This window comes from Fontibacillus phaseoli (assembly GCF_003337355.1).
In the GTDB taxonomy this organism is placed as follows: Bacteria; Bacillota; Bacilli; order Paenibacillales; family Paenibacillaceae; genus Fontibacillus; species Fontibacillus phaseoli.
In genome coordinates, this window is the sequence record NZ_QPJW01000014.1 from 57,672 (window position 1) to 115,342 (window position 57,671).

Sequence of the window (57,671 nt, forward strand, 5' to 3'; positions counted from 1 at the left end):
TCCGATTTCTCGGTCAAATTCACGATAATGGTTGAAAAGTTGTCGCTGGATGTGGACTGGAGCGAGGTAACGCCCTCCACATTGGCGATTTTTTTCTCCAGGGGCTTCGTCACCTGTTCCATGACATCGGCGGGAGATCCGGGATACTGTGTCGATATGAACACGAGGGGAATGGAAATGTCGGGCATGATTTCGGTCTTTAGATTACCTGCCGCATACATGCCCCCTCCAAACAGCATTGCGATCATAATGATGAGGGCCCCCACATTTTTCATGGAGAAGCTGGTGAGTTTGTTCATGGCAATCCTCCTATCTAAAAGAAGATTATCGGATGATTGTGAACTGAATGTGAATTGGATTTATTTTCATGAAATAATGCATGGTTTTGCAGTCTGCTTTCATATTTCTTTGGATGAATTTAAACTGTAATAGGGAAGGGTGACCACGATCGTGGTTCCTTGGCCCGGCTGGCTGTGAACATGGATGCGGCCGCGGTGCAGGTCGATCATTTTTTTGACGATGGCGAGCCCCAGACCGTTGCCGTTTTGACTTCGGTTGCGGGAGGGATCGGCTTTATAAAATCTTTCGAAAATATGCGGCTGATCCTCCGCGGGAATGCCGATGCCGCTGTCCTTGAAGGTCACGACAACTTTATGAACCTCCTGGCGGAGAAGAATGGAGATATTCCCGCCCTCGGGGGTGAACTTCAGACTGTTGCCGAGCAGGTTGATCCATACCTGATTCAGCCCGTCGCTGTCACCCTTGATGACTACGGCCGGCAGATGGAGGTCGATGTCGATGGATTTGGCCGACCATTGCGGCTCAAAGCCGATGACGATTTGCCGGATCTGCTCATCCAGCCGGAAAGCTTCGGGCTGAAAAGGATGATGCTCGGACTCCAGCGACGCGAGCTTGAGCAGGTTGTCGCCCATACGGGACATCCGTTCGCTCTCCGCGATGATGATGTCCAGAGACCGCTCCCGATCCTTGGGTTCCAGGGTTTCGTCTTTGAGTGCCTTGGCAAATCCGCGGATAGAGGTTAGCGGTGACTGGATTTCATGCGACACGTTGGAAACGAAGTCTTGCCGCATTTGCTCCATCTGCTGCAGTTGCTGGCGCATTTCGTCAAAGTTTTTGACCAGTACGCCGAGCTCGTCCTTACGCCGGACCTTGAGGTCGGTGCTGAAATCCCCCCGGGCCATCCGCTTGGTCGCTTCCGTCATTTTACGCAGCGGCAGGATCAGAAAAGTGGCTTCTACGGTAAAGAACAGGCTTCCGCCGATCAGCACGATCCCGATCATCGTCAGGAGCATGTTGTTGACCGGGTAGCCGATCTGGTCGGACGAACCCGGCTGAATGAACATGGCATACACTTCCCCTTGATGCTCAAAGTGAAATCCGACATACATGAAATTGTCCTCGATTTCTCCGCGTACGGTTTCTCCCCGCAGCACGCGCTCGACCAGGGCCTTGCTGACAAAAGACTCCGCCCCCGCCTGGTAGCCGTAAGTTTCGCGGTTGAATTTTTCATTGTAAATTTCGAAGCTGATGGAGTGCACCAGTTCTTTGATATCATCCATAACGAGCGAGCGTTTATCGAATCCCGTCCGTTCAAAAATCCGGACGAGGCTTTCCCCCAGGCGAATCAAATACGTTTCGGTCTGCTTGTTTACCGATTTCTCGTAAACATAGCCGGTAATTATGGCCGACGTAAGCAGGCTGACGATGATCGCGGATAAGAACATCAGGACGATGCGGATATACAGCGACTTGATCATTTGAAAACCTCGATCCGGTACCCCAGCCCGTAAATCGTTTCGATCCGGAACGACGGGGGGTCGTCATAGGCGAACCGCTCCCTTAACCGCTTGATATGGACATCGACGGTCCGATCGTCCCCACTGTAATCCGAACCCCAGATTTGCAGGATCAATTGCTCGCGCGTAAAAATCTGCCCGGGGTAACTGCCCAGCTTGAACAGCAGCTCAAATTCCTTGGGAGGCAGGGTCAGTTCCTGCGAGTCCCGGATAACCTTATAAGTTTGGCGGTTCAGCCAAAGTTGTCCCAATTGAATGCTCTGCGAGGCCGAAATCCGGTACCGCTTGAGCAACGCTTTAATGCGGATGACCAATTCGATCGGATCGAACGGTTTGACCAGGTAATCATCGGTGCCGAGGTTAAAGGCCTTGACCTTTTGCCCGGTCTCCCCCTTGGCCGTCACCATCAGCAGGGGCGTATCCGGATACAGCTTCCGCAGCTCCTCACAGAGTTCCCAGCCGTCCATCACCGGCATCATAATATCGAGAACCACGAGATCGGCCGGTGTTTGCGCCATCAGTTCCAGTGCTTCCCGGCCATCGGCGGCCTGCCTGGAATCCAAGCCCTCCCTGGTTAAATACAGACAAATCAGTTTCCGAATGTCCGCATCGTCATCCACTACCAAAATGCTTGTCATTTGCCAAAGTTTCCCCTCTCCATGTAGGCACCAAAATCTTCAAATTTATTCTATCCCTAGATTAACAGTAGGAGGGAGAGGGTTTCAATACATTTCGGCGGGTGCCGCTTCCTGGAAGCCGATGGATGATGCGGCTCCCGATATGGTAGAATAGAGTAAGATCGACCAAGCCTGAAAGTTTGGGGTGAATAGATAGCATGCAAGGGAAAATTCTGGTCGTTGACGATGAACGGCCCATCGCGGATATTTTGAAGTTTAATCTGGAAAAAGAGGGCTACGAGGTCATTCTCGCCTTCGATGGAATCGAAGCGGTGGAACTCGCTTATTCGGAGCAACCCGACTTGATTCTGCTCGACCTGATGCTGCCCGGCAAGGACGGCATGGACGTATGCAGAGAGGTGCGGGCCAAGCTGCAAACCCCGATCATCATGCTGACGGCCAAGGACGGAGAGATCGACAAGGTGCTGGGTCTCGAACTTGGCGCGGATGATTATGTCACCAAGCCGTTCAGCACGCGGGAACTGTTGGCCCGGGTGAAGGCCCAGATGCGGCGGCAGCAGAAGCCCGTGGCGCTGGAGGGACCGGAGGAGCGGCAGGGGATCAGCCTGTTTGAGCTGTTTATCGATACGGATACTTATACGGTATACAAGAACGGCGAGCCGCTCGACCTGACTCACCGGGAATTTGAGCTGGTCCACTATCTGGTGAGAAACGCCGGGAAAGTGATGACCCGTGAACATCTGCTGCAAGCGGTATGGGGATTCGAATACTTCGGCGACGTGCGTACGGTCGATGTGACCATCCGCCGGTTGCGGGAAAAAATCGAGAAGGACCCGAGCAAGCCGGAATATATTTTGACCCGGCGCGGTCTCGGTTATATGATGCGAAGCTCCAAGGCGGGTGGGTTCTAGCCATGAAGCTGCCCTCCTTTTTCCGCACCATCCAGGCAAAGCTGATCATCATTTATGTGTTGCTGATCTTGATCGCGATGCAGTTGATCGGGGTCTATTTCGTGAGCGCGATGAAGACGTCGCTGACGAGCAATTTCACGAAGGAATTGCAGGAACGGGCGGAACTTCTTTCCGTGCTGGCAGCACAGAACCTGGGGGTGACCGGGGATTCGGCGGAGGAATCGCTGGAAAATTTGCGCGTGCTGGTGAACAATTTGTTCAACATCAACGGCGCGGAAATTCAGGTGCTGGATGCCGGCGGCAAGGTGCTGACGACGTCCAAGCCGTCGCATGCCGATTACGTCGGCACGAAGAATACGCAGACTGTGGTTAACCGGGCTTTGCAGGGGATCCGGGACAATGAGGAATATATTATCGACGAAGATAATATCCGCAAAAAGGTCGTAGCCAAGCCGGTGGTCAACGACGGGAAAATCGTCGGCGCGATCTATATCGCGGCCTCGATGAACGAGCTGTACGATACGATGGAGCGGATTAATAATATTTTTATTTCGGGGATATTGCTGGCGCTCGGCTTGACGGCGGTACTGGGCGTAATTCTGGCGCACACGATCACTTCGCCGATCAAGGAGTTGACCCGGCGGGCTACGGCGGTGGCTGAAGGGGAATTCCACCAGAAGATGCCGGTGCTCGGGAACGATGAGATCGGGCAACTCAGCAAAGCTTTTAACTATATGACGAGCCGTCTTCGCGACGCGCTGGCCCAGAACGAAGAGGAGAAGGAGAAGCTGGCCTCGATCCTCACGAACATGAGCGACGGGGTCATCGCGACCGACGAGAGCGGGAAGATCATTCTAATGAATCGCCGGGCGGGCGAGATGCTGCGCATCGAAGAGGAACTGACGGGAAGCAGGGACATGATCTCGCTATTGCATCTGTCGCCGGAGGAACGCGAGATTTTCCGGCAGGGAACGATGCATTCCACGATCCTGGAAATTGAGACGCCGGAGGGGGACACGTTCCTCATCCGCGTGACGTTTACACCGATTCATCGGCGGGAGATCGGTATCGTGGGAACGATCGCCGTGCTTCAGGACGTCACGGAGCAGGAGCAGTTGGAAGCGTCGCGGCGGGAGTTCGTGGCTAACGTGTCGCACGAACTGCGCACGCCGCTGACGACGATCAAGAGCTACACGGAAGCGCTGGAGGACGGCGCCATGGAGGACCCGGAACTGGGTCCGAAATTCGCCTCCGTCATCCAGAATCAGACCGAGCGGATGATCCGCCTTGTGACCGATCTGCTGCATCTTTCGCGGCTGGACTCGAAGGAAGCGTTGCTGCGCAAGCAACCGGTCTCCGTGATGGAGATGCTGGAAGAGGTGACCGACCGGTTTTCTTTTCAAATGCAGGAAAAAGACATCAAGCCGTCTCTTTTTATCGGGAATAGCGTAGGTTCAGCCTGGTTGGACAGGGACCAGATCGACCAAGTGCTGGACAATTTGATCTCCAATGCGATGAAATATACGCCGGAAGGCGGTACCATTGGCATCGAGGCCAGAACAGCGGACGACGGGGCGCTCGCCATTTCCGTGCAGGATAACGGGATCGGGATTCCGAAGAAAGACCTGGACCGGATTTTTGAACGTTTTTATCGGGTGGACAAGGCCCGTTCGCGAAATATGGGCGGGACGGGACTCGGCCTGTCCATTGCCCGGGAAATTGTTAAAGCGCACGGCGGGACGATCTCGCTGCAATCGGAGCTGGGCAAAGGCACCAAGGTGACCTTTACGTTGCCGCGGCATGAACAAGGAGGCGACCGGCGATGAAGGAAAGATTAAAATCGCTGATGCTTGCCCTGCTGGTCGTGTGCAGCCTGGTGCAGAGCTATTTTCTTATCTATCGGCTGCCGGGAAACGACCCGGTGGTCAAAACGGAAAGCGATTATATCAAGACGGAAAATATGGGTCAGGAAGCCGAAGCGGAAGATATGCTGTTTCCGTCGCAGATCGCCGTGCATTTGGGAGAAAACCGCCACACGGTATTTTATCCGGACTCCGCTTTCTATAACTTGATTTACTCTCGGCTGAAGGGGCGGCAGTTCGACGGATTCCAGCGTTATGCGGTGGAGAATCTGAACTGGACCGACATCCGCGGCCGTTATGCCGGAATTGAACTGCAATTCGGCGATGGAATGCCGGTTGCGTTGCTGCAGAAAGTGATGCAGATCGCTCCAGATCCGCTGTTTGAAGGGGAAAGTATCAGCCGGGTGCTGATTTATAACTCCGAAAATGAGGATCAGGTGCGGGTGTTCTTTTTTAGCTCCCAAGGGGATGTCGTGTATGAAGCGACGAAAGCCGATTTAACGGTACAAGATGTGCGGCAGCAGGTGGATTTCGGTAAAGATTGGGTGCCTTATACGCTGGTGAACGGGTACTACATTCCGGAGAAGCCGATTCATATGGTGGAGACGGGACAGAATATCGGGCTCTTTTCCACGGATCAGATGCAGAGCAGCTTATTCTTCGATCCGAGCATTACGCGCTATATCCGCGAAAAAGACGGCTCCGAGATTTACACGGACAGCAAACGGAGCTTGCAGGTAAAGCAGAACCGGAATTGGATCAATTACACCGATCCGGCCGCTCCGGCGGCAGGCGAGAACAATCCCGGAAAGAATGTGCTGTCCGCCGTTGATTTTGTAAATCAGCACGGGGGCTGGAACGGCCAATACCGACTGAAGCAAACCGAGGACACCGGAAGCGAGCAGCATACGGTAGTGTTCCAGCAGTATTACGGGGAAGGGCAATTCGGCGCTTTTCCGATTATCGATATGTCCTCGTTCCATTACGGCGAGATTACCTTGGAAATGCGGCAGGGCACGATCACGGGGTATGAACGCTCACTGATCTATTCTACCGAAGGGTTCTGGAATAAAAAAATGGTCGAGCTGCCAGGCGGGGAAGAACTGCGAAATCAGATCGCACGGCTGGAGAATGAAGCGGAGATCGTCAATCTGTATCCGGCTTATCTGCCGTCGCTGTCGGAAGACGGGTTACTGCTGAAGCCGATGTGGACAGCCGAGTTCAAAAACGGAGCTACCCGCGTGCTTTACTAGATGCACTGAAATCATCGGGCAATAGCAGTGAGATCAAATTTGGAGGTGAAAGAATGGATTGGGGCCGGGCGAAAAATGTGTTGATTTACGCTTTCTTGCTGCTGAATCTGGTGCTGGGGTATCAGTTGTGGAACGATTTGCAGGAACAGGCCGATTCCAATCCGGACTTTACCTCATTGGAGAGCAGCATTCAGAAGTCGATGGATGACAAGAGGATCAAGGTATTGGCCAAAATCCCGACCGAAACGCCGGAACTCCCGAAGATATCGTACCGCTTTGTGAATGGCGGGCAGAGCGAGGATATGGTCGATCTGCAGACGCCGGTGGACAGCAGGCTGATCTATACGCCGAAGGAGTTGGCGAGCGCGATGAAGACCAGCCTCCCGGATATCGGCAATTACAGATACGATGAGGCAGCTAGCCGGAGCCGGGCCGGGGAATTCGTGCTCCATCCGCTGGTAGACGGGAAATGGCCGTTGTTCAAGATTGAACTGAAGCTGTATTACAGCAACCAGAAGATCATCTCTTACCGCGATCAAGTGATCGAAATCGGCGGGCTGGAGGGTGAGAAGCGGCAGCGGGTCTTGTCCGCTTCCAAAGCGCTCGGGAATCTGATCGAAAACTTCCTGCCGGAAGGCTCTGTCGTGACGGAAATCGAGCTGGGCTATTATGGCGAAGTGTTCAATTCGGACGCGCATTTGCCGGCGGCTCCGGCATGGAGATTTATTTTGGAGAGCGGGAAAGAGTACTACGTGCAAGGCATCAGCGGGGACGTCATCAGTCCGAACACAGAGAAAACAAAGGAGTAATGGGAATCATGGGATTAAGATTTACAGTGTTGTCGAGCGGGTCGACGGGGAATGCGACGGTGGTGGATAACGGAGAAACGACGCTGTTGATTGACGCGGGCTTCAGTTGCCGCCGGATCGATGAGCTGTTTATGGAGCGTGAAGTGTCGGGTCAGGATTTAAGCGGCATTCTGGTGACGCATGAACATTCCGATCACATCAAGGGCCTTGGAGCGGTCGCGAGAAAATATAATCTTCCGGTGTATGCCAACGAGAAGACATGGAGCGCCATGGAAAAATCGATTGGCCAAATTCCGGACGAAAACCGCTGTGTACTGGGGACGGGGGATTCGCAGGACTTCGGATCGATACGGGTGGAGTCGTTTGCGATTTCGCATGATGCTGCCGAACCGGTAGGCTACTGTTTCTATGACGGTAAGGAAAAGCTGAGTGTCTGCACCGATCTGGGCTACGCCAGCGACAAGGTGAAGGCGGCGATTGCCGATTCCGATGTGCTGGTACTGGAAGCAAACCATGATATCGAGATGCTGCGCATGGGACGCTACCCCTGGAATATCAAGCGGCGCATTCTCGGCGACATGGGCCACTTGTCCAACGAAGCGACGGGTGAATTGCTGAGCGAGTTGATGAACGGCCGGATCAAGCGGACGTATCTCGCGCACTTGAGCCGTGAGCATAACATGCTGGACCTGGCCCGTATGTCCGTGCGCGGCTCCATGGAGGATCGCGGCTGCTTTTATAAAGACAGCGAATTCAAGCTGCGGGATACGTACTTCGACCGTCCTACACCGTGGGATATTGTGGCGGAGCTATAAACCGGTCAAGTTCGGCCGCTTTTTGTTCGATTTCCTTGCGGGTTAAAATGCCCTTTTCAACCAATAGTTCCATGATCGCACTGAGCGTTACCAGCTGATGGTAGTGCTCTTCTTTCATATCGGCCAGTTTAGCAAGGACATGGATCTCATTCATCGGCGAGGAAAAGTGGGAATTCATAACGGTTTGGACCTCCTTTGGATTAAAACCAGGGTCGGCGCACGCCGGTCCGAGTTCCCGAAATTTCCCTTCGCGGAAAATGCACCAGAACCCCCCGGATATGGTAAAATAAATCTATCAATCTAGCGCTTTGTTATTAGTGTAGTCCGACATTGGCATAAACATTCCTGATGAACGAAAAACAGAGGAAAAATTCTTTCCCGGATAGGCAACATCCAGCCATTTTATTGCGTTAAGATAGTAAAGAGTTGAACGGGAATATGGCTGTGCCGTCACGGCATAAAGTGAAATGTGCAGCGACTCTTGGGTAATAAAGATTTATAGATAAATTGGGCATCAGGACCCGGGTAGTCCATGGAGGGAGAGAAACGGGATGGGATTGTTTGATGATGATTTTTACTCCACCAAGGTGTCGAGACGGCAGCTTCGCAGAAGTCCGGACGGCAACCAGCGCTGGCAGGGAAACAAACGGAGGACCGGATGGTCCACGCTGCAGATTTCCCTGGTTTCTTCCATCCTGAGTGCGGTGGTCGCCGTACTGTTGTTCAACCTGATCACCGGACTTCCCTCAGCCTCCAATCAAGCCGGTGCGAACGGCAGTTCCTCGGCGGGTATGGGAGGCGATTCGTTCGACCGGATCAGTACGGCTGCGGCCAAGGTAGCCCCGGCCGTGGTGAGCATCCTGAACCACAGCGAACTGTCCGGCGAAGACCCGGAACAGGCAGCGCTGGGCTCAGGCGTAATTTACAAGAAAGACAAAGGCAAGGCTTACATCATCACCAATACCCATGTCATTGCCGGTGCCGACAATTTGGAAGTAGTGACGAGCTACGGAGATTCGCGCAAAGCCAAGGTCGTCGGTCAGGACTCCATTAACGACATCGCGGTACTCGAAGTGGATGACAGGGGGATTAACACCGTCATCGACCTCGGCGATTCCAAGAAGCTTCGCCCCGGCGAGACGGTGATTGCGGTCGGCAATCCGCTCGGCTTGGGCGGAACGCTGACATCCGGCATCGTCAGTTATACGAGCCGGCTGATTCCGATTTCACTGAGTCAGGACGGTGTTTATGACTGGGAGCAGGAAGTCATCCAGACGGACGCGGCCATTAATGAAGGCAACAGCGGCGGGGCACTGGCCGATCTGAACGGAAGGTTGATCGGCATCAATACGATGAAGATCGCCGATACCGGAGTCGAAGGACTCGGATTCGCGATACCGGTCAATGAGGTCATGAAGACGGTAGACGATCTGATGCTGTACGGCAAAGTCGTTCGCCCGTATCTCGGCGTATACTCGTTTGACTTGAATAATCCGTATGCTGCTATGAGTGATGAGCAGCAGAAGGATCTGAATTTGCCGAGCCATGTCACCGAGGGCGTGATCGTGCTTGAAGCGCATGGCCCCGCGAAGGATGCAGGCCTGAAGCTGAACGACGTCATTACCCAGCTCGACAAACAGCCCATCGAATCGACGCTGGAGCTGCGGAGATATCTGTACGAGAACAAAAAGATCGGCGAAGACCTGGAGGTTACCTTCTATCGGAACGGCAAGCCGCAAAACGTAACCGTGAAGCTCTCCGACAAGCCGTCCGAAGCGGAACTCGACGTCGAGTCCGAAGGGGCCGAAGGCAAATAAACCGAGATTGTAGCTGAAAACAGTAGAAACGGTAGAAATAGAAGATCAAAACAGGGATCCCATTACATGAGCAGCCGTAGAACCTAGCGTCTGAGGTGTGGTGGGGTCCTTTTTTGCGGGTGGCTGACGGCTGGGCAGCTCAGCTCGGCTCGGTCGTCAGATTAACTGGAAAACCTACAGCTAATTCAGCCTAAATAGAGCTTTAGAAACATTTAACTGGAATAACTCCAGTTAATTTTGTGCTCTACGGCTGATTTGGTCAAAGATCCGGAAATTAGATGGAGGTTTTCCATCTAATCTTGAGAAAGGCAGGTAAATGGGTGAAATAACTGGAGGGAATCCAGTTATTTTTCTGCGTACCGGGGTAAGTAGAGGAAGGGTGGCTCGAAAGAAGCACAAACGCAAAGTTACATTAAGAAAGAAGGAGTTACATAGACCGCGGAAGTTGGCGTTGGAGTAGATAGTTGTTTGTGCGGGGCTTAACTAAATTGAGGTGTGCGTTTGGGCTCCGTGGCGCGGCGGAGTATTGTTACTTAGGTGCAGGCAGGACATTACTCGAACCCTATGTATATATTGCATAGTAAGCGCCTATCGGTGAAATGAGGAATATATGGCACTATGTACTTCTCCAGCAAAGGAGGTTGGGCGAAATGAATTCTCCGTTTTCGGGCAAGGGCAGGGCGAGCATGCTACAACAGATGGCACAGGCGCCGCTGGATGTGCTGGTGATCGGCGGGGGAATTACGGGCGCCGGGATTTTGTTGGATGCGGCGGCGCGGGGCATGCGGGCCGGGCTGGTGGAGATGCAGGACTTCGCCGCCGGGACGTCGAGCCGGTCGACGAAGCTGGTGCATGGCGGGCTGCGATACTTGAAGCAGCTCGAGATTGGGGTGGTGGCGGAGGTCGGACGTGAGCGTGCGATCGTGTACGAGAACGGTCCGCATGTGACGACACCGGAATGGATGCTGCTGCCGATCTACAAGGGCGGCACGTTTGGCAGGCTCAGCACGGCGCTGGGCCTGCGGGTGTATGACCTGCTCGCCGGGGTGAAACGGGGCGAGCGGCGGTCGATGCTGTCGGCGGAAGCCGCGCTGGCGAAGGAGCCGCTGCTGCGCCGCGAGGGGCTGCTCGGCGGCGGCTACTATGTCGAGTACCGCACGGACGACGCGCGGCTCACGATTGAGGTGTTGAAGGCCGCCGTGGCCCAAGGGGCGCTGGCGGCCAATTACGCGAAGGCGGCCGAGTTCCGCTACGAGGACGGCCGGGTGGCCGGTGCAGCGGTGCGAGACCGGATCGGCGGCGGGACTTACGAGCTGCGGGCTCGGAAGGTCGTCAATGCCGCCGGACCGTGGGTGGATGCGCTGCGCGAACTGGACGGGTCCAAGCAGGGCAAAATGCTGCAACTGACCAAGGGCGTGCACCTGGTGATCGACCAGGGGCGGTTTCCTTTGCGGCAGGCGGTGTATTTTGATACGCCGGACGGGCGGATGATTTTTGCTATTCCGCGGGAGGGCAAGACCTACGTCGGTACGACGGACACGGTGTACCGGGGGGACATCGCCCATCCGCGCATGAATGCGGCGGATCGCCAGTATGTGATCGACGCGATCAACGGGATGTTCCCGGGGCTCCGGATCACGGCGGAGGACGTGGAGTCGAGCTGGGCGGGCGTTCGGCCTTTGATCTATGAGGAAGGGAAATCGCCGTCCGAGATTTCGCGCCGGGATGAGATCTGGCAGTCGGAATCCGGCCTGATCACGATGGCAGGCGGCAAGCTGACGGGCTATCGCAAGATGGCCGAGACGGTCGTCGACCGGGTGGCCGCCCAGTTAGGGCGGGAGCACGGCCTGCGCTTCCATGCCTGTACTACGAAGCATCTGCCCGTTTCTGGTGGGCAGGTGGGGGGAGAAGACGATTTGTCCGGCTATGTTCGGAGCAAGAGCCTGGAAGCCGAAGGGCTGGGCGTTCCCCGGGAGCTGGGCGCGGCATGGGCAGACAAGTACGGGTCGAACGCGGGCCAGTTGATGGCAATCGCCGGAGAGATGCTGCGGACGGCGAGGGGGCTGGGAAGTGGTGCGGTGAAGGTGGAGCGGGAGGCAGAAGGGCGAAGCGGTTCCGATAATTCAGAGCAGGAAGAAGCGGGTCGGAGTGGTTTGGTGACAGAGGAGGCGGAAGTGAAAGCTGAAGCCGGAGTAGAGTCTTTTGTGAAAGGGGAGGCACGGCCTGTGGCCGGGTCTGATGCGCTGCCGCTAGAGGTGGCGGTTCCGCTGAAGTACGCTCTGGATGAGGAGATGGTGGTGACGCCGGGGGACTTTTTTATCCGAAGAACGGGTTGGTTGCTGTTTGATATCGCATGGGCGCGCAGGTGGAAGGAGCCGGTGATTGCTTATATGGCGGGCTATTTCGGGTGGTCGGCGGAGGAGAAGGCACGTCATGCCGATGAACTGGAGCGGGCGCTGACGGAGGCGGTCGAGCCGGAGAGAGCTGGGCAACCGGGTGAAGGGTAGGCGAACGGTAGCTTGGAAGGTTGATTGGGGCGGTAAGCGATAGCGGGTACAATGGTAAGGAATGGCGAGGAGGGGCAGATTGTTTGGTTATAAGTGATCTGTGCGGTTCCTTTTTGGGGCGGAGTATGGTAGAACAGATAAGGGACAACCTGTTAAGAGCGCGCCGCGGGAGCGGTAGAGAAAGGATGCTTTGAATTATGTATGTAGTTTGTAAAGACCACGTGGAACTGGCGATCGACATGTTCGTGGACGAGTTTGAGGATGCCCCGGACGTCGTCGATTTGGAACACACGAAGTTCATCGACTGGGAACCGCCGGTGAAATGCGAGCAATGCGATCATGAGGCGAGATTTTTGATCGTGTAGCTGTCAGATTTGGGTGGGGTCCGGGCTGTTTTGGCGGCCAGGTTGAGGAGCTCGGATAAAAGAGTATCTGGAAGGCGGTTTTCTCAAGTTGCGCGGGAGCGGGAGAAAGCTGCCTTTTTGCTTGGTAGCGGGGGATGGTGGGACAATGCGTCGGCCTCCACAGGATACATGGTAGTTGGTATGGAGAGCGTTGCTTATTCCAGGCGTTGAAGCTCGATTCAACTGGGGTTTAGAGTTTTTAACGGACACCAGCGCCGTTATTAGGCGTGAAATTTCACTTTTCTGATTGTAACGGACATAGGAGACGTTATTTAGGCAAAATAGAGGCTTGTGTCCCGTTTATAGGGCCAATAAGGTCTGCTGTGTCCGTTAAATTTTATAATAGCCATTATTCGGCGAATAAGGTCTTGTATGTCCGTTAGAGTCATTGAGTTGGCTCGGCGTTGCTTGTCGGGGAACAAATAGTCTGAGAGACGTCTGCTGATTGTGGCTTTAGGCAAAAGGGGACCTGTCATAGTAGGCCTTGTAGATCAAAAATTAATGGAGGTCTCGGTAATGTTTATTCAAATTATTGCGGTCGGCAAGTTGAAGGAGAAGTTTTTGGTGCAGGGCATTGCCGAGTATGCGAAGCGGCTGGGCCCGTATGTGAAGTTCCAAGTTCTCGAGGTTCCCGACGAGAAGGCGCCGGAGACGATGAGTGAGGCGGAGGTATTGCAGGTGAAGGCGCGAGAGGGCGAGCGCATTCTGGGTTTGGTGAAGAGCGATGCGCATGTCATCGCTCTGGAAGTGGGCGGCGAGCTGTGGAGCTCGGAGGAGCTCGCCGGTTGTTTGGACAGGCTCGGCACGTATGGGACGAGCCATGTCGTGTTTGTGATCGGCGGGAGCCACGGGCTCGCCGATGCCGTGATCAGCCGCGCGCAGCAGCGGCTGTCTTTTGGGCGCATGACGCTGCCCCATCAGCTCATGCGGTTGGTGCTAGTGGAGCAGATTTATCGGGCGGTGAAGATTAATAGGGGGGAACCGTATCACAAATAGTGGTAAAGCAGAAGATAGAGCTTACTCTGGATTTAGATCTATTTAATAAGTTCTTTAATCAAAGTTTATGACAATGGAAGGGGAGTTCTACTCCCCTCGTCTCCATTATGAAAATCCAGTAAGCATGAAAGCTAGGTTTTCATGTGTCTTCGAAGTGTTCAAATACCAAATGGTTCAAGTTCAAATCTTGTATCATGTTTGCCTGTGGTATTGTCAAATCCATAATTAAACGCATAAGTATAACGACTTGTATAAGGTACAGATAGTTAGCTATAAATGGAGAAGTAAAGATTAAAATTATGGTTATACTGCGCAAAGAAGCACTCGTACAGCTTTTTATCATTTAAAGGACGCTTGTAAGTTCTCTTTGAATTAATACTTATCTTCTAATCTCTTTAATGCTCGTTCGTATGCTGATTTTCTTTCTGACTCCTCCCAATCAAGCCGCTGAAGTATTCGTTGCCAATAAATGTTGCCTTGTAGCGCATATGATTTTGCAGTTTCTCTCCATAGGTATGCTTCTGCCTCCTCTAGTACAATGTAAAATCTGCTTTGAATTTTAAAGTGGGGCATTCCTTCATCTTTTATCAAACTATAAATTGTTGCTGGGCTAGTTCTAAAATGTTTAGATGCTTCTTTTATGGTGAGTACTGTTCTTCCATAGTAGCTTTCTCTATCTTTTTTTGTATAATTCAAAATATCCTCTGAAAAAGTAGCTAATTCCTCTTTGATTAAGCTTCTAAAGATATCTTCAATCAACGGAGGTTCCTCCTTTTGTTTGTGGAAACTTTCAATTTGTGATTGCACTCTTGAAACATCCCAATCTTTATCAGGGTCGTGCCATCCCCGATTTTTAAAATTATCGATTGTATCCATTATTTCGATTTTATCGAAAATAATGCGAGATTTAACTTTACGATGAGGCATTGCTCTAGCGAATGTTAGTTGCCGTAAGGTGTAAGTTCCAATCCCCGACATCGTGGAAACCTCAGTTATGGTCAAATAATTTTTTTGTGTTAGCTGAGGAGGTTTATGGAGGTCATTCATCATTTGTGATATTTCATTGTGAAATAAGGTTTTGAACAGATATTCGAATGGAATCGAGCGTTCTTTATCCAATAGTTCACTCTCCTTTTATACTTGATTCGACCCTAAAACTTTTTTTTCCTCCAAAAAATAGACTTTGAGGTAGGTGAATTGCTTATCTAAAAGTTATTAGTTGGATTATAAGATTGGCTATTCTGACTTTAGTAATCCTTGAAAGTATAAGAAATTGATAAAAGAGGCATAAGAGATATTTGGAAAGTAGTAAGTCAGATTGAAGAATATTTCTGTGTATCTTCACTGGAAAAGAACGAGGATTTTTATTGTTTTGAGACGCTTAGTAGACAAAACAGTTATACAGTAATATGCTTAAGATATTGAAATACCAATTTTGTGGCTGTGGGGCAGTACCACTCCTACTCCAATCGGTTTCTACGTACTTGGGAAGTAAAGGATGGTTTATTGGCATATTTATTGCTGGTTTATTATCTTCTAACATTTCCAACATCATGAATGCCATAAGACCAACGTCAGAGGTGATTTGGATGGTTATAAACGTTGCTCCGATTATTATAGTATCCCTTGTCGTTTTCATGGAGAAGGATTAAAGTAGGTCACTTTTGGATAGAAGGCGCAAGGGGTACATCCAATAACAAAATTAAACAATAGAATTAAGGAGTGGTAGAATGTTTCTTTGTGAATGTGGCGGAGTGCTCTTAGTTAAGAATATCTATGCTTATCCTTCTGGGTTAACCGCATTAGAGAAGCTTAATTATCAAAGAAACTGTACTGTGGAATGCGTTCAATGTGGGAAGAAAAAAGAGAATCAATCATTTGATTCAGAAGAATAATATAATACGGATCTATTGTTTTGCTACATATTATATTTGATTAAGCTGACTTATCTAAAGTTGGCTTTTTTTATTGGCTCAGATCCATTTCTACTATCCTTAGTCATGATATGAACAGGTGGAATGGGTGTTTACCATAAATTAAATTTCATGATTAAAGGGACTATGGAGAAAAGGAAAACTTACTAAGAATAAAGCTGATTTATGATTATATTTTATTAAGCCATACCAAAAGGGGAATGAATGTTCTTGACGTATTCAAAACACTCTGAAATGATGCATACGAGTTATATAGTTCGATGGAGATGATTTGGTTTTATTCAAGCAAAAACGCTTCTACGGCGTCCTCAGGTGTATTAAACGAGGTGATAATATATATCGTTGTCGCACAAGGAATAAAGTGGTATAATAATTTTAGAAAAGAAAAAGAGAGCTCCTCCCCGCCAAGTTTGGATGCTCTCTTCCTGATATGTTTTATGCGAGACAATTTTATCACATCTATTTGAATTGGACAAGACGCTCGTGTCTTTAGCCTGTTCTTAAGTGCATAAAAAAATCGCCATCGGGGGCTGTTCTATTTGCTTTCGGGTATAGGACAAGTCTTTCTTCTCTAATTTTCTGAAGAGAGAGGAGAAAACTATTCATGGCAAATTTAAAACCGGGCTCTATAGCTCCTAAATCTGGCCAGTATCAAAATACTAAGACTGGCTTAGAAGTAACTGCTACCAAAGGAAATCCACTACCGCCTACACCTAAACCTAATCAAGGGTATAAGTTAGTAGATGCTACTAAACATAAAAAGGGGTAAAGGAGTGGTTCTTATGGTGCTTGTTTGTAATTTTCCTCAGTCGAAACATGTAAGAACTCACTATAGGAAAAGTCATTGGGTTAAGGGGCATTTCCGTAAAGGGAGATGGATTCCAGCACATGCACGCTATGGATCAACCATAGGAGAACATTGCAGATCATAATATTAATAGCGTCCGGAAATCCGGACGCTTTTTCTTATAAACAAGACTCTATATGTGTTATCACTTCCGTAATTTTTTCTGATAGAAGGAATTATAAAAGAAGAACGATGTATGATTATATGTATTGGAAGGGTGGTTCTTATGATAGAAGATAAACTGGCTTTACATCTTAAAAAGTTTGAGTCATCACCTTTTTTATTTGTAGGTTCAGGTTTTTCTAGAAGATATATAGGATTAGAAGATTGGGCCGGGCTGCTTGAAAGATTTTCTCGGTTTAGTAAGTCGGGATATGAGTACTACTTTTCATCAGTCGAAGGTAAGATGGAACGTATCGCAGGATTGTTGGCAAACGATTTTCATCCTATATGGTTTGAAAAAGATGAGTATGAGGAGAGTAGAATAGAATTTAAAGGAAGAATCACAGGTAAAAGTACACCCCTAAAAATAGAAATATCGAAATATTTAAAAGATAAAAAATATATTTACGGTGATTCAAAACATCTCGACAGAGAAATTGAAGCATTAAAACAAGTAAATATTGATGGTATTATAACTACTAACTGGGATAATTTATTGGAGCAAATTTTTGAAAAAGAAGAGTTTGTAAAATATATCGGACAGAAGGAATTACTTTTTTCTGACCCAAAAGAAATTAATGAGATATACAAAATACATGGTTGTTGTTCAGCTCCTGACTCTTTAATACTAACAGAAGAAGACTATAAGGACTTTAATGACCGCAATCCTTATCTTGCGGCAAAGCTACTTACTATTTTTGTTGAACACCCCGTTGTATTTATTGGATATTCTTTGTCTGACAATAATATTGTAAGTATTTTAGAGTCAATTACAAACTGTTTGACCACTGAGAATTTGCATAAGCTCAAGGATAGACTGATTTTCATACAAAGAACTAAAGGTGATCAAGAGGACTCGTTTGAAGAAGGCACAATACTTATAAACAAGATATCCTTACCAATTACAATTGTAAGGTGTGGAGATTTTTCTCAAGTATATAAAGCACTCTCAAGAAATAAACGTAAATTCAGTGCTAAGCTAATGCGAAAAATGAAAACGCAAATCTATGAACTTATTAAACATAACGACCCTAATAATCAACTTCATGCTGCTATTGAATTAGAAAAACAATATGATAATTCAAAAGTAGAGTTTGTATTTGGAGTTGGGATTTCTAAACAGATTTCTTTGAAAGGATACGGAAGTATACCTGAAAATGAATTGTTTGAATGCATTGTAAAAGATACAGCTTGGGTTCCAGAACAGGTTGTTTTAGAGACGCTACCTTTACTATTAAGAGCAAATACTTATTTGCCGGTTTTTAAATATATTGCTGAAAGCACAATATCGAAAGAATCCCTTAGTAAGAATTTAATAAAAAAGCTAGATTTAAAATATGATGATTTTTTAAATAGAGCACAAAAGAGCCAGTTGCATGAAATAAGAGAGAAATATAATGATGTGAACGAGCTTATCGGGACTGCTCCTTTAGTTAAAATAATTGAACTTATACCGGTGCTTGGCACAGGCAAATTTGATGGAGTTAGTGTAAAGGAATTTATTCATCAAAATCTTTCATTGCTTGAATCAGATAATCAAACTCTGAAATCAAGTTTTAAAAAGTTAATTCGCTATTATGATTGGGCAGTTTATAGATCTGTAATTACAATTTAAGAAATAATAGTCTTGAGAAATTTAGGAAAACATCTAATTTCATTTAATATGTGAAAAACCAAGTAAAACGGAGTATCTTGTTGAGAAGTGAAAAAGGTATTTTTTAATATCTCCACCTAACAGTTAATTCCAAATTGTGATATAGTATCTATTGGAGGTGTTCAATTTGTATAGCTTAGAAGATGTTATGAAACATATTAAGGGCTTTAAAACTATATGGAAATGTAGGGTTATCTCTGGTTCTATTAATCTAGATATTAATAATATCCCAGCCGACGATATTAATTTTAAGAGAATTATTCCCCAATCAGGTGATATTTCAGGAATCTCAATTAAAAGTAACTCAAATAGTCCAGGATTTTCATTTTATGCTAAGGATATTAACACGGATAAAATTGAGATTGAAGAAGATCAAATATCGATTTACTTAAAACTAGGAGGACAAATATTATTTTTTTGTTCTTCGCCTAAGTGATACTATATTTACTTAATATTGAAACTGGCTCTAAGTAGTTAGAAACACTTTTTATTTTCCGAAAAATGACCAGAGAGGAAGAGACTCTCTTTTTGGTCATTTTCTTAATATTTAACGCACCTTATGTTTCTACGTAAAGTATAAACTCGTTGTAGGTCTGCCTGTTTTAATAACATAGATGTCTTACTCCTCCGGGTTTATCTCAATATAGAAGATTAGATTAATAGAAACTGTGCTGTAGATTGCGTTGAATGCGGTAAGACTAAAGAGAATCAAGTTAATGATTCGGAGAAAAAGTTTTAGGTTGTTTTTATAACATTAAACAAGTGACTGATAATTTTTTTGAATTAGTAAATATGGATATATTAATAAGTGCAATTGTCAAATGCAAACTTAAGAAAGAGATAATAATTAGCAAAAGGGGATTAATGTGTATAAAACTACTATAGATTTATTTGAGAAGCTAGCTATTGATACATGGGAAAGATTAAAGTATGGGGAAGAACTTAATTGCAGTCAGTCTGAGGAAACAATTACAGATATCAATTTGTTAGAAATAAAACGAGCAAATTTACATGATATTCTGGTTTCTAAGTCAGACAAATATGAAGAGGGTATAACAGGCATAGATTGGGAATGGTGGATAGGCTCTAACTCAACTGGTTGGTGGCGCTATGCAGTACAAGCAAAAAAATTATCTGAAAATAGAAAGTATAATAAACTACGTCACAGGGTAGGCCAAGAATATCAGATTGACATTTTGGAAAGATACTCTAAATCAAATAATTGCATACCTCTATATTGTTTTTATAATTATATTGATGATAATATGTTAAATAAAAACTGGCATTGTTACCTTCCTTTTGAGAAGGAACAATTAGGTTGTACAGTTGTTCCACTTGATTCTGTTAGGAAGGCATTTACATTAAGGGCGGATAAGAGTTTTTCTGCTCTACACAGTGATTTTCGTTCTATCCCATGGAGATGTTTAGTGAGGTGCCCAGATTTTCTGGTTGATATTAATAAAAACTCCTCTCATCCTTTGGCAAGCATTGGTTATGAAAAAGTTAGACCATATAAAATAAATCTTTCTAATGTGACGAGTGAGAGTATTCTTAATTCAGAGTTCTATAATCATGAAATCGAAATTTTACCTAAGCGTATAATGATAATCCAAACTGAGGATCATTAATTTATATAGCATCGGAGGGTTTATTAGAAGATTTCTAAAAATCATAGACGTACTTCGAATTAGTGTGTTAGGTATTTACATAAAATTGGAGTAATATTAAGGATTGTAAATCAATTTGTAACATAGACGATATACTATATCTCCTTTAGGAATACGAAAAGAGCGCGAATCTCGAGAGACCGTGCTACAAGAAGTTTTCTTCAAAAAAGATGAAAAAAAGTAGAGTATGTTTAAGTCTCATAAAAGATGTCCGAGTGGTTTTTTGTAACAAATCAGATATTTATCTGTACGTTTCTCTTCTAATCTCCTTATTGTCCGCCGTTCATATGCTGAATCTCTTTCAATTAAGCTGCAGCAGCAGTAAACTTTTTCATTATAAAATACTTTTAATTGTAGAGGGATTTGTAGTTTCCTTCCATCAGAAAATCTCCGCACCGTCCAAATCTAGTGTTACTTAAAATTGAGAATTCCCTTGCGAACCTGTTGATATTGAATACTATTTGACCAGCAACGTTTATTTTCAGAAGAGAGTGCTTAACTTTCATGTATAATCATCGAAAAAAATTCTAACTAGGCTCATACCAATTTAGGTTATGAACCTAGTTACCAATACGGGATAAAAGATTAGTTTATAGTTTTTAAACCCTTTAAAACAGAGTCCTCATAATTAACTGCATAATTTGTATTTACTTCTAGTATTTTATTGAATTTTACATCAGATACAAATCCGATGGTTTTATAGTAATATGAAATATTTTCTATTCTTAACTGTTTATCCCGCCGAGTTCCACCCTCAAGTCTTTCTCGAGCTGTATTATAGTTTGTTGCAAAGTCACTGAGTATGGATCTGAGTATTCTAACAACAAAGGTATTATCACAATCTAAGGAGATATATCTTATAGTATTATTCTGATAATTGAAATCTATAGCCCCTCTACCATCAAAAATTCCCGCGATAAAACATCGTATTACCTCATCGGAACTATGTTTAATCACTTCTTCTATTAAGGAAGCTAATTCTTCAACAGTTGTTTCTTCGATTTCCGGAAATAGTGTAACAAATCCAACTTGCCTACCCGTGAATTTAGGGGCTTTTACATTTCCATTTATATATCCTTGTTCGACCCAAAAAGTTATCTTATTAAGTATATTAGCTATTGAGGATACGGAATCGAAGTGACTCAAGAGTTCTGATGCTGTAGGATAATCGTTGTTATGCCTAACCGGGGAAATCCAGTATCGTACTCCATTAATAATGACAGTCTCATCAGCAGCAATAATTCCACCTAAAAAATACGCACTTTCATTTGTTAAGTAAGGTGTACCAAGGTCGATAGGCAGTGAATGTTTCTCAAATTGAGCCATGATTTATCTTCTCCTCATATACAAGTCAATAAGCCAAACAATGCTCAAACCTAATATTAATTGTAAGCCTTACTTGATTATTTTACCAGAGTAAATAGATCTGAACCGATGAGTTTTAAAAGTTAGGTGGATAGAGTCAGAACATACAAGTTATTCTAACCGCTATACACTCAAAAAACATTTGTTAGAGAACAACATGTTATTTATATCTAATGCTACTTATTTATACTAATTCCCTCTTAATCATTGTAATTTATCTAAATAAGAGACTATAATGATATTGAATATTGAACGTGGTTACGGTGTAGGAGGTCTACGATGGTACTCAATGCTGAAAAATGGTGTAGTCTTGAGGAGATTGCTGGGTATTTAGGCGTGACAAAGGATACGATAAGGAATTGGATTAAAAAGACTGATGTGCCAGCACATAAAATCGGCAGACAATGGAAATTCAAGGTTTCCGAAGTGGATACTTGGGTTAAGAGCGGGAAGAGCGCGCTAGATTAAAATCATCAAGAAACACATAGATGTATCTGCTTAGGAGGAACTTACTGAATGTCTAAAATTTTATCAAGTATAGAGACTAACATCTTATTGTCTAATGATGATTGCATAAAGGCAATGCAAAGACTACACCCTGAGTCAGTTGACTTAATATTAACTGATCCCCCGTACAACTTAGGCTTATTTATGAAAGATAGGGATACAAATCTTAAGAAAATGAGAGATAACTTCTTTGGTGCAGCTGGTTGGGATGATTTAGATTTTGCTGAATGGGAAGAATCGATGAATAAATTTTTCATTGAATCTGCCAGACTTTTAAAAAAGGGCGGGGCAATGATCGTCTTTATGTCAGTAATAAAAGTAGAGACATTAATACGTTTAGCCGAACAAAATGGATTCTATTACAAGACTACAGGTATATGGCATAAACTTAATCCAATGCCAAGAAATATGAATTTACATTTTGTAAACTCAACTGAAGCGTGGGTTTATTTAACATATAAGAAAAAAACAGGAACTTTTAATAACGACGGGAAAATGGTACATGATTTTTTTGAAACGGCTATTACGTCTTCAACAGAGAAAAAGTTTGGAAAACATCCAACACAAAAGCCAGAGCAGTTACTACAGCAATTTATATCTCTGCTCTCGAACGAAGGAGATACTGTATTAGACCCTTTCATGGGCAGTGGTACTACAGGTGTAGTAGCGAAAAGAAATTACAGAAAATTTATTGGTATTGAATTAAATAAAGAATATTTTCAAAATGCAAAAAAGCGGATTGAGGAGACTAAATGCAACAAAACAAATTGTGGAGACAACGTCATATGAAACCTAAGGTAATTGATCTATTTTCTGGTGTAGGAGGAATGTCTCTCGGTTTTGAATGGGCAGGGTGTGAGGTAGTCTTAGCAAATGAGTACGATAAATCGATTGCTAATGCTTATGTTCATAATAGAAAAAAAACAAATATGTTGGTAGAAGATATCACTCGTTTGCCACTCAAAGATACATTTGAAAAATATAAAGGTAAAATTGATATAGTTATAGGTGGCCCACCATGTCAAGGTTTTTCCCAAAAAGGACAGAGGAAAACCATTCATGATGAACGGAATTTTTTATTCAAATACTTTTTTAATGTTGTTGAGTTAGTTCGTCCAAAATATTTTGTGATGGAGAATGTTCCTAATTTATTTACCTCAGAGAATGGTTTTTTTAAGAATGAAATAATTGAAATGTTCGAAAATATTGAGTACTCGTTAACAGCGGGTATTTTAAATGCAGCAGATTATGGGGTTCCACAGAACAGAAAAAGGGCTGTAATTATTGGTAAGTTAGGCGGAATAGCTCCTAATCTTCCAGAACCAGTGGGTTATAATATCTCGATATGGGATGCTATAAGCGACCTAGCTTATTTGGACTCAGGAGAAGGGGAGGAAGAACAAGAATACAGGTATAATGCCCAAAGCGAGTATCAATCAATGCTTAGAGCAGGAAGTAAGAATCTTACTAATCATGTAGCTACTAATCATTCATTACTGGCTCTAGAGAGATTAAGTTTAATTCCACCCAACAGTGGCAAGGAGGTATTGCCACAAGAGCACCTTACAAAATCTATTTATAGTGGTACATGGACAAGGATGAGAAAAGAAGAGGTTTCAGTAACAATTACAACTAGATTTGACACTCCATCTTCTGGGAAATTCACTCATCCGTTTCTAAATAGAGCAATTACCGTTAGAGAAGCTGCACGTATACAATCGTTTCCAGATACATTTAAATTCACAGGAAACAAAGGTTCGCAAATGAAACAGGTGGGTAACGCAGTCCCACCATTACTAGCAAAATCGATTGCAGATGTATTACTAAAGGACATGCGAAAAGAAGAGGGGACGTTTTTAAATGACAACTCCAGAGAGTATACAAGAGCATAGAGAAATCGATCTTAAATTAGGAATTAAATCATCTTTGCCAAAGGTAAGGGAAACTATATCCCTTGCCTATCTTTTGTGGGGAAGTTCGGGAAGAGTAGCGAATCTCGAGTACTCCCAATCAAATGGAGATACTATACAAATAAAGGACGACGTAGCTGAGCGATTAAAGGATTTACTGCGTCCTACATATGATACATTTGGTATACCTGATGATAGATTTATTAATAAAATTAATGAAAACCAACTTTTTGTGTCACAGATAGAGCCCTTAATAGTTGCATTTGAATTAATTTGGAGATTGGCGAAAGTAACTTTTTTAGAACAACGCTCCTTTAGTGCAGAACGTACTGGCAGGGTTCGATATACAAAACAGTTTACCTTTACCAAGAATATGGATGTAATAGACCTTTTAGTGACAGAAAATCAGGATAAATATATGCCTATTCTCTTGAAGTGGGCTACGGGGTTCGAAATTGAGATTGATGGAGCAGCCGAAGAAAAACTAGTTAAAATTTTAATGTTGTTTTCAGAGGAGGCGGTTTTTAAACTAACATCAGATGGAACTGATGTACTATTTAATCTTAATGGCGTATACAAGAAGCTTGTGGATGGTAATGATAGTGTAAACATTAGCGGAGAGCTCGAATCAAAAGGTTCATTACGGATACTAAAATCATCATTGTCCGAAGGGATAAATGATTTTCTGAGTTACAGTCAAGGAAATGTTGGTCTTAGAGGGGATAGGGAATTAGATAAGTTGTCGGAATACCAAAAACGCGTTGAGACTTACTTAAGCTTATGTAACTTTAAAGTGATTGTAAGAGAAAACGAAGTTGAAGTAGAAACCGGTCCAGAAGATGATCATGGTCATCTTAATCTTCCGTACAATAGAATTTTATTTGGGGCACCTGGTACAGGTAAGAGTCATAAATTAGAGATGGAAAAGACTTCTTTCGAAGAAAATTACGAGCGAGTTACATTCCATCCAAACTACTCGTATGCGCAATTTGTTGGAACGTATAAACCGGTTCCCATTGGCAGAGAGATCACATACAAATTTGTTCCTGGACCGTTCACTAGAACGCTGGTTAAAGCGATGAAAACCCACACACCACAGCTTCTCATAATTGAAGAAATCAACAGAGCTAATGTTGCCGCAGTGTTCGGAGATGTTTTTCAATTATTAGACAGAAAAAATGGTGTCAGCCAATATCCTATTGAAACTAGTGAGGATTTGCGAACATATTTGGCATTCGAGTTGGAGCCGGATTTTTCAACTTGTGAGGACGAAGCTCAAAAAAGGGGCATGATTAATAAATACCAAAAAATCATGATACCTGACAACATGTACATTTGGGCGACTATGAATAGTGCAGACCAGGGGGTATTCCCAATGGACACTGCATTCAAAAGAAGATGGGAGTATGAATATATCGGGATAAATGATGGAAGTGATGCTATTCAGTCTTACTGTATTACACTTCCAAATGGAAAACAGGTTTTCTGGGACACATTAAGAAAGGAATTAAATTCAATACTCTTGAAGTCATGTAAAGTAAATGAGGATAAATTGGTAGGGCCCTTCTTTTTAGGATTATCTGCATTAGAAAGTACTGAGAAGTTTAATGAAATATTTAAAAGCAAGCTATTGATGTATTTATTTGAGGATGCTGCAAAACAATATCGAAAAGTGGTATTCAGTGGTTGCGATGCTAGTACCTATTCAAATGTGTGCATAGCTTATGATGAAATTGGTGACGAGATTTTTGGGTTGAATTTACAAAATGAAGGGCAACGAGAATCTAGTGAAGATGAAGATGTATAGGTGATATGATGAAGGCTGCTTTTTTTAAAGAACTCAGAAGATACTCAGGGGAAGAAATAGCTTCTCTCTTGCAAATAAAGCATGAGGAAACCATATCACTAATTAGGAAATTAAAATCTCTTGGTATTGTAAAAGAAAAAATGAAAAGGGCATTAGAAACTGATGTATATGAAAAGGTTTTAGATATGGAGATATTAGATGTAAATTTAAAATCCCAAAATAGCACCTTTATTTTTGACTATGTTGGGGTGATCAATATAGGAAACTATGTTATCAAATGCTACCCCAAATATATTTCTGAAGTTGATGTGCCTTTGAAAGAAATGAAACAAATTTTACATGTATTGAGGAAATATAATTCTAAGGAACAGTTACTGATATCAGCAAGTGGCGATGATGAAAACGTCGATTTTAATTTATTGCCTATTATCCTCTTTTTCATTGATGATTATTCTGAAAATGGTATTTATACAAATCCAATTGAGATTAATGAGCTAAATGGAGAAGGGGAAATTAACTGGGAGAAAACTATCGGAGAAACGTATCCATTACTGAGTAATAATAAAGCGTACTATACAGAGATGTATACACACGGTTCTTTAGATGATGAACTAGACTATTTTAAACAGTTGCATGAATGTATAGTCACAGAATGTTTTTTAAAACTAAAGAAGCTAGGTTTATTAGAACTGTTTGATATAGAAACGGCTATTCTTTATGATGGCGAACTTTCAGATTTCGGTGACGAAGATTATATATTGTATCGTTTAGCAAGAGAACTTGCAGTTCAATTTCAAAGCCGAAAGCAGCTAGTCCTTAAAACTATTTATAATTATATTTTTAAGGGAAAGTTGCATAGAAGAGAGAATGGGATTAGCCTGTTTGGAACAAATAGTTTTAATCTTGTATGGGAAAAGGTTTGTTCAGATGTCTTTAATAATCAACTACAAACTAAGCTTAAGCATCTTTCATTACCACAAACACTTAGTGAGCAATATTCTAATGATAAGGACAATACTCTTCTAGGTCTGATTGAGAAACCGAAATGGAATCGCGTAGAAGAAGGTAGAGTGATAAAAACACATCGGGTAGAAGAAACACTAATTCCGGATATAATTAGTATTTACTCGATTGCAGATGGAGAATGTTTTGGAATATTTGACGCTAAATATTATAATATTTATTTGGATGAAAATAGGATAGTGGGTCAGCCTGGTATTGGCGACATTACAAAACAGTATCTATACCAACTCGCATATAATGACTTTATTAAAGCGCATAACTTTACTAAAATACAAAATGCTTTTTTAATGCCAACCGAAAAAGCGGCAGGTGAATATTTAGGGACTGCTGAGTTAAATATGCTAAATAACCTATCTTTGCCTGCGCTCTGCAGTATTTCAGTAGTACAACTGCCTGCGCAAAAAATGTTCAGTTGGTATTTAGCAGGGAGTAAAATTGATATTAGCTCAGTTTTTACATTCTTATAGATCGGAGTGTTATCTCATTAGCAGTAGAACATTTATCTGGCAAATGATTAAAGAAGCTGTTGAGAATAGCCCCAATGTAAAAGTTAGTTATCAGGAAATTAAAGATTATATCTTTAGGACATATGGAGATATAAATGAAGGCACAATCAATGCCCAAATAATTGTTTGTACCGTAAATCAACCATCGAGAATTCATTATCCTGAAAATAAGAAACCGAGAATTTCTAAAACTAAATATGATTTTCTATATACAGTCGGTCGTGGGCAAGTGGTCATATATAATCCAGAAGAACATGGCGTGTGGGAGATAACTCATTCCAACTTTGGAAAGCTTGTTGTAAGACAACAGTTGGATGAGGGAAGCATTGATTCGCAAATTGAAATGCACACCGAAACTACTGAAGATTTTCTTTTCCCATTTGAAGCTCAATTACGTGATTTTATAGTGCAAAATCTCTCCTCAATTAATATTAATTGCATGATGTTGAAGTTATTCGTTGATGAAAATCTTCGTGATGGAGTTGAATATCCTACTGAAGTTGGACCTATTGATATATTATGTGTAGACCAAAATGGGGATTTTATCGTATTTGAGTTGAAGCTAGGAAAAGGACCTGATAGAGCTATAGGGCAAATAGCTCGTTACATGGGATGGGTTAAGAAGAATATCGCAGCTGATAAAGAAGTTAAGGGGATTATTGTTGCTAAAGAAGTGGATAATAAGCTAAAATATGCAGCTTCAGTTGTGCCTGGCATTTCTTTATATGAATACCAAATCAAATTTTTAATACAACACATAGACCTTGAATAAACTTAATTATAGTAATAGGACTGTATTTGTAAAAGGCACACAATTTAGATTGTGTGTCTTTTTATATTATAATAAGGTACAGAATGTTAAATTAGAGGACTATCTGTTAAGAAAAAATAGGTTACAGAATGTTAAAGGAGAGATGCCCATTGGACTTTGCCCGATATCTTAAGGAACAAGAAATGCGGCCCAAGACTATCGTCGGTTACTGCGCGGTGGTTAATGAATATGAGCAATGGCGAGATACACTTCCAGATTCATCAGAAATAATTACTCAATTACAAATTTTAGAATACAAGTCTTATTTAAAGACCATCAGAAAAAATCACCCGAAGACGATAAACCGGAAGTTGGCTGCAATGCGTAAATGGATTCAATATCTTCAAGCCATTGGACAAGTTAAAAATATTATTACGGTTAAAGACGAGGTATTAGCACCTATGGAACAATTGCGGGAGCCAAAATATTTAGACAAAAACCAAATTCGAAATATCCGTAAAGCTATTGAGAAGGAACGAAATGATTTTCTACGGAACAGGGATAGATGTATGACATACCTTATGCTTTATCTTGGATTAAGACAGGAAGAGATGCTGAACCTTGAACTGTTAGATATTATTAGGACGCCTGGCAAGCAAAAAGTCATTATACGGGATGGTAAAGGTGGATTTTATAGCGAGTTAGGGATTGAAAGTACAGAACTTCGGGGAGCCATTGACCTATGGATTAAAGAGCGCTCCAAAAGCAGATTTGCTGAAAGTCGATTCTGCTTTGTGAGCCAAAAGTCAGAGCATGCCGGTAAGCGTGCTGCAGTAATGATGATTAAGCGTGTGAGTAAAACATCTGGCGTTGAGTTCACTTGCCATCAATTGCGTCATACTTTTGGTAAGCGGATCATAGATAAAACAGGTAATATCAAATTGGCACAGGAGCTACTTCGCCATAAGCATACTTCTTCAACTGAAATATATACAATGCATCGAAACGAGGAGTTAAGCAGCGTATTACGCATACTGGATGATATTATTTAAAACAATAAGCCAAGCACATTGTTCAAGAGGAACAAGGCTTGGCTTTTTTTGTTTTGGTTAAATTGCAAAGTCTTATTTCATTTATTATATCTGCTCTGTTCAATTTATCTGTTGTTCAAGATAGATTAAGTCTTGTGAATGCATTAATTATATGTGCTGAATTTATTGTATCTAATACATACAACCTAATTGAATCCACACATTTCAAAGCGAATCACGGTTGCTCACATAAAAATATACTATAAAGAATAGCTAACAGTAAGACATTAAAAAAACAATGAAATGTTAGTGATTGTGCTAAGAAATAAGCTTTATACATTAAGATAACAGATAAAAGTAAGTGATTTTCGAGAAAAAATAGTTGTTTTTTAGAAAAAAACGTTTGCATAAAACAATAGGATCTACCGAATCAAATTCAATATCTGAGAACCCCTCCCCCCCTCTCTTGCTTCCTCCTGAGGAGAGCACGCAGACATATATCCTCTGTCCCGCGTCACTTACCGCGTGGCGAACCGAGCAAGAGGCTAATAATTAATCGGCCCACTTGATTGGAAACCCTCCTCATGGCTCATGGAACTCTTCGTGGTCTTAACAGGTTAATGGTCTCGGTCAGCAATTAATGTACAATATATTCCATTAAATTTTGGACATTGGGTCATAACAGAATAGGAGGGAAAGCTATTCCATCTTATTCAGAGGAGAGCTTATTTTATTCAGGCGAGCTTTGGTTAATTCATCATCAAAGAAAATAGAATGTCGATGATCAGATTTGTCGCGGTATATTTTTTGAAATTGCAGTCGATAACTTTTGTTGATACTAGAGTAAGCTTGAGGTTCTTGATACATAGCTTGGAGCAGCTTTTTCTCGAACCATTTATAAAAGACTAAGAAAGCAATAATGATTGATGAAAAAATTAGTGTGTGATTAGGAGTAATAAAATCCACAGAATCAGCTCCTTTTAATTACATATTTAACCAGTTTCTTGTAATGATCAGTATAGCTGGTTTTATGTCTTTTGCCAAGAGAGTCTATGTTTTTATACACTCATTGTTTTATTGATTGTTAAAGAGAGAAAATATAGCTTGAGTCTTAGTATTTGATTTCACTATAGCTTACTGGTTGGTTCTGGTTAGAAAAGAGAGAATATATAGCTTGTGTCCCACAGACAACTTTTTTGGCGAGATTTGACTTTGTATTTTTCGAATATATAATTTTCCTACTCATAGCAATTGCCTGATTATTTAATGAATTGCAGAGCTATGACATTAATAGATTCAAGGGAGATTATATAAGATGGAAGATGTACTAGAAACACAAATACAAAAAAATAAAGAAGGCCTTCTTAACAAAATAAATGAGCTTATCATTGGTGAGCGCAAAAGATTTATAGAGCAGTATGGACAAGGTGAAAGCGTAAAGTATTATACAGCGAAGCGGACATTAAAGAATGAAATTGTAGCCCAGCACTTGGGTGGAGAACGGACAATAGGCTGCCATTATATTGGAAGTGCAAGCAAGTTCCTCTGTTTTGATATTGATGAGCCAGATCCAGAGATTCCTTTGCAACTGCTCAAAATGTTAAAGGACGCTGGCTTTGATCATGACGAACTTCATGTAGAGCATAGTGGCTCAAAAGGGTGGCATATATGGATGTTCTTTAGTGGAAATATACCAATATCTATGCTTGTGAGTTTTGGAAGATACTTTATCGAGGAGATGGGATGTGATGGTCATTGTATTGAGTTACGGCCCGAACAAACTAAAAATAGTCGAGGAATTAAACTGCCGTTTGCCATACACCGTAAAACGATGATACGTACTATGTTTTTGGAGCACAACTTATTTCCAACATCGGATAGCGTCCAGTATTTCTTAGACATTGTTCCAACAAGTAATAAGCGCTTCGAGCAATTGGCAATTGCTTTACTTGAGGAAGTTAGTGATAATTCCGAAATAAAAGACCAATTAGTGCAGCAATCCGAAGAACTCGTGGAAGAACCTATACAGTCAGTACGTACACCTGAATTTATTAGAGGCTCGTCATTAAATCAATTAGCAGAGAAATTGTTGAAATATGGAATTCCACAAAGGACACCTGGTGACTCATTTGGGAGGCACTATTATCAATATTTCATCGCACTTTTTTTTAAGGACCAGGGCTTTTCAGAGAAAAAAACTATAGTAAAGGTAATAGAGTGGGCCTTACGAGAGAAAAGGTATAACCGGAGCAGTAGTACAGAAGAAGAAATTTATCAGGATGTTACAATTGATGTGCACCACATTTACGCTAAAAATAAGAAGTTTTATTCCGCTATTCCAAATGAGCTTTCTTTTAGTATAGCTGATATTGAGATGGTTTCTCAGTTTGAGGAACCCATTACTCAGTATGTGGCATGGGCAATATTAGTCTTAGGACGTATGTTTCACCATCAAGGAAGACTATTCTTCTCAGTTCGACAATTGGCGGCTATGACAGGATACAGTCGTAGCACTGTACATAGACGGCTACAGATTCTTATTGCAATGAATTTTATTCGTGTTATTGAACGAGGACAGTATCGTTCAGAAAAGTCGAGTGTATATCACATTCCTGCATTGCTGAATGTTTCAGAAGTAGAGTTTAAGGTTACCACCGAATCTGCTGAAATGCATGGGATTTTTGAGGAAAGTTTTGAATATGTACAGAAGTACATTGCTAATCGAAAGTTCAGAATAAGTTTAGCCCAATGAATATATTGTTTTGCGACCAATCGTTATTACAATTCGGATTCTGTATCGTAAATGTAAGCACACAATCATACATATTAAAAGAATATGGATTATTAAATTTAGATGGCAAAGTAAACTATTTCGAACGCCTTATCCAAATTGAAAAATGGCTCATCAAATTAATTGAGGAGCATTATAGTCGTTGAAGAAATTCAATATCAGAAAAACGTTGAGACTTATCGAAAGCTCTGTATCTTGCAATTCATTTTAGAATCAACAAGTCGAAAGAAGGGCGTAGAATTCGCTAAACTATTGCAAGTCCATCAATGGCGTACTTCTGGTGTAAATAAACAGCTGCAGCTCGTGAACGGTAGTAAGCTGGCCTTGTACGAGTATCTGAATCAAGAGCTTGGTCAACCGTCAGGATTTAATACTGATCAAGCTGATGCTATCGGGATGGCATTGTACTGGCGTACAAAATACTTTTCAAAAGTCCCTTTTGATAAGGAACATGCACAGCAATTTCTAATAAAAGGTGAAACAATAAATGACTCTTAAACTCTTATTTGCAGAGTATAAAGAATAAGTTTTTAAAGAACATTGTTCTATGTATTCATCACATAATAATATTGTAAGTTTATTACAACCCAATCACTCTATCTATTATATAGAGTGATTTTTAATGTATTCTGAAAAGTTCTCTTCATATTGTTTCATAAAATCAGAAATACTAATATTCAATGCCTTGGTTAGTGACACAATAATTGGAAATGTGGCAGCCTTTATTCCGTTCTCTAATTCAGAAATAAAAGACCTATCCACATTGCTGAACAAGCAAAGTTCGTCTTGAGTATACCCTCTATTTTTCCTGATTTTTTGTAGGGTAAGGCCAAATACAACTAATTCTGGACGTTTTTCTTTTTCCAAATGAATAACCCCTATCAAGAGTTCAAAATTTATACTCAAATAGTAGAGGTTTTATTTATGTGTTTTCTGTAGGCTATTGCCTACAAAACATAGATGGTGCTAGTATGAACATATAAAGGACTGGGGGTTGGGGAAATGGAGAAAATTCAAGGGTATTCTGAAACGGTCACAAAAAGCTTTAGTGCTCCGATATTTGGCCTTAACGAAGGACATATCCAGCAGGCAAATAGTTTTCTTGAAAAAAGTAATTTTAAAAGTGTCCGATGGAATCTGGTAGTCCATGTAGGCGGAGCAAAAAGTATGACCTTGTTCGCGGAAAAAGTATCGGCAGAAGTACCGTATCGTTTTGGAATAGCATACTTAGGAACGCCTGGGGCAAAAATATTCGGCTACCTGTCAAAGGTAGCAACTGGCTGGAATGTGGAGAAGGCAATAGATAAATTTCAAAAGAAGCATCCTGGTTATAAAATCAAACAGACGCGGATTATTCACGACAGTGGGATAAATGTCGGGGTCTACATTTTATATACATTTATTAGTGAAAATCGTAACAATTAAAGAAAGGGGACTATAAATGAAATCACAGCTTATTCTGATTACTACTACTATTTTCTTGAGTTTGTTGCTCACGAGTTGTTCTAACTCTTCCAATGATTTGATTCCCTCCGAAACATCACAGCCACATAAAACAACTGAAGTAGAGTTATCACCAACGGTTGCGCCAACTCAAACAATAGATATTAAAAAAACTGAAGCACCGGTTTCAGAAATGGTAGAGACTAATGATGCAGAAACAGTATTAAAGAAATATCTTGATGCATTTATTTCTAAAAAATTTGATGAATTAGAGCCGTTATTATACCCTGATCATTTTCAAATTACAGCTAAAGAACTTGTTCAAAGGATAAAAGAGAACGATTTTAAAAACAGTGTTGAGTATTCTGAATACATGATTACATCAATTACAGACTATGATGATACACATAAGTTGGCGAAGTTGTTAGTAAAGCCCTCCAGTGGCTCTGCAGCGCTTGAGGACAGTGTAGGCTTAGTTTTGAGCAACAATGAATGGAAAGTTGACCTTTCTTTAATTGTCAATACTGAGACAAGCGATGTAGCTGTAAACAGCGAGAATAAGGAAATAACAGTTACAAAGGTAAGCAAAACAACAAAGCTGAATGGATATGAGTTTAATGTTGAATACAGAAATAACTTAAAGAAAAATCGAATTGTTGTTGGTTGGATGAATAAAAGCTTAGCAGTGCTAAATACAGACAAGGCTCAAATGACGGAGCAATTAGGAAAAGCAAACGTTGGACCACAATCTAATGGCTCCTTTCTAATTACCTTTAACTTAGCGGAGAAAGTATCAGATCAGAGTTTGACCATAACAGGAATGCGTGAAGCGGATTCTGATAATCTTCCCATTCCAGGAAAAGAGACTTTTGATGTTACTATTCCTTTAAAATAAATAACATTTCTCCTTTAGTTATATTAAAAAATGTTATTATATATGGATTCATACAATTTTAAAAAGTGTAGCAAAATGATTGACAAGGTAATTAGTTCCTGCTAAAATTCATTCTAAGCTCATTTGAGCAACCATCTAAAACTAAATTTTTTATAAATGATACACCCATAATTTCCGATGCCGAAAGGCGTGTGGAGCTGGTACGTCACCAATTGTGAATTCATCACTGGTGATCTATCGTTTTCGTTTTAATTGTGTATCTATTGCCGCTATTAGCACAAGGGAGAAGTTTGCCCATCTAATAGCACAATAGAATACAAGCAAACGATTAATCAGCTCGCAAACGGAATATTATGGGTGTTTTTTGTTTGCCTGAAAGGAGGTGAAGATTCAAGTTAACTAAACTGAATAATTAATCCCTCAAATGAGGGAGGTGATGTCTACTGACCGTTATCAAAGTAGGTACTCAGCAGCTCTGAAAGGGTTGTGTGGGGGAGTCGGGGTAAAACTACCCGCAAGTTGGAAATGGGGTCTGTAGACCAAATTTAATTAAAGAGAGGATAATAATCATGAATAAACTAATTAATGAAATTCAGCTGAACCGCATCTATCAACGTGATTGCATTGAAGGGATGAAGATGCTTCCTGACGATAGTATTAACCTAATCATTGCAGATCCGCCTTACAATACAGGAAATAAAGGAACCAAAATTGACATGAAAAAAGAATACGGCTATAACTACTTCAATCAAAAATGGGATAAAATAGATGATTTCGGTTTATTTAATTTATTGTGGATTACCGAATGCTACCGTGTTTTAAAGCCAGGTGGTTCAATTCTCAGCTATGGTACACATCATAACTTGTTTACTGTGGGGTATTTAATGGAGGAGACTGGTTTTAAAATAAAGATAAAGTATGAATGGAAGAAGAAAAACCCACCGCCAGCTTTTGCCGGTAGAACACCAAGATTCTCAACTGAATCCATTATATGGGGTATTAAAGGAAAAGCTCCAGTTTACAACCATGGATATGCAAGGAAAATTAACAATGGTATAAATATTACAAACGTATTCGAGACAGCCCTTACTCCTAAAAGTGAAAAAGCACATGGGAAATTTCCTTGCCAAAAACCTTTAGAAATTTCAATAAAACTAATTAATTTGCATTCGAGAGAAAATGACATTGTACTTATACCATTTGGAGGCAGCGGTACAGAGTGTGTTGCTGCTGAAGTATCTAATCGAAACTTTATTGCTTTTGAAACAGAACCTAGCTACATAGAGTTAGCGAACATGCGTCTTGATAGTACAACTCAATATAAAGATAAATTTAAATCTATACTTGATTGCTAAAACACAATTGACTTCTTTTCAAGAAAAAATTAAATATTAAAAGCATTACTTTGATTAATACATTTGTTTATAACTAATGAACATACGGTCACAAGGATGTGGCTTTTAAATATATGTGAATATGAGGAGAAAGCTATAATGAAAGAAATTACAAAATATGATATTATTATCTCTACTACAGAAGAAGTTAAGCGGGAGCAGTTGTTTGCTGCTCTTGTTAATATAATAGAAAAATATGCAGAGTTTAAGCAAACAAAAGAATAATGAAGTACAAGGTGGGTTGCCATAAAGGTAATCCACCTGTTTTTTTTAAGTATTATGAATGAGAGGATTGATTTTTTTGGAGAAAAGTAGGGTTGCTATCTATTGTCGGGTTTCAACGGAAGAACAAGCAAATGGATTTTCTTTAGAAAGCCAAGCTGCAATTTTAGAAGAGTATGCAAAGTCTAAAAATTATGAAGTTTACGATCTATATATTGATGATGGTTATTCAGGAAAGGATTTTAAAAGGCCGGAGATTCAACGTTTATTAAGAGATGCAAATGAAGGGAAATTTGATATTGTATTAGCCTGGAAGGTTGATAGAATTTCACGGAGCAACAGAGATGTACTTAATATGATTGAAATGGAGTTACACCCCCGAAATATAAAGTTGCTTATAAGCACTTGTGACATTGACAGCACTACTACAATTGGATATATGTTTATAAGCTTGCTAGGCACATTTGCAGAGTATGAAAGAACGGTTATTATTGAGCGTGTAGAAATGGGAATGTCTAAACGAGCGTCCAATGGTAATTGGTGTGGCGGAAAAATACTCGGATATGATTCTGTTAACGGTGTATTGGAGATTAATGAGCAAGAGAAAGATGTAGTAACTAAAATATTTGAAATGAGAGCTTCGGGATTGGGGTATAAAGCCATAGCAAGCCGTATGAATGAATTGAGTTACACAACAAAACATAATAAAGCTTTTCAAATCAATACAATTAAAACAATTCTAAACAATCCAACGTATATAGGGAAAATTAGATGGGGACAGCATCGACAATGGGACAAGAAGAGAAGGAAGGGGAAGTCGAAAACTCCAATCATAGTAGAGGGGAAACATGAAGCGATTATAAGCAAGGAATTATGGGATAAGGCTGAGGAAATTGCAAAGCATCAAAACAGCAAAGCTTTAACTGATTCTAATTTGAAAGGTCAATTCTTATTGTCTGGAATATTGCGTTGCCCACAATGTGGTGCAGGAACAGTTATGACGAAAAGAAAGAAGAGGAGTGGCGAGGGATATCATCTATATTATATGTGCCAAGCCTATCACTCTAAAGGAATAACCGCATGCAGAACAAATTTAATTGATAAACAATCAATTGAGGTACAGTTAATTAGAGTTGTGAAAGGTATTTTATGCAATCAAGATTTAGTTAGAGTAATTTTAGATAAGGTCAAGAATGAGGGTTCTCATGACATTGATGAACTGAATTCTCAGTTAAATGCGCACCTGAAGGAAATGAACAAGCTAATTCAGCGAAAAGAGAAGTTTAATCAAGCGTACATTTTGGGCGACATTGAGAATGTAGCGTACAATGAAGCTATGAAGGCATTAGTACAAAAAATAGATGTTACTGAACAAACAATACACAAACTAAACGTTCTAATTGAGAAAAAATCGTCTAAGGTTAATATTACCGAGGAGTTAATTCTTGAAGCGTTGCAAAACTTTGATACACTGTTTGAGCAAGCAGATATTAAAGATAAGAAGCAACTGATAAAGGCTCTAGTAAAAAAAATTGAAGTCGAGCCTGACCGCAAGTGGTTAAAGAGCATCGTCTTTTGGTTTTCAGAAGGCGATGCTTTACCACTAAATGATATGCGGAGAACCGTATCATAAGTAGGTACGCTAAATTGAGCAAGGTGGGGGTAATACATCAGCGGTACAAAAATTCATAAGCAACTTAACCAAGGAGCATGCCGGAGCGTGCTCCTTTTGCATTTTCAACGATAGCCCCGTTAAGCTGATCCGTACCATGAGTAAGCACAAAGCCGTCGTTAATTGAAGCGTCAATGAACAAAATAGCGCAGTTTGCTCCCTATCGGAACGAAGATTAGGATATAGCTTTAGGAGTTGTAGTCAAAATGTAATTAGTTTCCTAAACAGTATCATAATTTGACATGATTAATGATTATTATAAACACATCCGGTTGTTAAAAAATAAAACTAGGTCAGAGGAGGAATGAAAATGAGTACGACTATGGCTCATGAAAAAAACGCGAAAGTAGAATCCCGCCCTGTTGGAAGGACAGCCGCCTATTGGACGGTCACGATTATACTCGCATTCTCAATTACATTAAGCGGTATCGGGCAACTGATGCGATATGGAGGGAATGTCGATCTAGTGACCGATATTGGTTTCCCGTTATATGTCACGAACATTCTTGGAGCTTGGAAGTTGCTTGGAGTCATTGCGATCGTAATGCCAGGTTTGCCCCGGCTTAAGGAATGGGCTTATAGCGGTATCTTTTTTCTAATGACGGGGGCGGCTTTATCTCATGCGTTCGCTAACGATTACGGCGATTACGGATTTCATATCATTCTTCCGCTTTTCTATGCCGCGCTTGGTATCGCCTCCTGGGCGTTGCGTCCGAAAAGCCGCAGGCTCTAAGGGCAAATGTCCAATATAGTAAGCTGGCCGGAACCATTCGGCTGCCATTTATGCAAAGGAGGCACCCGGCCGGGTGCCTTCGATTTCGTTAAGCAGATATTATTTGTACGTATTTCCCAGGTCGGGAACAAACGTTTGCATTTTTTCTTTTCTTTTGAGCGAATAATTTGTATGATGAAAGAAACGTGAACGAAAGAGGAGCCTTGCAAACATGATCCAATTAACAAACCGCCAGGCACGGCAATTTCTGTTGTTGAAGCATGGACTATTGGGCGAGTATAAATTTAGTGGGAAGCAAGGCGTATTGGACTTTGCCCGGCAGGTCGGCTGCATTCAATACGACCCCATCGATGTTTGCGGAAAAAACGCCGAATTGGTGCTGCAGTCGCGAATCAAGGGATTTTCCAAGGGAATGCTCGCCGAGTTGCTGTATGAGGACAGAAGCCTTGTCGATTATCCGGATAAAAATCTGGCCATTATCCCAGTCGAGGACTGGCCTTATTTTGAGCGATACAGGCAGGCCTCAAGGCAACATGCCGAACGCTATCCAGAAATGGAAGCGCTGGCAGCGCAAGTACGGGCTCATATCCAAAATCACGGTGTACTAAGTTCGGATGATTTGAAACTGGATGGAGATTTCTCTTGGCAATCGGCCATCCACTGGAGTGCTGGAAACAACTCATCTCGATCGGTGCTGGAGCAGATGTATTCGACGGGTGAGCTGATTATCCATCATAAAAAAGGAACGCGAAAATACTACGACTTAGCCAAGAAATACATACATCCCAATCTGCTGAATGCATCAGAGCCGCTGGAGGATGAGCTGGAGCATCATAAGTGGCGGGTTCTGCGCCGGATCGGTGCTGTTGGTCTCTTATGGAATCGTGCGTCAGATGCATGGCTGAATATATGGGGGTTGAAAGCAGCACAGCGCAACGAGGTTTTTCGCCAGCTATTAGACGAAGCCCGCATTGTTGCTGTTGCCGTGGAACATATAAAGGATATGCTGTATTGCCGAGCCGAGGATTTGCGGCTTATTGAAGCCGTCCTGCAAAATCCGGAGCCGAAATTCCGCTGCGAGCTGATTGCCCCGCTGGACAATTTCATATGGGACAGAAAGCTGATCAACGAATTGTTTGGCTTCGATTACACCTGGGAGATCTACACGCCTGCAATCAAGCGGAAATTCGGCTATTATGTGCTGCCTCTTTTATATGGAGAGAGCTTCATTGGACGAGCCGAGATCATCGCGGAGCGAAAAACCGGAACGCTCGTTGTTAAAAACATCTGGTACGAGAACGGTGTGAAGCAAACAACGCAATTGCGAACAGCCTTGAACCGTTGTCTCCAAAAGTTTGCGTTATTTAATGGGTGTGAGACGATTACTGCAGAGTCTATGAGCTGATATCCTTTTTGTTTAATTGCTATTTCGCGTCTGCTTTCACGATTCCTTAAAAACTTGCCGTTAAATTACAGCGCTGAGAGCCGTAGCATAAGGAACAGTAGTTTTGCACTTGTTTTAATGTTTGTTTTAAGTAATGTTCATAAAAAACGAAAGTATAGTTTACACTTTTGTTGTAAATATATATAATAAGAGATATAAGGGGGTGGTTGACCATGAAGGATTTAATTACGGATGAAAGTGTTTTACAGGTTTTAAGAGGGTACAACAAGTGGTGGGAAACTGAAAAAGTCCCTGATGACTTTGCCAAACCTGTAAAGCGATTTGCATACTACGAGGCAAAACAAAGTTTTGAACATACAACGATTCGTCGGCATGTCATATTAACTGGGCCACGTCGAGTTGGAAAATCAACTATTATGTATCAAACTATTCAAGATGTATTAGAGACAGGTATTCCGTCAAAGAATGTCCTTTATGTTTCTTTCGATCATCCACTTTTAAAGGTATCGGAAATTGACCGTATCCTTAAAGTGTTTATAAATAATGTTGCATTTAGCGATAACATACACCTATTTTTAGATGAAATCCAATACGCCCATGAATGGAATGGCTGGTTGAAGACGATTTATGATAACAATCCTACATATCGAGTAATGGCAACTGGATCGGCTAGTCCAATTCTGAGTGATAAAATGCCTGAAAGTGGAGTTGGGCGTTGGGTACAAATTCGGATTCCAACCCTATCCTTCTATGAATATCTTGAACTTCGAGGGATCGAGGTACCGATACTTGAAGAAAAAATAAAGCCAACTGCTCTAAGTGAATTGAGCCGAAAAGAACTAGTCTCACTTATGGGTAATCTTCAACCATTGGAGCGTCATTTCCATAGATATTTATTACTTGGCGGGTTTCCAGAAATTGCTCAATCGGATGATGTCTCATATGCTCAAAGGATAATTCGAGAAGACGTCGTTGATAAAGTATTAAAAAGAGACATGGTGTCTCTCTTTAATGTAAGGCACATTGACGAGTTAGAGAGAATATTCCTTTACCTTTGTATGACGACAGGAAATATCATTGAAGCGACTACAATTTCAAATAATATGGATATAACTCGACCAACGGTATTGAAGTATCTCAATTTTCTTGAATTAGCAAACCTTATTTACACTGGCTATCCTGTTGATATGGTTGGGAAGAAGGTTTTGAAGGCAAAACCGAAAGTGTATCTAGCCGATGCAGCCATTCGAAATGCTGTGCTTCTACAAGGTGAGGAAGTACTGCAGGATTCAGATCAGATGGGCATGATCGTTGAATCGGCTGTGTATAAGCACATCAACACATTCTACTATAACTTTAACCCTAAAGTAGGTTACTACAGGGATTCTAGTTCACAAAAGGAAATAGATATCGTTGTAATGATGCCCAACTCAAAAATTTTAATTGAAATAAAATATCGTGAGAATCCGAAAATAAAGGAGACTGAGGCCATTGTAGAATGGGCAAAAAAAGATAGACTAACAGCGGCTTCACTACTTGTAACAAAAAATGCAGAGGATTACGGTTTACTTGATCATGCTCCTATTATGAGAATTCCGGCATTTGCTTTTCTATATTTACTTGGTCATGCGGAAAAGACGCGATTTAGGAAACCAGTTTAGTAAAAAAACTAAAGGCACCCTGGCTGGGTGCCTTTAAACTTGCCGAAATTGACAGCGGAGTCCCGTTAATAGAGTAATTGATCGTGCCGTTTTGGCCAGCTTTGCTGTAAATTCCATAAATCGGACTTTGGAATCAATTTCCTGTCCGGACTTGCGTGAATCGTACGGCAATCTCTATAGTATAGGGAACGACATACGAACGGAGTGGTAGGGGGAAATGGAGAGCGAACGCGTACTTCAGCAAAATTTAGAAGAAAAAAGCGAGTTTCAGCGGTTGTTTCAAATGTATCTGCTATTTGAGGAGATAGTGGAGCGGCCGAATGCGGAAATCGTCCGGAACGCGTTAGAAACCCGATGCGGAAAAACGGATACCGTGTCGCCAGACGACGCATTGTCGTCGTTTGCCGTAGAGGCTTATAAAGTAGCTTACCAGGAGGGGGAACTGCCGGCCCAGGTCATGATGGCAGACGTTACTCCGTTTAAACCGGAGACGATTACCGATTTGGAGCGCACCCAGTTTTGGACGATGCCGGATGCGGAGGACGTTCTGCAAGAATGTCACTATAAGCTGCTGATCAGCGACTTCATGGCGGCGGGGCTGGACTATAAATCGCGCAGCGCCTTATTGGCGGATTGGCTGGAGGCTGCCGTAAGCTTGTTCCCGACCTGCAAAGCGATATGGATTCCATTGAGCGGGAAATTGCTGCACCCAGCCGAAATTACGGATAACCCATACGAAGGTGCTGCGAGGTTCTTACAGTTCGGCATGAATATTCGCTATTTTACGATTCATGGTACCGAAGACAGCTTGATCGATTCGCTCGGCCTCTTTGCGCTTGGACTTCCGGATGTCCAGTACCATTTTCATACCTTGGATCCGAACGAAGTGTCGCAACATGCCTTCAATGTTGCAGCCTATTTGTTTGAAGCGGAGGTGCCGGTGGGCGACGGCGAGACGATCGCCGGTTTGCTGGACGGGGAGATGGCGCCGGACGTGCATTGGCCTTGCAGATTTGAAATGGCGCTGATCCAGCCTTCGAGAGAAGTGATGGACGTCTGTACGGGCGAGTATGCGGCAGGAGAACGAGAATAAAAATAGGGGGAGCACGTGGTATGCTTAAACGGGTTTCAGGTAAAGAGGAAGATATTATTCGGGCGTTCGCAAGAGAGCTTGTCGACTCCATCGCAGACGGAAAGTATGAGGAAATTGCTCATAAAGTTGATGATATGCAGGATTGGGACATTGAGCTATTAAAAGAGGTCATCGAGAGTTTTAAGGAAGATAATGAGTTGGAACAGATCGATAGGTTTGATGTGGAATGTACCTTTAGGCCTGTTTATAAAGATGGCAGCGTTTATCAACAAGAATCTTTCTACCACTTTAACGATGGAAGCGGAATTTCCTACGAATATGCTCTGACGACGGATGGCGAACCCAATGATTTGACGTTGAGTGTTGAGTTTCACTTTGAGGGTGACGATTTGAAAGTCATTTTTGAGAGTGGGCTTACTGTACTTTAATGACTTCCTATTTTAGAGGATGAGAAACTCTGCAAAGGAGTTATAACGATATGCTTTTACAGCTTCACAAGGAATCAATAAAGTACTTAATGACGGCCTCCCTTCGCGAAAATGATCCTAAGTTTATCTCCGCAATAAGTAATGTAGACTATGAGTTTTTAACAACAGATGAGGCAACATGGATAGAGCAGTTGTATTTTAAATTGAAAAATATCGCGCTGCGAAATAAAATTCTGTATGGTCTCATCCACTGCAAGGAATTGGAACTGGAACAATTTTTTCGAAACGCCTATAAAAAGGAACGATACCTGGACATGAGACTCCTCGCGATCCGTGGGCTGGCACATTATGCCTCAGAAGAAGAGATCAACAAGGTTATGAATCATTTCCTTAAGATCTTGATAAAAAGGCCGGAGACTACCCCCTATAACTACCAAGAATATGAGTTTTTAAGATCTGCTTTCGGGCTGCCTCTCTTAATTAAAAAATACGGATATCCCTGTTTTGAAAAAGCACTTCAACAAGTCGAGAAACAGTATGAGGATATGCCAGAAGCATTTAAGGGTCATTTTACTTTTGATGAAGACGGGAAGGCAGTACAGTTGAGAAGTCCACACGAAACGAAAGTAATGATTGAACGCTTTTTTGCGTCACAGTCTAATCACTAATCTTGTCGTACAATCAAAAGAGAGTAGCACGGGAGCGGCAGTCACTCGTGTAAAAGTTTCCTCACACAAATTATAACATGAGTGAGGGGATCGCGATGGGGAAAAGACGTAAGAATCCACTTCAGTTAGCATTCAATATTATGCCGATCGATGCGGCCGCTACTAGCGCAGCTGTTGAGAAACGTCTCGAAGAAGTTCGTCAATACCGTCAAATTGGTTTCGTCCGGCGGGAAGCGGCTATGATACCAGCTTATTCCCCACGGTACCACGGAGCGACGAATCAGATAAGCAAACCGACGGAGAATATTGCTACATGGAACATAGACAAGGAAGCCGAATTGAAGGCAAAAGATAGATTGTTGGAGAGGCCATGAGTAAGTTGTCAAGTACTGAGCGTGAAGTTATCGAACGGAGCTACCTTGATGATGAAGGCGAATATGATTTCATCAGTTGTGGAAAAATGGGCATCACTGATCGGAAATTTAGGTATATAAAAGCCGGGGCTATTTCTATTCTTGCGGCTGCAATGGGGCTTGAAGTCATTATTGACACTGACGATGTGGTGGTATAAGTTGTTTTCGGTTAATTACCGAGAAATTACCGAGAAATTACCGTATTGTCGCCATTCGTTGGACTTTATAAGGGGTATATTTGTATTGTAGAAAACAGGCGAGAATGACACGCACGGCTGCATGAATACGGCATTGAAACCGGGGCGTAACTCTTCTCGCCTTTCTATTCTAATTATCCTTAATCAAGGAGTGGAAAGTTTCTCAATTATCAGGATCAATATCGAATTGAAAGTGTATTTATCATTTCTAAAAATTCATTTGAAGCTGAAAACATTGTTTTTTGTACTCATAAGGGGGAGTATCCTAATCTACCTGTATGAAGTTATTTTATCCAAAGGAAAAGGGAGAGAGGGTAGTCCCTCAATCAATCTTGATGACCTTCGTGACACCCTCCCGTGTTTAGGTTACTTTAAGGTTTAGTTTCTTTTGAAAAAGTTATATAAAAAATAATTGATGCTAGTATGCAAATTGTTATAGATATAAGGATAAAAACATCTTGCATCACTGGTGTCAAATCCACTAATTTGAGAGATAAATTTCCTAACATCGCTCCTGCTGGTAAAGAAACTAGAAGTAACAGAATAGTGATAATGCCTATTGTGTGTTTATGTCTTCTCATTAGATTTTTTTGTCAATACTATAAGATAGGAAACGGGTTGGCTTCTTATAGGTACCTTCTTTTGTGTCAGTAGCTATTACCTCTTGGTTTATAGTGCTGATGGCTTGTTTAATTTGTTTCCAAGTGCCCCGTTCCTCATAAAACTTTATTCTGAATTCTCTTGTGTTAAAGCTAGAGGTCTCAGATGGCCCTTTGTATTTTGTTCCTTTAGTGTATTGTGCTGTTACAGTTATATCGGCACCGATAGCACCTTTATCAAAAGGTGATCCTGAAAAAGTCCCTTTAAGGGAACCTGTATATGTCCGGGATAATGTTACCTCCTCACCTCTAGCCACCGAGAACTTGAACTCATCTTTGTTAAGTGCATCGGCCACAGTAACTTTTGTGCTATTTGTATACTTATATACGTATGTCGGAGGAAGGGCCAAAGGGGAGGAAGGGGAGTTACTATTTTGTCTAGTTCTATCTTCAACGCTTGGGGCTTCACTATATTCATAAATAGTAATTAATCCGGCATCAGGATTGCTATCTTTCAAATCTTGAATGATATCCTGTGGTATTGATAAACCATTTGGATATATTACTATATTAGATTTATCAGTTTTTTGTCTTTCGTATGCACTTGCCGGTTGTGAAATTGGTGTGATCACCATTAACAAAGAAAGTGAAATTAAAAAAATAGTTTTTTTAAACATTTTCATCCCTCTTTCATATAATTTTAGAAAAGATAGTATTTTAATATTAAAACTCTACCTTGCTACCTCCTTTCATACCCTTATTCATTATCAAATCTGTAAAATATAGTAAAGTACTTATATTATACCAAATTAACAATAATATTCAATTAATAAAACAATAATGGAATTAAAGAAAATACATTAGGAAAAAGGGACTGTCAATAAATAGAAGCGTAATATTTTTTTGTCAGTTCAATGAAAAAGTCTTTCAAAGTACGTATAACAATTCAATACATAACTCGAAGTCGTTCCTTCCTGGAGCGGCTTTTTTATTGGGGTGTGATAGAGATGAGAATTATAAAATGGCTGGTTAAGTTGACTTACGGGAGATCAGATGACCCGAGAAACCGAGGTGAGCGACGACAAGGCCAGAAAACGTAATAGGCTTCAGCAGATCCGATCGGAGCCAAGCAACCCGAGAAATGTAAGAGGTGTATTTGGGGATCTTGGACCGGGATAAAACAGTTTTGTAGTAGACCGATTTGTCCCGAAAAGGTAAAATGTCCCTGATGCAATATAATTGTGACGGGGAGGTGTTTTGTTTGACTGAGAAATCAATTGATGGGATTATTAGTGGACTTATCGTTTCTTGGCCTACTCCAGATGAAATAGAGTTTCTAAGAGAAAACAAGAATGAGGCAATCGAAGTGATTAACGGATACGAAGTTCAACTTAGGAAAGTCATAGATGAATTAACGGAAAATGGTGATAATAACGGATTAATTCCTTTTTATGGTTCAATTGCAAAGAGTATCTCAGAAATTAAGCGGCTCCTATAAGGGGCTTTTAATTTGTCTAAACAACGCGTTACGAGCTAAATTTAGACATATGTGTTCTAGTTGACCAAATAGAGGCACAAAACCATAGAATGGTAGGAAGGGGCCGCGGTGAATCCGTACGGCCCTGTTTTTGTATGCATGTGTACGAAAACCAACATCAGGGCCTTCATCTTTCCGACCGGATATGGAAACACAATCAAAAATTTCGAATGGCTGTGATTGAGATCATTCAGGATGGTGTAGCCACCGGCGAGGATCCGGTCGAAACAGCGCGGCAAATTGAAAAATATGTGCGCCGAGGCCGTAAGACGCTTGCCGTGGATTATCCTGAGATGATGGAGCGCATGGGCGGCCGGATACCGTAAGATATCTCCTATGAGGCACTCCGGTTAGTCCGGACGGAGGCGGCTGCCGCCTTCGGGGAGGGGACGATCGCCGCGGCCAAAGTAAGTCCAAGCTATACCGGGATGAAATGGGTCCTTTCCGGATCTCACCCGGTACCGGACATTTGCGACGATCTGGCGAATGCGGATCACGGGCTGGGAAAAGGAGTCTGGCCGCCTGCCAGGAGCCGCCGATGCCGGCACATCCAAACCTGTGCATCCTGGTTTCTGTACATGAGGACACCGATTCGTTCATGCAGCGTCTGAACGAATGAGTCACTCGTGTTGCTCTCTTTACTGACCTGACGGTGGTTCGGTGAGAACGGGCGTTGATAAAAAGGATGGAGGAACTTAAATTGATAAAATATGAGATTCCTGAAATGTTGAAAGATCACGAAGACTTAATTAAAAGAACGCTTAGGTATAGTAATGAGATAAGTTTTAAACGAGAAGAAACAAACCCAGGGGAGAGCAAATTAGGGGGCTGTCCTTATTTAAAAAATATTAAAGATTACCCGATGGACGAGGCTGGGGAACCCATGTTGTTTATAGCCCAAATAAATCTGGCGGATCTTGAAAACCTGGACGAATTACCCGAAAAGGGACTGCTGCAATTTTATGTTGTAAATGAAGAGATGTTTGGTTTGGAAAGCCCGGTTTTAGTAAAATATATTGAAGATTTTGAAGAAAATGAAGAACCCTTAATAAGGACTAATCCTTATGAGAATGAAGAGTATAAGATGAATCTTCCTTATTCACACAGTGGAAAAATGTATTTTAAAACAAGGGAAATGCCCATGTCTTCCTCATTGGATTTATTTCATGAAACTTTTAAGAATGAGCTTTCAGAAGTAGAATATGAGAAGCTGAGCGAGGATTGCTATAGTTGTGACAGCAGAATTGGCGGTTACCCTTATTTTGTTCAGAATGATTATATAGGTTTTGATGAAAGTGATTTTCTTTTATTGCAGCTGGATATAGAGGATGAATGCGGTATTATGTTTGGGGATGCCGGGAATTGTGTTTTCTCTATTCCTAAGGATGCTTTGAAAAATAAGGACTTTTCAAAAGTAGTGTATGACTGGCAATGCTGCTGAACCCTACCCTAAGTAACAGCGAAGAATAGGGAGTGTACGGACACTCCCTTTGAGCTAACATTGTCTGTTATCAAATGTCTAACTTGCCGTCTTATTGACAAAATCAATCTCATTTCTGATCCCTTTGTGGGCGTCATTCCACAGGCCCTTTGTTAGGCGAATGCGTAGCAGACATGTGTTAGGGTCTTCGTCGTTATTGGCTTCGTAATACCACTCGGCAAATATTTTGCGCAGCTTTGTCATCATCTCCGCGTTTTTCTCGTCACACACCCAGCCCAGGTTTTCACCGATCCCATCGGCCGTAAAGTTTTCGACGATGATACAAACAGCGACTTCGGGGTTTTGGGCGATCTGCTGCATCTTGTTGGAAGTCGCGTAGGTGACGGTGTAGAACGCTCCGTCCTCATAATAGGCGTCCACAATGCGGGCGGCGGGGCGGCTTTTGCCATCGGCCCCCGGTTCCAGCGCGATGGTGGACAGAGAGATCAGGCCGTCCTTGTTGCCCACTTGATCTTCCAGCAACTTCATGGCTTCGTCGTACTTGCTCACTTTATTACCTCCCAATGTGTAATAAGGCATACATTATTAAGCTTATCATTGTAAAACCTTAGTGCATGTGAAGAATAATACGATAAAGTAACGAGCAAATGGCGACCTTAGTTGTAATCTATGTTTCCTTGGGTGAGGTCGGCGATTACTATTGAAGTTACCGCAGCATTAAGTGCTAGAATAGACCTAGAGCTCGGAAGGGGGGGCCTGGGGATGAACTCAAGCGGAATCGCCGGTGTGGGCACCCGCCTTTATCGAGGATCGCGGGATGCTGCAAGAAGGCTATGTTGAGTTAATGAAGGTTCCCGATAATGGGGCAATAAGCGAGTAAAAAGGAGCATAATCCTATGGAAGTAACCGCACAGGAAGTGGCAGAATGGATGGTCAAGGAAATCAGGTCTACGGGAACGCTATATCAGACCGATGCGATTGAATATGTGAAGACCCATTTCGGCGAACAATTCGTATTCGTGAATGAGAATGGAAATACATCGCTGTCTAAAGAGGTGAAGAAGGCTTTCCGCAAACTCCACGGCGGCAGAATTGCTTGGGACCGCGATGGATTCTTTTGGGCTTGGACCTGAGGAGTATGATGCTGCATTGAGATATACGAACTTGAAGAAGTACTTCTACATCAACAGAAACTATCGCTAGAATTACTGCCAGTCAAGCTTAAATTCAATTCTCAGTGAGCGAGGTGCTCAAGCTCCATGAAATCTACCGAGGATGGAAAAGGAGGATTAACTGAAACCTCCTTCCGTGTCGCGTACTATCGGGAAATACAAGATTTGAGGGCTGATGTCACGTCCGATTTCATTGGACCCTACTGGGACGAGTATGGGGAAGAAAATTGGGCTTAACGGCTCAAGGGTGCGGCAAGGTTTTATAAAGCTGCCCCTTTATTTATCTGGAATGGATGGATGTCATGATGACCTTATAAGGTCGCCTCCGCAAAACGATGAATCCCTTGCTCAATCGATGCTTCATCTACTTTTGCAAACCCCAACACCCATCCCTTTCGGTTGCTTTCCAAACAATAGGGTCGAAGAGGGTATACGCGTATTCCCTTTTGAAGAGCTAACTTTGTCATGGTTTCTTCGTCGTATGACTCTTCAGCTTCAAGGAACATGTGCAATCCCGTTTCTGCTCCCCTTAATGTGAAACGCTCCTCTAAACCGCTAGCCACTATAGCCTTTGTCATGGCTTCGTGCCTTCTTCGGTACACATTTCTGACTCTTCTCATGTGGCGCATAAAATGACCATTCTGGATGAAGTGGGTTAGTGTTAGCTGATCCATAATCGGGAGATGACGGTAGGTCAGCTCCTGTACTTTGGCTAGTTGAGCAATTGCCTCGACAGATCCGGCAATAGCCGAAATTCGAATGCCTGGAGCAATCATTTTAGAAAAACTCATGAGGTATAAGGTATTATTAGGCGCTTGGCTAAACAGTGTCGGAAGCGGTTCCCCGCGATATCGAAATTCGCTATCATAATCGTCCTCGATGATCCAGAATTGTTCTTGAATAGCTTGATGTAGCAATTGTTGCCTACGCGGCTCCGACATAACGACCCCGACCGCGCACTGGTGCGAAGGAGTCGTAAAGACCAGTTTGGATTTTGGATGAATATGCTCAACCACTAGACCATACTCATCAACGGGTACGGGCACCACATTCATACGCCGATATTTCATCGCCATCCAGGCTGCCGGAAAACCGGGGTCTTCTACAGAGACAGTATCCCCGTCAGCTAAAAGCGATTGTGCGATTAAGTCAATACTATGCTGAGCCCCTGAGGTCAACAGAATCTGATCGGTTTGGAGATGGATGCCTCGTTCAAGCGATAAATAACGCTGAATTTGCTCACGTAACGGGGTGAAACCATAGGGATCACCGTAAGCCCAGTTTGATAAATCCATTGCAGCGGATGCGTGGAGAAGACATTGTCGCCAGTTTTTTTGAAATTGTTCATCCAAATAGGGCTCATGGGGACTAAAATCAATATCCACTTCTCGTTGTTCTTTGCCTCTGAACCAGTCATGTAATTGATCGACAGCCGAGTTCAACAAGGGAAGGGAGGGGGGGATGGGACCGTCTGCCATGATTTCCTTCGTTGACTCTGCGACTTGCTTCCAATTACTAACTCGCGTCCCTCCTCGGCGGGAGGTAACCGTATAGCCTCGACTTAGCAATTCCTCATAGACGATCTGTATAGTTGAACGAGAGACACCTACCATGTGAGCAAGTTCGCGGGAAGGAATCAGTAATTCTCCTGGCGCCCAGATTCCGCTAGTAATATTATGAATCGCTTGATCAAGCAATTGCTGCCAGATTGGCCTCTTATCATCACGAATTACTTTCATCATCGTACCCACCTCCAAATAGAAGTTTCAATCCTAGATATTGATTATGGATTGCTCTGAACCGAGATGTTTGGATGTTTCAACGCAATCCATTCGTTGATATACTACCGTAATAACGCTGGGATTTGCAAACTGGTCGTTGCTTCGCGCTCCGAAGAGTACCGGATCATGCTGGGCTGGAGCGGGGTGAAATCTTAGGAGTGAAAGGGGAAATTTTGAAATGGATTCGGTTCGTTACAAGATCAGGGAATGCCGGGATCAAGAAAAAATCGAAAGTTTCCTACATCAAGCGAGAATTGGGTATCTTGGGTTGGTTGATGGGAAACTGCCCTATGTCGTACCGCTTAATTATGTGTGGACGGAAGGGAAGCTCTATTTTCACGGGGCTGGAGACGGAAGACGTAATCATGTCATGAGCGAAAATCCAGAGGTGTGTTTTACGGTATGTGAGGAATACGGAACTATCACGGATCCGGTACCTGCCAAAACGGATACGGCTTATATGAGCGTCATGATCTTTGGTCAAGCGGAGCCGATCACAGATTTGGACGAAGCCACCCATGTGCTTCAGGAAATGCTCAATAAGTACGTACCCGGCTATTATAACCGCCCCTTGTCGAAGCAGCATGTGGACAAGTATAGGTCGGCTGTATTCGGTGGACCGGTTCAAGTTTGCAGGATTATTCCGCACCATATGACGGCAAAAGAAAGTCCGATTGAAGCAGAAAAAATGTATAGAACGGTCATGAATGCCGGTAGAGAGATTTAACGATAAGATACTGTTACGACTTGTGGTCAGACGAATGCGCAGCAGGCATGTGTTAGGGTCTTCGTCGTTATTGGCTTCGTTATACCAACGCGGCTATGTCCGAAAGGGAGCGGAATTTTGGGACTCTCATGAAGTTCTGGATGCCATCGATGGTCCAAAGGCGCTGCAGTGTCCAAACCTTGGGATTTTGAATTTTGATAGGGTTTCGTTTCAGTATTTGAACGATTCCAATTTGACCGTTCCCATCCATGTTCCCCATCAAGACGGCACAGTAGAAAAAATGCAGCGTTTATTATTCGATTATCGAAGTCAGCACTCGGAGGAGCTTGAACTCTCTTAAAGAGTTTACGTATCACAAATGCTTCGCCCACAACCTCATTGATGATGGATAATTGGTGTTGCTATAATAGACCTATGTCAACCCAAATAAACACCACCAAATTATATATCCCTGCGCTTCGGTCGAGGACGGTCATACGCCAGCGGTTAACTGAAAGATTGAACAAGGGTCTGCACCGCAAATTGACTTTAATCTCTGCACCGGCGGGCTATGGCAAAACGACGTTAGTCTGCGAATGGCTAGCCGGTTGCGAGCGACCGGCTGCATGGCTTTCGCTTGAACAGGGAGACACCGAACTTACGCGTTTTTTGACGTATATGATTTCCGCTCTTCAGACTTTAGAGGAGAATATAGGAGAAGGCGTGCTTTCCGTGCTTCACTCCCCCCAACCGGCACCGACGGAGTCCATCCTGACGGCTCTTCTTAATGAACTTGCGGCCATTCCATCTCCATTCATCCTTGTCCTTGATGATTATCATGCGGCGAGCTCAAGAGAGGTCGACGAGGCGGTAAGCTTCTTGCTGGACCATCTTCCCACGCAACTGCACCTTGTCATAACGTCCCGCGAGGACCCGGCCATTTCTCTGCCACGGCTACGAGTTCGGGACCAATTAACCGAGCTGCGCGCTACAGATATGAGATTTACGCTTACCGAAGCCGAGACCCTCTTTAACCATGTCATGGATCTTCATCTTTCCACGGATCATATAACCGAGTTGCAATCACGCACCGAAGGATGGGCTGCGGGCCTGCGCTTGGCTGCGCTCTCTATTCAGGAGGACCACGATGCCGATCGGCTCCTCCAGTCTTTCACGGGCAATCACCATTTCGTGCTGGATTATCTGGCAGAAGAGGTTCTGCAACGGCAGCCTTCAGCCGTGCAGGATTTTTTGCTACGAACCTCTATCCTCGACCGATTATGCGGATCTTTGTGCGATGACATCATGGCCAATTCCGAGGCTTCCGGCAAAGACATGCTAATCGAGCTTGATCGTAGAAATTTATTTGTTGTTCCCATGGATCAGGAACGACGCTGGTATCGCTATCATCATTTGTTCGCGGATATCCTCCGTAGACGGCTGCTGGAAAATATGAATGGGAGCGATATCACCGAATTACACCAACGAGCGAGCATTTGGTATGAAGACCATGGCTTCGAGATTGAGGCGTTTCATCATGCCGTAAAAGCTCAGGACATTACGCGAAGCTCGCGCCTGCTTCAAGGCGGCGGGATGCCGTTGCATCTGCGAGGAGCTGCAAGAATGGCGCTCGACTGGCTGGAATCATTGCCTGCCAAGGAACTGGATGTAAGACCGGAGTTATGGGTGTATTATGGCTCTGCCCTATTGATAGCCGGTAAACCGACGGGAGTCGAACACAAGCTCCGAGCGGCAGAGGCTGCATTGGAAGGCATGGACCAAGAAGACGTTGGCGTCAAGGAACTGATCGGCTGGATCGCGGCCACTCGCGCGACATTGGCCTCTTTGATGTTAGCCGATAATCACAATGGTGCGGAACCGAATCTACAAGCGGCCGAAGCGGCTATGCAAGTCTCGGGACTAGAAGATAAGACGGAGGATCTTGTCGGATTAATTACGCCTGCTCGAAATGCGGGGAAAAGTGAAACAAACGGAGTAGACCAAGTCATCGCCCAATCACGACGTGCGCTTGCCTATTTGCGACAGGACAATCTGCCTGCCCGGACGGCATCTGCTTGGATGTTGGGCGTCGCTTGCCAGCGGCGGGGGGATTATGCCGAAGCATGCGCAGCTTATAACGAAGTCATAGCGAATTGCCGAATGATCGATCATCAACTGATGGCAGTAATGGCCACGATCGGAATCGCTCAGATAAGGGAAGCGGAAGGGCGGCCCGATCTGGCAGCGGAGTGTTACCGGGAAGCTCTAAGGCTTGCCGGCGGTCTGCCGCACCCAGCTATAAAAGAAGCCCAGATGGGTCTGGAGCGCGTGAGCCGCGTCCTCGAAGGCGAATTGAAGGATATCCTGATTGAGCCGCTTAGCCAGCGCGAAATTGAAGTGCTGCAGCTCATCGATCAGGGACTCTCCAACCGGGAGATCGCCGACAAGCTCTTCTTGGCATTGGATACGGTGAAGGGCCACAATCGAAGGATTTTTGAGAAGCTCCACGTGCAACGACGTACGGAAGCGATCGCTCGCGCCCGCGACCTCAATTTACTAAAGAGAACCCCAAAACCACACTAAAGTGTCTATAGGTCCTATCCTCTTTGAGCTATACTGCTATCAATTAGCTAGGAGAGGAGATCAGGCATGAAAAAGGCGGAGAGAATGGTAGGGGCATTGTTTTTGTTATCAACGTGCTCCTTCCTGATAGGGAGTGGGATGTTGGATCCTATTTTGCATCGAAATGACTTGCTTGTCAGTGTGGATTCCGATCGAATGAGCGTGTTTGCAGGATTGTTCTTGGAGCTAGTTAACGCCATAGCGGTTGTGGGGATTGCCATGTTGCTGCAGCCGACATTAAAGAAATATCATGATGCGTTTGCGTTTGGTTACTTCGCTTCTCGTGTCATGGAGTCGGTATTGCTGATGATAAGTTTAATCGGTCCGCTGATCCTTCTCGCGTTAAGCAAGCAGTCTGTATCCGCAGGAACTACCGGTGATTCATATCTGCAAACGTTAGGGAATTTAGCGGTGGAAGCCCACTATTTGCTGTTCGATATAGCCATGCTTGTACTGAGTTTAGGGAGCTTGTTATTTTGCTATATTCTCTATCGATCAAGATTAGTTCCGCGATGGTTGTCCATTATCGGCCTAATCGGGTATACGGGTCTGTTAGCAAGTAGTTCTCTGTCCGTGGCCGGACTGGATGCCGGAGAGGTTCTTTACATCCCTGGAGCGATATTCGAACTCGTCTTACCGGTTTGGCTCATGGTGAAGGGATTTAATCCGCATGCGCAAGCTTCCGCCAAATAAGGTTCAGATTCTTTTGACTATTTTCGTTTTTTTCCAACAGCGCCAAGGAAAATAATGAATTCTTCATCACCGTCTAAACCTAATACCTCGTCGATCAGGTTTTGGTCATAAATACCGATCGCACAAGCTCCGGCATCGATCGATTCGCTTGCCAGATAAAGGTTCTGAGAAACATGTCCTATATCGATCAGAATTTTTTTATGTGCTGAGATATCATATTTCCATTCGGAACGGTATGGAATTGTACTCCATGCGAACATTACGGCAGCCTTTTTCGCGAAATTCGGGACAAATGGCTGCTCTAATGTAATGGCATCAATTTTTTGATCAATTTCATCTAGCCCCTCCTTTAATATTTCTACTGAATAAAAGTATACACGTCCAGGCAATTGTGATTGTGATACGAATCACGTACTTTTCATTTGCATAAAAGGAGTTCCCTTCCGGCTCCTCTTTGATTTCTCGTCAATAGCTCCGTTACGGTGAACCCTACCATAAGTGACGGCGAAAAATTTTGTTGTGGAAAGTTGAATCGTCAATACGCTTCGTTGCTGGGTCTTGGGCAGACGGCTGTGTCAGAGTACAACGCCCGTGGCCGCCGCGGTAAACGGTTTTTAGGATTTAGAAGTAGGAGTGGTATGGGTGATCGTTCTGAAAGATATTAGTAAAAAGTTGAATTGACATGTAACAACTGACATAGTAAAATTTGCTTAAACAGTTAAGCAACAAAAATTAGGCGTCTTTTGCTTAGACGCTATTTATTTTAATTTTTGCTTAACCGGTTAATCAATCGGGAGGGTTAGAATTTATGAGAAAATGCAGAGCTATATTTATGGTATTATTATCTATTTTCTTAAGCATTTTTTTACTGACTGCTTGCGGAAAATCAGACTCCACAATGGAACCTGCCGTATCAAAAAACCCGGATAGTTCAAAGGAAGACATAAAGAAAACGCTATATATAGTAACTTTTTATGATATGGATGGGAGTACGGAATTATCAAAAGAAGAAGTCAAGGAGAATGAATCGGTAAGTGAATATACCCCAAAGAAAGAGAACTATATATTTATGGGCTGGTATGCAACACCTTCTTTAACCCATAAATATGACTTTAGCACACCAGTGACTGCCGATACGAAAATCTTTGCAGGCTTTTTAGAAGATAAGGAAGATACAAGGAGTTTTGCTGTTGTTGGAAGCGGTAAGAGTCCGATCCTCGTCACCTCCAACTGGGGAACTGTGATTAACGACAATCTGATTCTAACCAAGGAGAAAGATGAAAACGCTTACTCCATAAACATGGATTTGTATGAAGGTGACGAATTCCAGTTAGCGACGAATTCTTCATGGTTTAACCAAAGGGGGGCAGGCTATTTAACGACTACAAGTCAGGACGGAATGGAATACTTTGCGGGCTCTGGCGGTAATTATCAATCGGCTGAAGCCAAAAAGGCTAATATTAAATGCCTCAAATCCGGTAACTATACCCTTAAGTTGACTACATATCCTGGTGCTGATGTCTATGATACCGAGAATAGCAATTACACCGAAGCGACGAAAGAAAATTTTAATTCGAATCCCTACGATACCATTGAGTGGATATATAACGGGGAACCTAAGGACCCAATAGCGGATATTACAACCTCATACTATATTAAGAGTTCCATTACAACCGGCTGGAATGACGTTTATAAAGACGAATACAGATTCAAAGAAATAGACGGACTACCTGCTTTAACCATTAAGTTAGCGGAGAAAGAAGAATTTTTATTTACTTCCACAGTCAAAGCGGGAGACGCAGAAAGTGTAGGAAACGAGTATGTAAAATTCAGTAATATTAAGGACAAAAATTCGCTGGAATTTGTTGAGGGCAGTGCCAGTGATAATATCATCGCAAAAGCGGCGGGAGTTTATACCTTTACCTATAATCCGGAAACGAAAGAACTGACCGTAAGCTTTAAGACAAAATAGAAAATTCAAAAGTAAACAGGCCGCCGCATTTCACGGCAAAAGGCTGCCCTATATTTTACGGCAGCCTTTTGCAAAGATGATTATACAAATTGGGCGTGTTCCATATCAGGAATGCGATTTATAGCAAAGTCTATGCAACGATACACCCTGTCCATTTTCGAATGCAAGTCGTACGGAATATAGCAGGAATGTTCCTTTCCTGCCATAAGATCCTTCAGGGCACTCTGATTATATACGCAATTTTGATTAGCAATCTCTGAAATATCCGTTAAATCCTTTACAAACTTTACTTCACGGAAAGTTTTGCAGATAAACGATTTTAATAACTCATTGTTTGGAGGTAGACATAAATAGAAGTAATTATCTTCTCCAAAATGTTGATCCGCATGTTGCTTTAGAAGTTTATAGTCGCTGCAAATTTGAAAAAACCAGGGAATATCAATTAAGCAGTCAACGGCGATTACAGGAACAAGATTCTTATCCCCGATCCGAAGGAAAAAATCAAGTGTAGCGTCAAAACATACAATGGCATCTACGTGATTTAATTTTGCAATTTCCTTATTATCTTGGATAACCAGATGATATCCGTAATGCGTCGAAACCTCGGATAATGCCTCAATCAAAAGTAATTGCTCGGAACGTTTTAACAGAGAACTCTCAGGCATCATATAAAGAGCGATATTATAAGTTTTGCTTGTAGACAGAGACTTCGCTGAGGAATTTGGTTTATAGTCCAACAGATTGACTATTTGCAGAACCTTCTTCCTTGTTTCTTCGCTGATTCGTTGATCCGTGCGGTTATTTATCACATATGAAATTGTGGCCACCGAGACACCTGCTTGCTTAGCAATGTCTTTCATTGTAATTTTTTTATCCATGACTTAGTTATATACTCAATTGGCATTTTTGTGAATATACAAAAAAACGGATAGATAAAAATCTAACATCAGAGGGATGGATACCATGAATAAACAAGCACTATTACATATACCTGAATCAAAATACTGCTATCCCGTAAATCAGAATACGATCATATTACGTTTGCGTATGGATAAAGAAGATGAAATAGGCTGCGTTGAGGTAGTATACGGTTGTAAATACAAGTTCCACATGGAACAAAAAGCGGCAGTAATGGAAGAG

General features: G+C 42.7%; 57 protein-coding genes (2 of these 57 cut by a window edge). 44 read left to right on the plus strand and 13 right to left on the minus strand.

What is annotated here, in order from left to right; genetic code table 11:
* The 3 genes from DFP94_RS21975 to DFP94_RS21985 all read right to left on the minus strand — a co-directional run.
* On the minus strand, nt 1–299 hold the 5' end (the start) of the coding sequence (locus DFP94_RS21975) for an efflux RND transporter permease subunit (RefSeq protein ID WP_114498626.1). The gene continues 2,815 nt to the left of window position 1, outside the view; the window shows 299 of its 3,114 coding nt (coding positions 1–299); the start codon lies at nt 297–299; its stop codon lies beyond the left edge, outside the window.
* 99 nt (nt 300–398) lie between these two features.
* A complete protein-coding gene (locus tag DFP94_RS21980; protein ID WP_114498627.1) occupies nt 399–1,778 on the minus strand; it encodes a sensor histidine kinase in 1,380 nt (459 codons plus the stop codon).
* Nucleotides 1,775–2,455: a response regulator transcription factor gene (locus DFP94_RS21985; protein WP_114498628.1), complete on the minus strand. Its 681-nt coding sequence runs from the start codon at nt 2,453–2,455 to the stop codon at nt 1,775–1,777. The genes DFP94_RS21980 and DFP94_RS21985 overlap by 4 nt, the downstream gene beginning before the upstream one ends.
* 197 nt (nt 2,456–2,652) lie before the next feature.
* On the opposite strand from DFP94_RS21985, the gene yycF reads away from it, so the two are divergent.
* The 5 genes from yycF to DFP94_RS22010 are packed head-to-tail and all read left to right on the plus strand — an operon-like array spanning nt 2,653 to nt 8,105.
* A complete protein-coding gene (gene yycF, locus DFP94_RS21990) occupies nt 2,653–3,366 on the plus strand; it encodes a response regulator YycF (RefSeq protein ID WP_114498629.1) in 714 nt (237 codons plus the stop codon).
* A gap of 2 nt (nt 3,367–3,368) precedes the next feature.
* Entirely contained in the window at nt 3,369–5,192 is a 1,824-nt protein-coding gene (walK, locus tag DFP94_RS21995) for a cell wall metabolism sensor histidine kinase WalK (protein ID WP_114498630.1), read from the plus strand.
* Nucleotides 5,189–6,481: a YycH family regulatory protein gene (locus DFP94_RS22000; protein ID WP_114498631.1), complete on the plus strand. Its 1,293-nt coding sequence runs from the start codon at nt 5,189–5,191 to the stop codon at nt 6,479–6,481. The genes walK and DFP94_RS22000 overlap by 4 nt, the downstream gene beginning before the upstream one ends.
* A 53-nt stretch (nt 6,482–6,534) precedes the next feature.
* Nucleotides 6,535–7,290: a two-component system regulatory protein YycI gene (yycI, locus tag DFP94_RS22005; protein ID WP_114498632.1), complete on the plus strand. Its 756-nt coding sequence runs from the start codon at nt 6,535–6,537 to the stop codon at nt 7,288–7,290.
* An 8-nt stretch (nt 7,291–7,298) separates the two neighbouring features.
* Nucleotides 7,299–8,105: an MBL fold metallo-hydrolase gene (locus tag DFP94_RS22010; RefSeq protein WP_114498633.1), complete on the plus strand. Its 807-nt coding sequence runs from the start codon at nt 7,299–7,301 to the stop codon at nt 8,103–8,105.
* Here the strand turns inward: DFP94_RS22010 and DFP94_RS22015 are convergent.
* Complete coding sequence (locus tag DFP94_RS22015; protein ID WP_114498634.1) at nt 8,074–8,283, minus strand: hypothetical protein; 210 nt, start codon at nt 8,281–8,283, stop codon at nt 8,074–8,076. The genes DFP94_RS22010 and DFP94_RS22015 overlap by 32 nt on opposite strands.
* Before the next feature lie 373 nt (nt 8,284–8,656).
* Here DFP94_RS22015 and DFP94_RS22020 point away from each other — a divergent pair, with 373 nt between their 5' ends.
* From DFP94_RS22020 to rlmH, 4 genes are all read left to right on the plus strand, one after another.
* Entirely contained in the window at nt 8,657–9,922 is a 1,266-nt protein-coding gene (locus DFP94_RS22020; protein ID WP_114498635.1) for a S1C family serine protease, read from the plus strand.
* Nucleotides 9,923–10,572: 650 nt separating this feature from the next.
* Nucleotides 10,573–12,429, plus strand: coding sequence for a glycerol-3-phosphate dehydrogenase/oxidase (locus DFP94_RS26345; RefSeq protein ID WP_114498636.1), 1,857 nt, complete (start codon nt 10,573–10,575; stop codon nt 12,427–12,429).
* A gap of 197 nt (nt 12,430–12,626) precedes the next feature.
* Nucleotides 12,627–12,794 (plus strand): CxxH/CxxC protein, encoded by a 168-nt coding sequence (locus DFP94_RS22030; protein ID WP_114498637.1) that lies wholly within the window; start codon nt 12,627–12,629, stop codon nt 12,792–12,794.
* Nucleotides 12,795–13,349: 555 nt separating this feature from the next.
* On the plus strand, nt 13,350–13,829 hold the full coding sequence (gene rlmH / locus DFP94_RS22035; protein ID WP_114498638.1) for a 23S rRNA (pseudouridine(1915)-N(3))-methyltransferase RlmH: 480 nt from the start codon (nt 13,350–13,352) through the stop codon (nt 13,827–13,829).
* A gap of 372 nt (nt 13,830–14,201) precedes the next feature.
* On the opposite strand, the gene DFP94_RS22040 is transcribed toward rlmH, so the two are convergent.
* Nucleotides 14,202–14,948: a helix-turn-helix domain-containing protein gene (locus tag DFP94_RS22040; RefSeq protein ID WP_114498639.1), complete on the minus strand. Its 747-nt coding sequence runs from the start codon at nt 14,946–14,948 to the stop codon at nt 14,202–14,204.
* A gap of 1,419 nt (nt 14,949–16,367) precedes the next feature.
* Between DFP94_RS22040 and DFP94_RS25640 the strand changes: the two genes are divergently transcribed.
* The 4 genes from DFP94_RS25640 (at nt 16,368) to DFP94_RS22055 (ending at nt 20,054) form a co-directional block, all read left to right on the plus strand.
* Nucleotides 16,368–16,532, plus strand: a complete 165-nt coding sequence (locus tag DFP94_RS25640; protein ID WP_181873261.1) for a hypothetical protein — start codon at nt 16,368–16,370, stop codon at nt 16,530–16,532.
* Nucleotides 16,533–16,836: 304 nt separating this feature from the next.
* On the plus strand, nt 16,837–18,387 hold the full coding sequence (locus tag DFP94_RS22045) for an SIR2 family protein (RefSeq protein WP_245955058.1): 1,551 nt from the start codon (nt 16,837–16,839) through the stop codon (nt 18,385–18,387).
* 166 nt (nt 18,388–18,553) lie between these two features.
* Nucleotides 18,554–18,862 carry a hypothetical protein gene (locus DFP94_RS22050; protein WP_114498641.1) on the plus strand — a complete coding sequence of 103 codons (309 nt, stop codon included), beginning with the start codon at nt 18,554–18,556 and terminating at the stop codon, nt 18,860–18,862.
* Between the two features lie 430 nt (nt 18,863–19,292).
* A complete protein-coding gene (locus DFP94_RS22055) occupies nt 19,293–20,054 on the plus strand; it encodes a DUF6615 family protein (protein WP_114498642.1) in 762 nt (253 codons plus the stop codon).
* Between the two features lie 624 nt (nt 20,055–20,678).
* On the opposite strand, the gene DFP94_RS22060 is transcribed toward DFP94_RS22055, so the two are convergent.
* Entirely contained in the window at nt 20,679–21,419 is a 741-nt protein-coding gene (locus DFP94_RS22060) for a hypothetical protein (RefSeq protein ID WP_114498643.1), read from the minus strand.
* A 318-nt stretch (nt 21,420–21,737) separates the two neighbouring features.
* Here DFP94_RS22060 and DFP94_RS22065 point away from each other — a divergent pair, with 318 nt between their 5' ends.
* The 7 genes from DFP94_RS22065 to DFP94_RS22095 all read left to right on the plus strand — a co-directional run bounded on the left by DFP94_RS22065 (nt 21,738) and on the right by DFP94_RS22095 (nt 29,014).
* A complete protein-coding gene (locus DFP94_RS22065; protein WP_114498644.1) occupies nt 21,738–21,926 on the plus strand; it encodes a helix-turn-helix domain-containing protein in 189 nt (62 codons plus the stop codon).
* A gap of 48 nt (nt 21,927–21,974) precedes the next feature.
* On the plus strand, nt 21,975–22,754 hold the full coding sequence (locus DFP94_RS22070; RefSeq protein WP_114498645.1) for a DNA-methyltransferase: 780 nt from the start codon (nt 21,975–21,977) through the stop codon (nt 22,752–22,754).
* Nucleotides 22,751–23,857 carry a DNA cytosine methyltransferase gene (locus tag DFP94_RS22075; protein WP_114498646.1) on the plus strand — a complete coding sequence of 369 codons (1,107 nt, stop codon included), beginning with the start codon at nt 22,751–22,753 and terminating at the stop codon, nt 23,855–23,857. Before DFP94_RS22070 ends, DFP94_RS22075 begins: the two co-directional genes overlap by 4 nt.
* Entirely contained in the window at nt 23,826–25,682 is a 1,857-nt protein-coding gene (locus DFP94_RS22080; protein ID WP_114498647.1) for an AAA family ATPase, read from the plus strand. Before DFP94_RS22075 ends, DFP94_RS22080 begins: the two co-directional genes overlap by 32 nt.
* Nucleotides 25,683–25,687: 5 nt before the next feature.
* Complete coding sequence (locus DFP94_RS22085; RefSeq protein WP_114498648.1) at nt 25,688–27,172, plus strand: LlaJI family restriction endonuclease; 1,485 nt, start codon at nt 25,688–25,690, stop codon at nt 27,170–27,172.
* 43 nt (nt 27,173–27,215) lie between these two features.
* Nucleotides 27,216–27,983 carry an endonuclease NucS domain-containing protein gene (locus DFP94_RS22090; RefSeq protein ID WP_147273876.1) on the plus strand — a complete coding sequence of 256 codons (768 nt, stop codon included), beginning with the start codon at nt 27,216–27,218 and terminating at the stop codon, nt 27,981–27,983.
* Between the two features lie 149 nt (nt 27,984–28,132).
* On the plus strand, nt 28,133–29,014 hold the full coding sequence (locus DFP94_RS22095) for a tyrosine-type recombinase/integrase (RefSeq protein ID WP_114498650.1): 882 nt from the start codon (nt 28,133–28,135) through the stop codon (nt 29,012–29,014).
* A gap of 678 nt (nt 29,015–29,692) precedes the next feature.
* Here DFP94_RS22095 and DFP94_RS22100 read toward each other — a convergent pair.
* A complete protein-coding gene (locus DFP94_RS22100; RefSeq protein ID WP_114498651.1) occupies nt 29,693–29,959 on the minus strand; it encodes a hypothetical protein in 267 nt (88 codons plus the stop codon).
* A 349-nt stretch (nt 29,960–30,308) separates the two neighbouring features.
* Between DFP94_RS22100 and DFP94_RS22105 the strand changes: the two genes are divergently transcribed.
* Both DFP94_RS22105 and DFP94_RS22110 read left to right on the plus strand, forming a co-directional pair.
* Nucleotides 30,309–31,745 (plus strand): TOTE conflict system archaeo-eukaryotic primase domain-containing protein, encoded by a 1,437-nt coding sequence (locus DFP94_RS22105; RefSeq protein WP_114498652.1) that lies wholly within the window; start codon nt 30,309–30,311, stop codon nt 31,743–31,745.
* 234 nt (nt 31,746–31,979) lie between these two features.
* On the plus strand, nt 31,980–32,282 hold the full coding sequence (locus tag DFP94_RS22110) for a hypothetical protein (RefSeq protein ID WP_147273877.1): 303 nt from the start codon (nt 31,980–31,982) through the stop codon (nt 32,280–32,282).
* 105 nt (nt 32,283–32,387) lie between these two features.
* On the opposite strand, the gene DFP94_RS22115 is transcribed toward DFP94_RS22110, so the two are convergent.
* On the minus strand, nt 32,388–32,651 hold the full coding sequence (locus tag DFP94_RS22115) for a helix-turn-helix domain-containing protein (RefSeq protein WP_114498654.1): 264 nt from the start codon (nt 32,649–32,651) through the stop codon (nt 32,388–32,390).
* A 135-nt stretch (nt 32,652–32,786) separates the two neighbouring features.
* Between DFP94_RS22115 and DFP94_RS22120 the strand changes: the two genes are divergently transcribed.
* The 13 genes from DFP94_RS22120 to DFP94_RS26225 all read left to right on the plus strand — a co-directional run bounded on the left by DFP94_RS22120 (nt 32,787) and on the right by DFP94_RS26225 (nt 43,969).
* A complete protein-coding gene (locus tag DFP94_RS22120; protein WP_114498655.1) occupies nt 32,787–33,209 on the plus strand; it encodes a hypothetical protein in 423 nt (140 codons plus the stop codon).
* A gap of 16 nt (nt 33,210–33,225) precedes the next feature.
* Nucleotides 33,226–34,122: a hypothetical protein gene (locus DFP94_RS22125; protein WP_114498656.1), complete on the plus strand. Its 897-nt coding sequence runs from the start codon at nt 33,226–33,228 to the stop codon at nt 34,120–34,122.
* Nucleotides 34,123–34,691: 569 nt separating this feature from the next.
* A complete protein-coding gene (locus DFP94_RS22130; protein WP_114498657.1) occupies nt 34,692–35,477 on the plus strand; it encodes a DNA-methyltransferase in 786 nt (261 codons plus the stop codon).
* Nucleotides 35,478–35,615: 138 nt separating this feature from the next.
* Nucleotides 35,616–35,741 (plus strand): hypothetical protein, encoded by a 126-nt coding sequence (locus DFP94_RS26350; RefSeq protein ID WP_281269523.1) that lies wholly within the window; start codon nt 35,616–35,618, stop codon nt 35,739–35,741.
* A 76-nt stretch (nt 35,742–35,817) separates the two neighbouring features.
* Complete coding sequence (locus DFP94_RS22135) at nt 35,818–37,371, plus strand: recombinase family protein (protein WP_114498658.1); 1,554 nt, start codon at nt 35,818–35,820, stop codon at nt 37,369–37,371.
* A 349-nt stretch (nt 37,372–37,720) separates the two neighbouring features.
* Nucleotides 37,721–38,143: a DoxX family protein gene (locus tag DFP94_RS22140; protein WP_114498659.1), complete on the plus strand. Its 423-nt coding sequence runs from the start codon at nt 37,721–37,723 to the stop codon at nt 38,141–38,143.
* A gap of 211 nt (nt 38,144–38,354) precedes the next feature.
* The gene (locus DFP94_RS22145; RefSeq protein ID WP_114498660.1) at nt 38,355–39,548 is read left to right on the plus strand and encodes a winged helix-turn-helix domain-containing protein; all 1,194 of its coding nucleotides are present in this window, start codon (nt 38,355–38,357) and stop codon (nt 39,546–39,548) included.
* 212 nt (nt 39,549–39,760) lie between these two features.
* Nucleotides 39,761–41,209, plus strand: a complete 1,449-nt coding sequence (locus DFP94_RS22150; protein WP_114498661.1) for an ATP-binding protein — start codon at nt 39,761–39,763, stop codon at nt 41,207–41,209.
* 217 nt (nt 41,210–41,426) lie between these two features.
* Nucleotides 41,427–42,302, plus strand: coding sequence for a DUF4261 domain-containing protein (locus DFP94_RS22155; protein WP_245955059.1), 876 nt, complete (start codon nt 41,427–41,429; stop codon nt 42,300–42,302).
* A 20-nt stretch (nt 42,303–42,322) separates the two neighbouring features.
* Nucleotides 42,323–42,730 carry a DUF7668 domain-containing protein gene (locus tag DFP94_RS22160; protein ID WP_114498662.1) on the plus strand — a complete coding sequence of 136 codons (408 nt, stop codon included), beginning with the start codon at nt 42,323–42,325 and terminating at the stop codon, nt 42,728–42,730.
* Nucleotides 42,731–42,780: 50 nt separating this feature from the next.
* Nucleotides 42,781–43,398: a hypothetical protein gene (locus DFP94_RS26215; protein WP_245955060.1), complete on the plus strand. Its 618-nt coding sequence runs from the start codon at nt 42,781–42,783 to the stop codon at nt 43,396–43,398.
* A 95-nt stretch (nt 43,399–43,493) separates the two neighbouring features.
* Nucleotides 43,494–43,772: an ArpU family phage packaging/lysis transcriptional regulator gene (locus DFP94_RS26220; protein WP_245955061.1), complete on the plus strand. Its 279-nt coding sequence runs from the start codon at nt 43,494–43,496 to the stop codon at nt 43,770–43,772.
* Nucleotides 43,769–43,969 carry a hypothetical protein gene (locus DFP94_RS26225; RefSeq protein WP_245955062.1) on the plus strand — a complete coding sequence of 67 codons (201 nt, stop codon included), beginning with the start codon at nt 43,769–43,771 and terminating at the stop codon, nt 43,967–43,969. Before DFP94_RS26220 ends, DFP94_RS26225 begins: the two co-directional genes overlap by 4 nt.
* Before the next feature lie 619 nt (nt 43,970–44,588).
* Here the strand turns inward: DFP94_RS26225 and DFP94_RS22175 are convergent.
* Nucleotides 44,589–45,284, minus strand: a complete 696-nt coding sequence (locus DFP94_RS22175; RefSeq protein ID WP_114498663.1) for a hypothetical protein — start codon at nt 45,282–45,284, stop codon at nt 44,589–44,591.
* 584 nt (nt 45,285–45,868) lie between these two features.
* Between DFP94_RS22175 and DFP94_RS22180 the strand changes: the two genes are divergently transcribed.
* From DFP94_RS22180 to DFP94_RS22195, 3 genes are all read left to right on the plus strand, one after another.
* Entirely contained in the window at nt 45,869–46,105 is a 237-nt protein-coding gene (locus tag DFP94_RS22180; RefSeq protein WP_114498664.1) for a hypothetical protein, read from the plus strand.
* A 134-nt stretch (nt 46,106–46,239) separates the two neighbouring features.
* Nucleotides 46,240–46,470: a hypothetical protein gene (locus DFP94_RS22185; protein WP_114498665.1), complete on the plus strand. Its 231-nt coding sequence runs from the start codon at nt 46,240–46,242 to the stop codon at nt 46,468–46,470.
* A gap of 374 nt (nt 46,471–46,844) precedes the next feature.
* Nucleotides 46,845–47,585, plus strand: a complete 741-nt coding sequence (locus DFP94_RS22195; protein ID WP_114498667.1) for a YwqG family protein — start codon at nt 46,845–46,847, stop codon at nt 47,583–47,585.
* A gap of 78 nt (nt 47,586–47,663) precedes the next feature.
* On the opposite strand, the gene DFP94_RS22200 is transcribed toward DFP94_RS22195, so the two are convergent.
* The gene (locus tag DFP94_RS22200; protein WP_114498668.1) at nt 47,664–48,134 is read right to left on the minus strand and encodes a pyridoxamine 5'-phosphate oxidase family protein; all 471 of its coding nucleotides are present in this window, start codon (nt 48,132–48,134) and stop codon (nt 47,664–47,666) included.
* A 347-nt stretch (nt 48,135–48,481) separates the two neighbouring features.
* Between DFP94_RS22200 and DFP94_RS22205 the strand changes: the two genes are divergently transcribed.
* A complete protein-coding gene (locus tag DFP94_RS22205) occupies nt 48,482–48,718 on the plus strand; it encodes a DUF6953 family protein (protein ID WP_114498669.1) in 237 nt (78 codons plus the stop codon).
* Between the two features lie 350 nt (nt 48,719–49,068).
* Here the strand turns inward: DFP94_RS22205 and pdxR are convergent, their stop codons facing one another.
* Nucleotides 49,069–50,499 (minus strand): MocR-like pyridoxine biosynthesis transcription factor PdxR, encoded by a 1,431-nt coding sequence (gene pdxR, locus DFP94_RS22210; protein WP_114498670.1) that lies wholly within the window; start codon nt 50,497–50,499, stop codon nt 49,069–49,071.
* 217 nt (nt 50,500–50,716) lie between these two features.
* Between pdxR and DFP94_RS22215 the strand changes: the two genes are divergently transcribed.
* The 3 genes from DFP94_RS22215 (at nt 50,717) to DFP94_RS22235 (ending at nt 54,559) form a co-directional block, all read left to right on the plus strand.
* Nucleotides 50,717–51,265 carry a pyridoxamine 5'-phosphate oxidase family protein gene (locus DFP94_RS22215; protein WP_114498671.1) on the plus strand — a complete coding sequence of 183 codons (549 nt, stop codon included), beginning with the start codon at nt 50,717–50,719 and terminating at the stop codon, nt 51,263–51,265.
* 414 nt (nt 51,266–51,679) lie between these two features.
* Entirely contained in the window at nt 51,680–53,827 is a 2,148-nt protein-coding gene (locus DFP94_RS26230; RefSeq protein WP_484102790.1) for a helix-turn-helix transcriptional regulator, read from the plus strand.
* A 66-nt stretch (nt 53,828–53,893) separates the two neighbouring features.
* A complete protein-coding gene (locus DFP94_RS22235) occupies nt 53,894–54,559 on the plus strand; it encodes a DUF4386 domain-containing protein (protein WP_114498673.1) in 666 nt (221 codons plus the stop codon).
* 17 nt (nt 54,560–54,576) lie between these two features.
* Here DFP94_RS22235 and DFP94_RS22240 read toward each other — a convergent pair whose 3' ends face one another.
* Nucleotides 54,577–54,948, minus strand: a complete 372-nt coding sequence (locus DFP94_RS22240; protein WP_220270929.1) for a nitroreductase family protein — start codon at nt 54,946–54,948, stop codon at nt 54,577–54,579.
* 419 nt (nt 54,949–55,367) lie between these two features.
* Here DFP94_RS22240 and DFP94_RS22245 point away from each other — a divergent pair, with 419 nt between their 5' ends.
* On the plus strand, nt 55,368–56,531 hold the full coding sequence (locus tag DFP94_RS22245; protein WP_114498674.1) for an InlB B-repeat-containing protein: 1,164 nt from the start codon (nt 55,368–55,370) through the stop codon (nt 56,529–56,531).
* 80 nt (nt 56,532–56,611) lie between these two features.
* Here DFP94_RS22245 and DFP94_RS22250 read toward each other — a convergent pair whose 3' ends face one another.
* Complete coding sequence (locus DFP94_RS22250) at nt 56,612–57,391, minus strand: LacI family DNA-binding transcriptional regulator (protein WP_181873262.1); 780 nt, start codon at nt 57,389–57,391, stop codon at nt 56,612–56,614.
* A 103-nt stretch (nt 57,392–57,494) separates the two neighbouring features.
* Here DFP94_RS22250 and DFP94_RS22255 point away from each other — a divergent pair, with 103 nt between their 5' ends.
* A protein-coding gene (locus tag DFP94_RS22255; RefSeq protein ID WP_114498676.1) for a glycoside hydrolase family 13 protein crosses the window boundary here: on the plus strand, nt 57,495–57,671 show its start. 1,521 nt of this gene lie beyond the right edge of the window; only the first 177 of its 1,698 coding nucleotides appear in the window; the start codon lies at nt 57,495–57,497; the stop codon falls past the right edge of the window.

Coding starts and splice junctions, on each gene's coding strand:
- DFP94_RS21980 (WP_114498627.1), bottom strand. CDS start 1,778: ATGATCAAGTCGCTGTATATCCGCATCGTCCTGATGTTCTTATCCGCG.
- DFP94_RS21985 (WP_114498628.1), bottom strand. CDS start 2,455: ATGACAAGCATTTTGGTAGTGGATGACGATGCGGACATTCGGAAACTG.
- yycF (WP_114498629.1), top strand. CDS start 2,653: ATGCAAGGGAAAATTCTGGTCGTTGACGATGAACGGCCCATCGCGGAT.
- walK (WP_114498630.1), top strand. CDS start 3,369: ATGAAGCTGCCCTCCTTTTTCCGCACCATCCAGGCAAAGCTGATCATC.
- DFP94_RS22000 (WP_114498631.1), top strand. CDS start 5,189: ATGAAGGAAAGATTAAAATCGCTGATGCTTGCCCTGCTGGTCGTGTGC.
- yycI (WP_114498632.1), top strand. CDS start 6,535: ATGGATTGGGGCCGGGCGAAAAATGTGTTGATTTACGCTTTCTTGCTG.
- DFP94_RS22010 (WP_114498633.1), top strand. CDS start 7,299: ATGGGATTAAGATTTACAGTGTTGTCGAGCGGGTCGACGGGGAATGCG.
- DFP94_RS22015 (WP_114498634.1), bottom strand. CDS start 8,283: ATGAATTCCCACTTTTCCTCGCCGATGAATGAGATCCATGTCCTTGCT.
- DFP94_RS22020 (WP_114498635.1), top strand. CDS start 8,657: ATGGGATTGTTTGATGATGATTTTTACTCCACCAAGGTGTCGAGACGG.
- DFP94_RS26345 (WP_114498636.1), top strand. CDS start 10,573: ATGAATTCTCCGTTTTCGGGCAAGGGCAGGGCGAGCATGCTACAACAG.
- DFP94_RS22030 (WP_114498637.1), top strand. CDS start 12,627: ATGTATGTAGTTTGTAAAGACCACGTGGAACTGGCGATCGACATGTTC.
- rlmH (WP_114498638.1), top strand. CDS start 13,350: ATGTTTATTCAAATTATTGCGGTCGGCAAGTTGAAGGAGAAGTTTTTG.
- DFP94_RS25640 (WP_181873261.1), top strand. CDS start 16,368: ATGGCAAATTTAAAACCGGGCTCTATAGCTCCTAAATCTGGCCAGTAT.
- DFP94_RS22045 (WP_245955058.1), top strand. CDS start 16,837: ATGATAGAAGATAAACTGGCTTTACATCTTAAAAAGTTTGAGTCATCA.
- DFP94_RS22060 (WP_114498643.1), bottom strand. CDS start 21,419: ATGGCTCAATTTGAGAAACATTCACTGCCTATCGACCTTGGTACACCT.
- DFP94_RS22065 (WP_114498644.1), top strand. CDS start 21,738: ATGGTACTCAATGCTGAAAAATGGTGTAGTCTTGAGGAGATTGCTGGG.
- DFP94_RS22070 (WP_114498645.1), top strand. CDS start 21,975: ATGTCTAAAATTTTATCAAGTATAGAGACTAACATCTTATTGTCTAAT.
- DFP94_RS22075 (WP_114498646.1), top strand. CDS start 22,751: ATGAAACCTAAGGTAATTGATCTATTTTCTGGTGTAGGAGGAATGTCT.
- DFP94_RS22080 (WP_114498647.1), top strand. CDS start 23,826: ATGACAACTCCAGAGAGTATACAAGAGCATAGAGAAATCGATCTTAAA.
- DFP94_RS22085 (WP_114498648.1), top strand. CDS start 25,688: ATGATGAAGGCTGCTTTTTTTAAAGAACTCAGAAGATACTCAGGGGAA.
- DFP94_RS22090 (WP_147273876.1), top strand. CDS start 27,216: ATGATTAAAGAAGCTGTTGAGAATAGCCCCAATGTAAAAGTTAGTTAT.
- DFP94_RS22105 (WP_114498652.1), top strand. CDS start 30,309: ATGGAAGATGTACTAGAAACACAAATACAAAAAAATAAAGAAGGCCTT.
- DFP94_RS22120 (WP_114498655.1), top strand. CDS start 32,787: ATGGAGAAAATTCAAGGGTATTCTGAAACGGTCACAAAAAGCTTTAGT.
- DFP94_RS22125 (WP_114498656.1), top strand. CDS start 33,226: ATGAAATCACAGCTTATTCTGATTACTACTACTATTTTCTTGAGTTTG.
- DFP94_RS22130 (WP_114498657.1), top strand. CDS start 34,692: ATGAATAAACTAATTAATGAAATTCAGCTGAACCGCATCTATCAACGT.
- DFP94_RS26350 (WP_281269523.1), top strand. CDS start 35,616: ATGAAAGAAATTACAAAATATGATATTATTATCTCTACTACAGAAGAA.
- DFP94_RS22140 (WP_114498659.1), top strand. CDS start 37,721: ATGAGTACGACTATGGCTCATGAAAAAAACGCGAAAGTAGAATCCCGC.
- DFP94_RS22145 (WP_114498660.1), top strand. CDS start 38,355: ATGATCCAATTAACAAACCGCCAGGCACGGCAATTTCTGTTGTTGAAG.
- DFP94_RS22150 (WP_114498661.1), top strand. CDS start 39,761: ATGAAGGATTTAATTACGGATGAAAGTGTTTTACAGGTTTTAAGAGGG.
- DFP94_RS22155 (WP_245955059.1), top strand. CDS start 41,427: ATGGAGAGCGAACGCGTACTTCAGCAAAATTTAGAAGAAAAAAGCGAG.
- DFP94_RS22160 (WP_114498662.1), top strand. CDS start 42,323: ATGCTTAAACGGGTTTCAGGTAAAGAGGAAGATATTATTCGGGCGTTC.
- DFP94_RS26215 (WP_245955060.1), top strand. CDS start 42,781: ATGCTTTTACAGCTTCACAAGGAATCAATAAAGTACTTAATGACGGCC.
- DFP94_RS26220 (WP_245955061.1), top strand. CDS start 43,494: ATGGGGAAAAGACGTAAGAATCCACTTCAGTTAGCATTCAATATTATG.
- DFP94_RS26225 (WP_245955062.1), top strand. CDS start 43,769: ATGAGTAAGTTGTCAAGTACTGAGCGTGAAGTTATCGAACGGAGCTAC.
- DFP94_RS22175 (WP_114498663.1), bottom strand. CDS start 45,284: ATGTTTAAAAAAACTATTTTTTTAATTTCACTTTCTTTGTTAATGGTG.
- DFP94_RS22185 (WP_114498665.1), top strand. CDS start 46,240: ATGCATGTGTACGAAAACCAACATCAGGGCCTTCATCTTTCCGACCGG.
- DFP94_RS22205 (WP_114498669.1), top strand. CDS start 48,482: ATGGAAGTAACCGCACAGGAAGTGGCAGAATGGATGGTCAAGGAAATC.
- pdxR (WP_114498670.1), bottom strand. CDS start 50,499: ATGATGAAAGTAATTCGTGATGATAAGAGGCCAATCTGGCAGCAATTG.
- DFP94_RS22215 (WP_114498671.1), top strand. CDS start 50,717: ATGGATTCGGTTCGTTACAAGATCAGGGAATGCCGGGATCAAGAAAAA.
- DFP94_RS26230 (WP_484102790.1), top strand. CDS start 51,680: ATGTCAACCCAAATAAACACCACCAAATTATATATCCCTGCGCTTCGG.
- DFP94_RS22235 (WP_114498673.1), top strand. CDS start 53,894: ATGAAAAAGGCGGAGAGAATGGTAGGGGCATTGTTTTTGTTATCAACG.
- DFP94_RS22245 (WP_114498674.1), top strand. CDS start 55,368: ATGAGAAAATGCAGAGCTATATTTATGGTATTATTATCTATTTTCTTA.
- DFP94_RS22250 (WP_181873262.1), bottom strand. CDS start 57,391: ATGAAAGACATTGCTAAGCAAGCAGGTGTCTCGGTGGCCACAATTTCA.